The following is a 57,671-nucleotide window of genomic DNA, read 5'->3' on the forward strand; positions in this document are numbered from 1 at the left end:
AGCCATGACGAACAGAAGGCATTGAAAGCATCGCAGCGCAGCTTCGCGCGCAGCGGCATCATCAACTTCAACGATCCGAAGACCGGCCAGGCGCTGCAATTCATCAATGGTTCCTCGCGTTCGGCCCCGGCCAACGCATCGCTGACCTACAAGGACGGCTACGATGCGTCCGGCGCGCCAAGCAAGCTCAATCCGTACGCCCTGGCCAATGGCGGCAAGTGCGCCGCCAGCAATATGGATTTCTATGGCGACGGCAATTGCTACTTCGATTCGCCATCGACGATTGAAATCAATCCTGAATCGAAACGCGACTCGCTGTTCAGCTCTGGTTCGATGAAACTGGGCAAGACCGGCTGGCAGGGTTTCTACGACCTGGCCTACACGGAAGCGAAAATCGTGTCGAGCATCGCACCGTACCCGGCCGACTTCTCGATCGCCAAGGGCTCGGCGCTGTACAACAAGTACATCGCACCGAACCTGACCGCCGACCAGAACGCGAACGTCGACTCGGTGGCCGCCACCTATCGCCTGTCCGAAATGGGCAACCGCGTGTATGACTACGGCACCAAGGCCACCCACCTCGTCGGTGGCGTGGAAGGCAGCGCATTCGGCTGGGATATCAACTCCGCCGTGACCTACTCGAAGAACAAGCAGACGCAGAAATACGTCAGCGGCTTCCCGCTGGCCGACCAGTTCAACGCCCAGGTCGACGCAGGCAATATCGACCCGTTCGCCTACCCTGTGGGCAGCATGCCCGACGCCATGCGCCAGGCACTGCTGGGCACAGGCTTCAGCGGCACCTACAACACGCAGACGGTGGAAATGAAGGGCATCGACGGCCGCGCGTCGCGCGATGTGTTCAAGCTGCCAGGCGGCACCGCCATGCTGGGCGTGGGCGCGGACTACCGCAACACCTCGTACAAGGTACGCCAGGCTGATGTGGCAAAAGAAGCGCAGATCCTGTTCGACAACCCGCAGGTGGACAGCGACTATTCGCGCGACAATGCCGGCGCCTACGCCGAGCTGATGATGCCTGTCACCAAGCAGCTGGAACTGACCGGTTCCGTGCGTTACGACCAGATCAGCGCCATCGACAACAAGCTGACCGGCGTCAAGGTTGGCAAGACCGAAGATGCCGCCACCTGGAAAATCAGCGGCAAATACTCGGCCACCCGCAACCTGATGTTCCGCGCCGCCGCCGGCACCGGTTTCCGCGCCGCCAGCATGCAGGAAATCGCTGGCCCGCTGGAAGACTGGGGCGTTACCGGTGGTAACTACCAATGCCCGCTGACGGCAGCCAACGGCATGGCCGGCCACCCGCTGGCGGGCTATTGCAACAATGTCGGCCGTCAACAGTTCGAAGCCTTCCAGGGCGGCAATCCCGACCTGAAACCGGAAAAATCGAAACAGTGGAGCATCGGTACCGTGTTCGAGCCGTTCGACAGCCTGTCGATGTCGTTCGACCTGTGGAACGTTGAAATCCGCGACCAGGTAACCGCTGTCTCGGAAGGCCTGATCTTTGCCGACCCGGCCAAGTACGCTTCGCTGTTCACCACCAAGCACATCAGCTCGACCGGCCGCGACGTGCTGGCCATCAAGCTGCTGCCAATCAATATCGGCAAAGTGGAAAACCGCGGTATCGATTACGACTTCACCCACAAGATGAAGTTGCTGGACGGCCGTCTCACCAGCCGTCTGTCGGGCACCTACCTGCTGCGTTCGCGCTATACCACGCCAGGTACCGACGATCAATGGGAAACCAGCTTGAACCGCTACGGTTCGAACGACAAGGTCAGCTTCCGCAACATCATCAAGGCCACGACCTCGTATGAAACCGCGAAGTTCACGCATACCCTGAGCGCCAGCTACCGCAACGGCTACACCGACGTCAATCAGAGCGCGGATGACTGCGCCGTGATCGTCGCCGGCCAGCCAGGCGCCTGCTACGGCGTGCAACTGGAAGTGCCGAGCTACACGACGTTCGACCTGCAAAGCGCATACCGCCCGATGAGCAACGTGGAAATCACGGCCGGCATCCTGAACATGTTCGACCGTAATCCGCCGTTCACGCTGCGCAATACCGGCTCGCACCAGGTCGGCTACAACCCGTCGTACTCGAGCGCCCTGGGCCGCCAGTTCTACCTGAGCGGTTCCTACAAGTTCTAAGCTGTTATCGAAGCTGACAACTGAAAAGCCCGGAAAGCGTCACGCTTTCCGGGCTTTTTTCATGCGGCAACCAATTATTCCTTGTCGCCCTGCAGGCGGCGCTGTTTCACGGCTTGCGCCAGGTTTTCCAGCACGGCCACGCTGGCGCTCCAGTCGATGCAGCCGTCGGTGACCGACTGGCCGTAGACCAGTTCCTTGCCCGGCACCAGATCCTGGCGCCCCGCCACCAGGTGCGACTCGACCATCACGCCGACGATGCGGTCGTCGCCGCCGGCCACCTGCGCGGCGATATCGGCACAGACGGGAATCTGGTTTTCCGGCTTTTTCGAGCTGTTCGCATGCGAGGCGTCGATCATCAGGCGCGACGCCAGGCCTTGCGCGGCAATCGCCTTGCACGCTTCGTCCACGCTGGCCGCGTCGTAGTTGGGCAGCTTGCCGCCGCGCAGGATGATATGGCAGTCTTCATTGCCATTGGTTGACACGATGGCCGAATGGCCGCCCTTGGTGACGGACAGGAAATGGTGCGGCTGCGAGGCGGCCTTGATCGCTTCCACGGCGATTTTCACATTGCCGTCGGTGCCGTTCTTGAAACCGACCGGACACGACAGGCCCGACGCCAGTTCGCGGTGCACCTGCGACTCGGTGGTGCGCGCGCCGATCGCGCCCCAGCTGATCAGGTCGGCGATATATTGCGGGCTGATCACATCCAGAAATTCGGTGCCGGCCGGCAGGCCCAGTTCGTTGATGTCGCGCAGCAGCTCGCGCGCCATGCGCAGGCCGTCGTTGATGCGGAAGCTGTTGTCCATGTACGGATCGTTGATCAGGCCTTTCCAGCCCACCGTGGTGCGCGGTTTCTCGAAGTACACGCGCATGACGATTTCCAGTTCGCCGGCAAAGCGGGCGCGCTCCTTGACCAGCAGGCGCGCGTATTCCATCGCCGCCTTGGTGTCGTGGATCGAGCACGGACCGATCACCACCATCAGGCGGTCGTCCTGGCCGTGCAGGATGCGGTGCAGGGCCACGCGGGAATTGGCGGCCGTCTGGGCGGCAGCTTCCGAGCAGGCAAATTCGCGGATCAGATGGGACGGCGGCGTCAGTTCCTTCATTTCGCGAATACGCAAATCATCGGTGCGGGGCATTATTTTCTCCAAAATTTGAACAGGGGTAAAACATCTGGGTAAAAAAAAACCGCCATCAGTGGCGGTTTTTTAGAATTTGCTGGGATCTCGTTTTGCTGCTACGTGAACCGACCGCTACTCCACCGCCTTTGGGTTGGAATTGCTAAAGTAAAAATAGGCGGTAAAAAAGTGGCGAGCGAACATGCGAGTCATCCGTAAGTGATGAACGACTATAAACCCATTGTGCAAAGCTTGGCAAGCATCTTTGTCAGCAAAACCGCATCGCGCTGTTGCATACGACGGCAAAGTGGGCAAAAAACAGCAAAAAGTTGCGCACGCCTTGCTGTGCGCGCCGGTGCCGCCAATCGTCCGGGCCAGCGCACGCTGTGCTCCTTACACAACTTTACATCCGCCGCCGGGCGCCCCTGCCCGCTCTGCCGGCAGGTGAACTGTATCCAAATGTAAGCATTGCATTTCAACTAATCAAGCAGCCTTGCAAGGCGCATCGCGCCTGCACCAGCCATGCCGCCGCGCCTTTGGCAACTGCCGTGCCAGGCGCAATCGGGCACACCCTGGTCTTTACAGCTGTGAGCATTGATTACTGTTGGTAATTTTCACTCTTATCTTTTTGGTTATTGATGCGCCAGATGCCGCATGTTTTGATGGTTGCGCCCCTTGTTCCAGGAGAACGCCGGGCATACAGCATCGGTAAACGTATCTGCCAAGCCGAACAAATCAACTTCAAGAAATACCTCAGGAGTGTTAGCCATGATGATAGAAAGCGTGTTGTCCCGATCCCTGCGCCTCATGTTCGCCAGTTCGCTGGCGCTGGGCATGCATGCGGCCCAGGCGCAAAACCTGGCCGGCGATGCGGCGCCAGCCGCAGACGGCGCCGGCGGCGAGATCCAGAAAGTGGAAGTGACGGGCTCGAGCATCAAGCGCCTGTCGTCGCAGACCGCGCTGCCGATCACCTCGATCAAGGCGGAAGACTTCATCAAGCAGGGCCTGACCACCGCACAGGAAGTGATGAACACCATTCCGATGAACCAGAGCTCGACCGGCAGCAGCCAGTCGGTCGGTTCCGGCACGGGCGGCATGTCGAGCGCCGACCTGCGCGGCCTGGGCAGCGACAAGACGCTGGTGCTGCTCAATGGCCGGCGCATCGCCAGCCATCCGTTCAACGGCGCGGCGGTCGACCTGAACATCATCCCGCTGTCGGCGCTGGACCGCGTCGAAGTGCTGCGCGATGGCGCTTCGGCCATCTACGGCACCGACGCGATCGGCGGCGTGATCAACTTCATCACCAAGCGCTCGGTACAGGGCGCCACCGTCAGCGTGGAACACTACGCGCCGACCAGGAGCGGCGGCGGCGAAGAGTCGCGCATCAATCTGTCGGGCGGCTTCGGCAACCTGGCCACCGATGGCTACAATTTCTTCGGCGTCGCCGACGTGCACAAGCAGTCGGCCCTGTCCGCCACTTCGCGTGCGTTTTCCAGCACCAGCGTGATTCCGAACCGCGGCGTGGACAACAGCAGCGGCACCTCGCAGCCAGCCAACTTCTACTCGGCCAACGGCCTGACGGGCAATCCGTATGCGGCGACCAACTGCCCCGGCACCGGCCTGATCACCACCGCCAGCGGCACCTGCCGCACCGACACCGTCAAGTATATCGACGATATCCCGGAAACCAAACAGGAGTCCCTGCTGGGCAAGGCCACCTTCAAGCTGAGCCAGGATAATATCGCTACCGTCGAATACCTGCACTCGCGCAGCACCAGCACCTCGAGCATCGCGCCGTCGCCGCTGACCGGCATCACCATGACCTCGGCCAGCCCGTATTATCCGGGCAATGGCAGCGTGCCGGGCGTGGCGGGCCTGGCCGGCGAAGACCTGACGATCAACTGGCGCACGGTCGCGGCCGGCAAACGCACGGGCTTCGACACCAGCACCTCGGACCGCCTGGTGCTCGCTTCCGAAGGCCTGATCGGCGGCTGGGACTACAACGTGGGCCTGACGCATTCGATCAGCAAGGCTGCCAGCGCGTTTGTCAACGGCTACACCAACGACAGCCTGGTCAAGGCCGGGGTGCTGGACGGCACGCTGAACCCGTTCGGCGAACAGTCTGCGGCCGGCGCAGCCTATCTCGATGCGGCCCAGCTGCACGGCCAATACCTGGGCGCGAAGATGACCAGCACCGGCGTCGACGCCAAGATCAGCCGCGAAATCTATGAGCTGCCGGCCGGCGCGGTCGGCTTTGCCGTCGGCACCGAATTCCGCCATGACAAGGCGCAATACAGCGTCAACCGCGAACTGGCCTCGCAGGCGCAAAGCTCGGGCTATGCCGATGCGCAGGACCAGGCCGGCTCGCGCAATATCGCCGCCGTGTATTCGGAACTGAGCGTGCCGCTGCACAAGGAGCTGGAACTGTCGCTGGCGGCCCGCTACGACCACTACAACGACGTCGGCGGCAGCTTCAATCCGAAAGTGGGCCTGCGCTGGCAGCCAAGCAAGCAGGTATTGCTGCGCACCTCCTACAACACGGGCTTCCGCGCGCCGACCCTGTACGACCTGCACGGTCCCGCCACCTCGACGTTTACCGGCAATTCATACGACGATCCGGTGCTGTGCCCGGGCGGCACGCCGGTGGCCGGCGCCAATCCGAACGTGGCCTGCGGCCAGCAGCAATATATCCGCAGCGGCGGCAACGCCAACCTGAAGCCTGAAAAATCGAAGACCTTCAGCGCCGGCATCGTGTTCGAACCGGTCAGTTCGGTGACCATGTCGCTGGATTACTTCAATATCAAGATCCGCGACAAGATCGGCACCGTGGCCGAGCAGACGCTGTTCGACAACTACGAGAAATACCAGTCGGCCTTTGTGTATTCGGCCGACGGCAACACCTTGCAGTACGTGAATGCCGTGCTCGACAACCTGGGCGAAGTGCACACCTCGGGCATCGACACCAGCCTCACCTGGCGCCTGCCGCGTAGCAGCTACGGCAACTTCACCTTCCAGTTCGACGGCAGCTGGGTCCACAGCTACGAGTACCAGAACGAACCGGGCGGCGCGTATATCGAAAACGTCGGCGTGTATGCGGACAATAATCCCGTGTTCCGCTGGAAGCACAACGCCTCGCTGACCTGGGCGCTGGGCAAATGGAGCGCCAACCTGTCGAACAAGTTCATGAGCGGCTACCGCGACCAGAACTATGTCGATGCCGGCTATGAACAGAAGGTGAAAGCGTATTCCACCTTCTCGCTGTCGGGCGCCTACTCGGGCTGGAAAAATACCGATATCACCGTCGGCGTGAAAAACCTGTTCGACAAGAATCCGCCGTTTACCAACCAGGGCACGGTGTTCCAGACCGGCTACGATCCGCGCTACACGGATCCGCTGGGCCGCACCTTGTACGTGAAAGCGTCGTACAAGTTCTGATAAGGTCCTGCTGAATTGCCCATGCCCGCAAGGTTCTGCTTGCGGGCATTTTTTATGGGCGCCACTGCTGTGGCCGTCGTGGCAGGCACGCCACATGTTCCCTGAAGTTGGCGTGTCAAGCCATGCACCGCTGATGCAGATCGAATCCGGGTCAGGCTGCAAGACCGAGACTGCAAGGCATTCGACGGCTTTTCCCGTCGGCCCCTTCCCGGAGAACAGCATGACCTACAGAAGCCCCGCACGCCCTCTTCCCTGCGCACCATCACGACTGGCTTTGGCGCTGGCCGCCGCCCTGCCTTTGCTGGCTTTGCCCGCCCTGCCTGCACTGGCGCAAGATACGCAAACCGCGGCGCCGATCGCGCGCGTGGAAATCACGGGCTCGAATATCCGCCGCGCCGAAGCGGAAACCGCCTCGCCCGTGCAGACGCTGAATGCGGCCGATATTGAAAAATCGGGCAAGTCCAGCGTGGCCGAATTGCTGCAAACGCTGGCCGTCGACAACCAGGGCTCGGTACCGACCACCTTTGGCGGCGGCTTTGCCTCGGGCGCCTCCGGCATTTCCCTGCGCGGCCTGGGTACCTCCTCGACCCTGGTGCTGCTCAACGGCCGCCGGGTCGCGCCATACGGCCTGGCCGACGATGGCCAGAAGGTCTTTGCCGACCTGAACATCATTCCGCTTGAAGCCGTCGAACGGGTGGAGATCCTCAAGGACGGCGCCTCGGCCATCTATGGCTCGGACGCGATCGCCGGCGTGGTCAACGTGATCCTGCGGCGCGACTTCCAGGGCACTACCATGCGCGGCAACTATGGCAAAACGAAAGACTGGGACGGGCGCGATGCGCGCGCCGCCATCACGCACGGCTTCGGCGACCTCGACGCCGACCGCTACAATGTGCTGCTGAACCTCGAATACAGCGAAAAGGCGCCGATCTGGCACCGCGACCGCGCCGGGCGCGGCGCCGTCGGCCGCAGCGATCTGCGCGACCTGGGCTTCAGCGCCCAGGAATCGCTGAGTGGCGCCGGCGCCATCACCACCAACAATGCGGCCGGCAGCGCCGTCAACGGCAATGTGCGCAACCCCGACACGCTCGACTACTACAATCGCGGCAACCTGGCCGGCGCCGGCTTCACGCGCCTCTTTCCCGGCGCCGCCTGCGGCAATTTCACCAGCCACCCGCAGGGCGACCCGGGCGGCGGCTGCCTGACGGATGCGGCGCAGCAATATGGCCAGATCCAGCCCAAACAGAAAAACATCAATTTCTTCGGGCGCGGCACGTGGCAGCTGACGCCGGCCCTGCAGACCTATGCCGAGCTCAATGTATATCGCAGCGAATCGACCTCGGTCACCACGCCGTCGACCATCAGCGGCTCGGTCGGCTATCCCGGCGGCCCGGTCAGCAATGCGGCGGTGGCGCTGGGCGCCGAGCACCCGGACAATCCCTACTTTGGCAGGGTGGCGCGGCTGCGCTACTTGGCGGCCGACGTGGGACCGCGCGTGTCCGACATCGAGTCGACCTTTACCCGTTTCGTGGCCGGCATCAAGGGCACGGCTGCCGGCTGGGATCTCGACAGCGCGCTGCTGTACTCGGAAAACAAGGTTTCCAACGACCGCAGCGGCTACCTGCAGCGCGACGTGGCGTTTGCCCTGCTCAATCCCAGCGCGGCCAATGTGGCGGCCGCCAGCCTGAACCCCCGCTATGCGGCCCTGCCGCCGGGCAGCGTGTGGCGCATCGCGGAAAACGCCGGCCTGAACTCGCCCGACCTGTATGCGGCGCTGTCGCCGACGATTTCGAACGACGCCAGGACGCGCATCGCGCAGGTCGACTTCAAGGCCAGCCGCGCCATGGGCAAGCTGGCCGGCGGCGACCTGGGGGTGGCGCTGGGCGCGGAATTTCGCTACGAGTCGACCCGGCTGGAGCCGACCGCCGGCACCGAGTCCGGCAATATCATCGGCCTCGGTTATTCCGCGTATCGGGGCAGCCGCAAGGCCTCGGCCGTCTATGCGGAAGTGCTGGCACCCGTGCTGAGCAACCTGGAACTGTCGGGCGCCATGCGGGCCGACCATTTCACCGGCATCGGCAACTCCTGGACGCCGAAAGTCGGCGCGAAATGGACGCCGGTGCGCCAGCTGGCGCTGCGCGGCACCTTTGCCAGGGGCTTCCGGGCGCCGAACGCGGCCGAAAACGGCGTCGGCGGCCTGGCCGCGTTTGCCACCGCCGCCGACCCGGTGCGCTGTGCGCTGGGAGTGGAAGTGGCGTGCGACCCGGCCTCGATCGCCGTGATTACCTCGCCGAACCCGAACCTGTCGCCCGAGCGCTCGCGCAGCTATTCGCTGGGCGCCGTGTGGGACCCGCTGCCGCGCACCAGCGTGTCGGTGGACTTCTGGCAAATCCGCCGCAAGAATGAAATCAACCAGGAACAGACGGACACGGCGATCGCCGAAGGCAAGGTGGCGCGCGATCCATCGACCGCCACCGGCATCCCGGGCGACCCGGGCGCCATCACGGCCGTGCTGGCCAACTATGTGAACTCGGCGCAAACCACGGTGCGCGGCATCGACCTCGATGCACGCCAGCGTTTCCCTTTGGGCAACGACATGGGCAACCTGATTTTTGACGTCAAATGGACGCATCTGTTCAAATGGCTGCGCACCGAGCGCGACGGTACCGAACGCGATTTCGCCGGCACCCACGGCAATTGCGACATCTCGAACTGCATGGGCACGCCCGACGACCGCATCAACCTGGGCGCCACCTGGGAACGCCAGAACTGGCGCGTCTCGGCCAACGTCAACTACCGCGCGCCGCTCGACAATGTGCTGTTCAAGAACGACCCCGACGGCTGCGCCACGCACTATGCCGACGGCACGGACGCCCCGCGCGGCTGCCGCATCGCGTCGTTCACCACGGTGGACCTGACGGCGCGCTGGATGGCCACGCCCAAGGTGGAAGTGTTTGCCTCGATACAGAACCTGTTCGACAAGGTTGCCCCGCTCGATCCGCTGACCTATGGCGCGACCGGCTACAACCCGCTCGATTATGCGGGCGCGGCGGGGAGGTTTATCAGTGCGGGGTTGAAGTACAAATTTTAAAAATGGGCGCCGGTGGTGTCGGATTGCACGGCGTTGCGCCGTTAATCCGACCTACGCCAAAGCACGCAGCAAGGGCAGGTCGGATTAGCGCTTGCGCGTAATCCGACAACATTGTTGGCACCGACCACGCGGTGCCGCATTGCGCCGAATGTCAGGCAGTGCCACCGACAGTAATTCCATCGAGCCGCAGCGTCGGCTGCCCCACCCCCACCGGCACGCTCTGCCCTTCCTTGCCGCACACGCCCACGCCCGAATCGAGGCGCATGTCGTTGCCGATCATGGAGACGCGGTTGAGCACGTCGGGGCCGTTGCCGATCAGGGTCGCGCCCTTGACCGGATAGCTGAGCTTGCCGTTTTCGATCATGTAGGCTTCGCTGGCCGAAAACACGAACTTGCCATTGGTAATATCGACCTGGCCGCCGCCGAAATTGACGGCATACAGGCCGTTTTTCACGGAGGCGAGGATCTCGCCCGGGTCCCTGTCACCCCCTAACATATAGGTGTTGGTCATGCGCGGCATCGGCAGGTGCGCGAACGATTCGCGGCGCGCGTTGCCGGTCACCGGCATTTTCATCAGCCGTGCGTTCATGGTGTCCTGGATATAGCCTTTCAGGATGCCGTCCTCGATCAGCGTGGTGCACTGGGTGGGATTGCCCTCGTCGTCGATATTGAGCGAGCCGCGCCGGCTCGACAGGGTACCGTCGTCGACCACGGTGACGCCCTTGGCCGCCACGCGCTCGCCGATGCAGCCGGCAAACGCGGACGAGCCCTTGCGGTTGAAGTCGCCTTCCAGCCCGTGGCCGATCGCTTCGTGCAGCAGGATGCCGGGCCAGCCCGGCCCCAGCACGATGGTCATCGGTCCGGCCGGCGCAGGACGCGCCTCCAGGTTGACCAGCGCCGAGCTGACGGCGTCCTGCGCATATTGTTCCAGCACGTCATCGGTGAAATAATCGTAGCTGTAGCGCCCGCCGCCGCCGGCCGAGCCGGTTTCGCGGCGGCCATTCTGCTCGGCGATCACGGTCAGCGACACGCGCACCAGCGGGCGGATATCGGCCGCCAGCACGCCGTCGCTGCGCAGCACCAGCACCACATCGTATTCGCCGGCCAGGCCGGCCATCACCTGCACCACGCGCGGATCTTTTGCGCGCGCCATTTTTTCCACGCGTTCGAGCAACTGCACCTTGGCGGTGGCATCGAGCGACGCGAGCGGATCGTTGGGCAGGTACAGGGAACGGCCGCCCTGCGGCCGCATGCTGCCGGCAATCTTGACTCGTCCGGCGCCCGCGCGCGCAATCGTGCGCGTGGCCGCCGCCGCGTCGAGCAGGGCCCGTTCGGAAATCTCGTCGGAATACGAAAACGCCGTCCTGTCGCCCGACACGGCGCGCACGCCGACGCCCTGGTCGATGGAAAAACTGCCGGTCTTGACGATGCCTTCTTCCAGGCTCCAGCCTTCGCTCTTGGTAAACTGGAAGTACAGGTCCGCATAATCGACCTTGTGCGCAAACATGGTGCCGAGCGCTTTGAGCAGCTTGCTTTCATCGAGGCCAAACGGCGTCAACAGGATGTCGCGCGCCACGGCCAGGCTCGACAGATTCGGTTCAAACGGGATCATGGTTTTGCTCTCCAACAGGATTACATGGTGCGGTGCGCCAGCGCTGGCAGCGATTCGCGCACGCCGGCCAGGAACACGGGATCGATCTGGCCCGCCACCACGCCTTCGCCTTCGTCCAGCACGGCCTTCACTTCGCCCCACGGGTCGATCAGCATGCTGTGGCCCCAGGTGCGGCGGCCGTTCGGATGCACGCCGCCCTGGGCCGCGGCCAGCACATAGCACTGGTTTTCAATCGCCCGCGCGCGCAGCAGCACTTCCCAGTGGGCGCGCCCGGTGGTGTGGGTAAACGCGGCCGGCACCACGATCAGCGCGCAGTCGCCCAGCGCCCGGTACAGCTCGGGAAAGCGCAGGTCGTAGCAGATCGACAGGCCGACCTTGCCCAGCGGTGTTTCGATGCTGCGCACCTGGGCGCCGGCCACGATGGTGCGCGATTCATTGTACGACTCGTCGCCGCGCGTAAAACCGAACAGGTGGATCTTGTCGTAGCGGCCGGCCGGCTGGCCCTGCGGGTCGTACACCAGCGTGGTGTTCAGGACCTTGCCCGCTTCGGGCGACGCCAGCGGCAAGGTGCCGCCGATCAGCCAGATGCCGTGCTCGCGCGCCATCTGCGCCATGCCGTCCTGGATGGGACCGCTGCCCGGCTGCTCGGCGTGCGACAGCTTGTCGTTTTCATGCAGGCCCATGATGGCCCAGTATTCGGGCAGCACCACCAGCAGCGCGCCTTCGCCCGCCGCCTGCGCCACCAGGCGCTGTGCGGTAGCCAGGTTCTCGCTGACCGATGGCGTGGAAATCATCTGTATTGCCGCTACGGTGTGCATCATGTCTGCCATCCTCTGATTATTGTGCCGCCTTTTCCGCTGCAGGACCAGCAGGAGCGACGGCGGCCGCCGGCTCCAATTTACCACCATCGAGCTTGGTCACCACGGGCGACTTCCATGGTCCGGCGATCTGCATATGGTAAGTCAGGGCCTTCATCACGGGCGCGCGCAGGAACAGCTGCGCCAGGAAGCTGCCGATGCCGATCACGGGATTGACCGCCAGCGCATACACGAGCGGACCCGTGCCCAGGTTAAATTCGGGAATCACCACCACATGCAGATTGGTCGACTCGTTGGCGATATCGGCCGTGCCATCCATCAGCACGGTGGCGGCCACGCCGTGCATTTTCAGGTTGTCGGTGGTGACCACGCCGCGCCGGATGCTGGCGTTGGCCGTGATGCCGTCGAATGCCAGGCCTTCCGAGAACACGTCGTGGAAGTCGAGCTTCAGCAGGCGCGGCAAGGCCTGCAGGCTCAGCACGCCCAGCAGCTTGGCCGCGCCCGGGTCCTGTTTCAGGAACTGGCCCGACTCCACGTTCATCTCGATCTGGCCCGACAGGCTCGGGATGTCGAGCGAATACGGCAAGCCGTTCCAGGCGATGTCGCCGCTGAGGCGGCCCTTGCCGCGCCGCACGGTGTCGGCAAAGCCGAAGCGGTCGAGCAGCTTGCCCGCGTCGATAATGTCCAGGCCAAAATGCAGGCTGGTGGTGCTCTGGCCATCCTTGATCACCCACTTGCCGTTGCCGCTCAGCGCACCATCGGCGTTGGCCAGCAGCAGCTTGCCGACGCGCCATTCGCGCCCGCTTGCCGCCATGGTGTTATAGGCCTGCAATTCGAGACGGCCGATCGGCTTGTTGAACAGCTCGAAACGCTCGGCCACGATATCGAGCGAGGGGATCGACTGGGCGCTGCTCTTGCCTTCGAGCAGGCTTTTCACGTCGTTGGCGGCCGATTCGGGAATGATCAGCGACGACAATCTGGCCGTCATCTTGCCCAGGCCCGACGGCGTTTCCAGCCACGTGACATAACCCGACACCTGCTTGGCGTCGATATTGGCCTGCCACACGTCCTTCTGATGGGTGGCGCCGACCACCACGTTTTCCAGCTTGCGCTCGCCCAGCATCAGTTCGCCGGCGCGCGCGGCCATCAGGTCGGGTACCACATACTGGGCGATATCGGGTCCGTCGTCGGCGCCTGCCGCAGCATCGGCAGCGCTGCCGGCCGGCGTGCCGCTGCCGGCAATCGCACTGCCCACGGCAATCCAGCTGTCGACATCGAACGTCTTCAGATTCACGTTCAGCATCATGCCCGTATCCGGCTCGGGCGCAGGGGTATTGACGCCGATGCCGCCGCGCACCAGGCGCCACGGTTCCTTGTCCTGTTTCTGGCGCTGGTAGCGCGCGGCCAGGCCGGAGCCGACCGCGATGCGGATCTCGTCCGTACGCAGGCCGGCTGCATTGGCGGCGTTGGCGTTCAAGGTGAATTTCACGGGCAGGCTGTCGGCCGCCGCTTTTTTCAACGGCGCAGGAAAATCCAGCCCCAGGCCGTTCAGGGCGCTGTCGACGCTGACTGTCAGCTGATGGTCGCGCGAAGTGATCAGTCCGGTATAACGCATGCCGCCGTTCAGGTGTTTCGCCAGGCGCTGCAGCACGGGCGCCGGATAGGTCTTGCGCAGGCCGTCGACCGTCATCGCGCCACCGATCTTTACCTGAATCGAATTGTCGCTCTGCGTGCCGCCCGAGATCGCCAGCGGTCCACCGAGCAGATTGCCGGACAGGCCATTGAGGTTGACGCCTTTTTCGTTGAACTCGATACGTCCCTGCGCACCGAGCACGGGCGGCAGGTCGTTGAACAGCACCACGTCGTTGCCGGCCAGCTGCAGGCCGCCCTGCACTTTCGCTTCCAGCATGCGCTCGATCGGCAGATGCAGTTTCAACGCCAGTTTCGCGTTGCCGGTGGCCCTGGTTTCGTCCGTAAAATGATCGATCCAGCCCAGCACCGGGCTGGCCTCGACATATTTGAGGAATTCCTGCATCGGACCGGCGGCATTGCCTTCGATATCGAGCAGGGTGTCGAACACGGTCAGGTCGGGAATCACGGCTTTCACGTTGGCCAGCGCGACGCCGGCGGTGGTAGCCGTGTCGCCGCGAATTTCCATGCGCGCGCGCTCGAACACGAAGCTGCCCTTGATCTTTTCCGCCTGCGGCCACAGCGGCGCCTTGCCGGCCAGCGGGCCGCTGGCGGCAAATTCGCCAGGCGCATAATTGAGCGTGCCGTTATCGAGCTTGCCGGCCACGCGGAAGTCGCCGCGGTTGCGCTGGGCGGCGGTGTCGGCCTTGAACGGGAAATGTTCGAGCTCGCCGCGCAGGCGCAGCGTGACATCGCGCGCCACGCCGCCTTCGAGCGCACCGGTCAGCCAGTGGCGCAGGTGCTCGGGCGTTTGCAGCGGCAGGTAGCGGCCGATGGTATTGATTTCAAAATTGTCCAGCGTGCCCGTCAGGTCGACCTGGCCCAGGTTCTTGCCGTCGAGCGGCATGCGGTGCGAGCCGCGCAGATTGGCGCGCAGGCCTTGCTGGTTGAATACCAGCTGCGCCAGGTCCACCTGCAGCATGTTGTTGGCTTCAAACGCCCAGCGCGCCTTCATCTGGAATTGTTCGAACGGCATCGCCGGGTCCGGCAGATAGGTCGGCAACTGCAGCACCAGATCCTGCGCGTCGATATCGATCTGGCCGCCCTGGTCGCTGGCGTCGATGGTGCCGCTCAGATTGTCAAAACCGGGAATCGCGGGCGCCGCCGCCTGCGCGGGGCTGCTGGCGGTTTTTTCCACTGCCAGGCGCGCCGGTTGCGCATTCAGGCCCAATCCCACCAGCCGGCCGCGGATGCGATAGCTGCTGGCGCTGGCCACATCGCCGTGCCACTGCGCCGAAAAATCCTGCAGCTGGCCGCGCGGCGCCAGGGTCGCCAGCTGCGCGCGCTGCGAGACGCCCAGCGGCAGCTTGTCGGCCAGCGCCGCCAGCGTCTGCAAATCGAGCACCCGCGCCGAGATGTCCGTCTGCGCCGGTGCGCGCCGGGTGGCGGGCACGTATCGCTCGGACAAGGTGGTGGGCGGCAGAGTCAGGCCATCGCGCGTTTCCAGTGCAAAATTGGCCAGTTGCACCGAATGGCCGTAGGCGCCAAACGTCGGCTTGCCATCGGGCTTGGCGGACGACAGGGTTTCCCTGGCCGAGAGGCGGCCGCTGACTTTCACCAGATCGAGTGCGGGCAGTTCCTTGCCCAGCTTCGCCTGCACATCAGCCAGCCTGACATCGGCCGTGAAACCGGCCAGCCGCGCATGGTCGAGGTTGAGCCAGGCGCGCAAGGCGCCCTTGCCCTGGCTCAGCTCGAACGGATAATCAAGATAGCCGCGCCAGGCAGCCAGGTCGGCGTTGTTCAGGTCGGCGTACAGCTCGCCTTTCCACATCGACACATCGGAGATGCGCGTGCTGAAAGCCGGATGGGTGAAGTGGGCGCGCACATCGATGGGCGCGGCCAGGCTGGCCGGCGGCGTGGCCTGCAGTCCCAGCCGGTGGCTGCGCCAGCGGTTGCGCAGCAACAGGTTGACCTGGTCGAGCGCCAGTTCGGGCGTGCCGCGCAGCTCGTCGGTCCAGCGCACCTTGCCGTCGCGAATGATGATGTCGTGCTGCGACAGCAGCCAGTCGGCGCCCTTGCCGTCGCCTTCCTGCTTGTTGTCGACCAGCACGCCAGCCACATACAGGGCGCCGTCCTTGCTGCGCCGCACATCCAGGTCGGGACGAATGATTTCCAGCCGGTCGAAGCGTACCGAACCGAACACGCTCCACCACGACAGGGTGGCTGAAATGCTCGGTACGCTCAAAGCGGCACGGCCGGTCTTGTCGCGCAGGGTGACCTCGCCAAGGAACAGATTGGGATGCAAGCCATGCCACGATGCATAGACGCGCGCGATGCTGACGGGGTTGCCCAGCGCGCGGCTGGCGGCCCGTTCGATATCGCCCTTGTAATAGTCGATATTCGGCAAGATGGCGTAGCGCAGGAACAGAAACAGGATGGCGAAGGCAAAGTACGCCAGCACCACCGCCTTGACGGCAAAGCCGAGCACGTGATGCGTGGCCAGGTTGGCCATGCGATAGGCGGCCCGCAGCCGCTGCCAGCGTCGGGCCAGCGGCACATGTTCTGTCAGGCTTGCTTCTGGCGGTTTTTGCATCAATAAGCTAATAAACTGGCCTGGCGTCAAATAATGGCAAAAATCGCCTGGTTTCTTCGGGTATGCGGTCTTGCCGGCGGCATCCTTGCGCTTGCGTCTGCCTCCAGCCTCCCTTACCATCGTTCGGGAGACCATGCACAAAGCCGGGCTGTGCCGGACACGGATGCAGGCGGCCCAATTTTACCGCATCCCCTGCTGTTCGCAGGCAAGTCCAGCGCGATGTGCAGTCGAATAGCCACGATAACCCCGTTAAACACCAGAAACCGCCACCATGAGCCATCCGTCCCTGACTTCCGCCTCGCGTTTTTACCAGCGCTGGCTCAACGCCGCCCCGCAGCGCGCCGAACAGGCGGCGCAACTGGCGGACACGCCGCTCGACGGCCTCGATCTTGCCGCCACCCTGGCCACGCTGGCCAATGCCGCCACGCCGCCCCTTCCACTGGAGCGCGCCATGCGCCAGCTGCGCAACCTGCTGGTGTGCGGCCTGATCGCGCGCGACCTCGGCGGCAAGGCCGATCTGAACGAGGTGGTCACCGCCATGACCGGCTTTGCCGACTTTGCCATCCAGGCCCACGTGGCCGCCATCATGGCCGAGATGGTGGACCAGCACGGCATGCCGGTCGGCGAGGAATCGGGCCAGGAACAGGAGCTGATGGTGCTGGCGATGGGCAAGCAGGGCGGCGGCGAACTCAACGTCTCGTCCGACATCGACCTGATCTTTGTGTACCCGGAGGATGGCGACACGCAAGCCACCCAGCCGGGCCAGCGCAGCCTGTCGAACCACGAGTTTTTCATTCGCATGGGCAAAAAACTGATCGCCGCCCTGGCCGAAATCACGCAGGACGGCTTTACCTTCCGCGTCGACATGGCGCTGCGCCCGAACGGCAACTCGGGACCGCTGGCTGCCAGCCTGGGGATGGTGGAGCAATACCTGATCGTGCAGGGGCGCGAATGGGAACGCTATGCCTGGGTCAAGGCGCGCGCCGTCACCGGCAAGCCGGACGATATCGCCGCCCTGGAAGCGATCGTGCGTCCGTTCGTGTTCCGCCGCTACCTGGACTTTGGCGTGATCGACGCGATCCGTACCATGCATGGCCAGATCCGCGCCGAGGTCAACCGCCAGGAGCGGCTGCACCCGGACCGCAGCAACAATGTCAAGCTGGGCCGCGGCGGCATCCGCGAAATCGAATTCCTGGCGCAGGTATTCCAGTTGATACGGGGCGGGCGCGACGCCGAGCTGCGCGAGCGCTCCACGCGCGCCACCCTGCGCACGGTGGCTGACAAAGGCTACCTGGAGCCGGCCATCGTCGGCAAATTGCTCGATTCGTATACCTTCCTGCGCAACCTGGAACACCGGCTGCAATACCTTGACGATGCGCAGACCCATACCCTGCCCGCCAATGACGACGACCGCCTGACCGTGGCCCGGATGATTGGGCTGCCGGACACGGCCACCCTGCTGGCCCGGCTCGAAGCGCACCGCGTGTTCGTCGCCGGCCAGTTCGATGAAATGTTCAGCGACAAGACCAGCGGCACGCCGCCGGCCGATACCAGCATCGATCCGCAGACCTCGAACGAGTGCGCCGCCTCGGACCAGCAGGAAGACATCGAGGCACACTTTGCCGCGCTCGGTTTCCATGAGCCGGTGGCCTGCGCGCGGCGCCTGCTGGCCACCTGGCAGGCGCCGCGGCTGCAGTCGCTGCCCGAGGCGAGCCGCACGCGCCTGGTGGCGCTGGTCAACGCCGCCCTGCCCCTGATTACCGACTGCTCCATGTCGAACGGCAACGCCAGCCAGCTGGCAACTCTGGGCCGGCTGCTCGATTTCCTGGAGGCCATCGCGCGCCGCTCGGCCTATCTGTCGCTGCTGACCGAGTACCCGCACACCCTGGAGCGCGTGGTGCGCATGGTGTGCGCCAGCGGCTGGGCCGCCACCTTCCTGACGCAGCACCCGATCCTGCTCGACGAACTGCTCGACGAGCGCATCCGCCACAGCGTGCCGGACCCGGCCGCGCTGGCACTGGACCTGCAGCGCCAGCTCGACGATGCGCCCGGCGACACCGAGCGGCAGATGGATATCCTGCGCGAAACTCACCATGCCCAGCTGTTCCAGTGCCTGGCGCAGGACCTGGCCGGTGACCTGAGCGTGGAAAAGCTGGCCGATTACCTGTCGCAACTGGCCGACATCATCGTTGCCGCCACCGTGCAGGCCGTCTGGCAGACCTTGCCCACGCGCCACCGCGAGGTGCCGAAGTTTGCCGTCATCGCATACGGCAAGCTGGGCGGCAAGGAACTGGGCTATGTATCGGACCTCGACGTGATCTTCCTGTTCGACGACGACGACCAGGAAGCGCCCGGCCTGTACGCCAAGCTGGCGCAGCGTTTCATTACCTGGATGACTTCGCATACCTCGGCCGGCATCCTGTTCGACATCGATATCGCGCTGCGCCCGGACGGCGCCTCGGGCATGCTGGTGTCGAGCGTGCAGGCGTTCGAGCGCTACCAGAGCAGTGCGGCCTGGGTATGGGAGCACCAGGCGCTGACGCGCGCGCGCTTTTGCGCCGGCGACGTGAACATCGGCAAGCATTTCGAACGCATCCGCGATGCCATCCTGCGCAAGGAACGCCCGGAAAACGGTCCGCTCAAGGGCGAAGTGATCGCCATGCGCAAGCGCATGATCGATGCCCATCCGCCGCGCCCGGGCAGTTTCGACCTGAAGCAGGACCCGGGTGGCATGATCGATATCGAGTTCATGGTGCAATACCTAGTGCTGCAGCACGCGGCGCAGTATCCGCAGCTGACGGCCAACTCGGGCAATATCGCGCTGCTGCGCCTGTGCGGCGAACTGGGACTGATCGACGCCACCCTGGCCACCGGCGTGGCCGACGCCTACCGCGCGCTGCGCAAGCTGCAGCACCAGCTGCGCCTGCAGGGCCAGGACCTGGCCCGCGTGGCGCCCGAACGTGTGCAAATCCATGCGGACAATGTGATTCGCCTGTGGCAAACGATCTTTGCCACGGTGATTGCATAAATGATACAGCGGCGTATGATACAAACAGGCAACTCCGATTCCGAGTAGTGCCGTACAGGCCGCGCCGGGTTGCCGATCATCCCAGGAGACAGCAATGAACACATGTGTCAAAGCGGGCGTGCACGCCCTTCTCGCCGGTTTTATCGTCTGCGCCGCGCAGGCGGCATGGGCCGCGCCCAAGGGCACGGCCGACGAAGCCGTCGCCATGATCGAAAAGATCGACAACATGATCGTCGGCTCCGGCATCTACAAGTAGACAGCCAGGCCGGCACAGGCAACGATGCCCCTCCATTACCTGTCACGGCTGAGCGGCGCAGCGCGCGACGCGCAGGCCAACTTGCAGCTCGGCTGCGTGCTGGCGCTGGTGGCCGGCGCCGTCAATGCGGGCGGCTTCCTGGCCATCGGCGGCTATACCTCGCACATGACCGGCATCGTCTCGGGCATGGCGGACGATCTGGCGCTGGGCAATGTAACGGTGGCGCTGGCGGCGCTGGGCGCCTGGCTGGCCTTTGTCAGCGGCGCGGCCGTCACCGCCATCATGGTGAACTGGGGCCGGCGGCGCCGGCTGCACAGCCAGTTTGCCATGAGTTTGCTGTTGGAAGCAGTGCTGCTGCTGGTGTTCGGTTTGACCGGCAACTACCTGGCGGCGATGCCGAATGTGCTGGGCCCCGTCACCATCTTGCTGCTGTGTTTTGTGATGGGGCTGCAGAACGCCATCATTACCAAGCTGTCGGGCGCCGCCATCCGTACCACCCACGTGACGGGCATCTCGACCGATATCGGCATCGAAATCGGCAAAATGCTGTATTACAACCGCCGCCAGCTGCCCGGCGACATGGTGCGCGTCAACCGCGCCAAGCTGAAAACGCATGCCGCATTGATCCTCTGCTTTTTTGCCGGCGGCGTCAGCGGCGCGCTGGCCTTCAAGCATATTGGCTTTCCCGCTGCCACCATTATCCTGGCCGGCGTGTTGAGTTTGCTGGCCGGCATGCCGGTGCTGCAGGATGCGCGCCTGCTATGGCGCTTTTACCGGCGCCGGCAGTAAGGCGCCGGCAATCAAACGGGCGCAGTACGGTTGCCCGCGCTGCGCCCCTGGTTCAGGCGGCGTCCGGGGACGCCGCTGCTGCCGCTATCAGAACGTGTATTCCGCACCGACTTTCAAGGTGCGCGGACGCAGGCTGTAGCCGTCACGCACATTGATCGGACGGTCACGGTCAAACACATTGTTGATATTGGCCAGCAAGCGCAGGTTCTTGAAGCCCGTATAGGCAAAGTTCAGGTCGGTGCGCACGTCACTGGCGACATGGCAGGACAGTTTGGCGTCGCCCAGCGCATCGCGGCAACCCTCTTCGCCCCAGCGTTCGACATCGGTTTCATCCTGGTTCAGTGCCTGTCTGGAGGTGTAGTTGATGCGTAAGCCGGCCGTTACCGGACCGTTGCGCCATGCCGTGCTGAAGACCGAGACGATACGCGGGTTGCCCAGCAAGCCGATGGTGTTCGGACGGTAGGCGTTGGCGTCGATATCCCAGCTGCGCAGTTTCAGTGCGTACGTGGTGGCCAGGCCCAGCGTCACGGTACCATAGTCGCCGGCCGAAATACGGCCGTTCAGGTCGATGTCCACGCCCTGCGAATCGGTCTTGCCGAAGTTCTCGTAATTGAGCAGCAGCGACTGGATGGTCCCGGCGTCCCAGCCGATGTTCGCGCCGGGCGACAGCTGATTGGCGCGCGCGGCAAAGCGGCGATCGGTGTCGCTGACGGGATTGCGCACCAGCTTGTCCGAATACCCCGCCTTGTCTTCGCGCGCCAGCACATACGGTACATCGCGGTAATTGATTTCATCCTTGCGCTCGATCTTGAAGTAATCGAGGGCCACGCTGAAGTTCTTGACCGGCTCGGCCACGAAGCCCAGCGTGAAGCTGCGCGAGGTTTCCGGCTTCAGCGTCGCGCTCGACGAAATCATCGCAGGCACGGAAGCCAGGCAACCCGAGTTATACGCCGTGGTGGCGTCGGATTTGTCGGTGGCTGTGCCATTTTTCAGGATATCGCGAATTTTCGTCGCGGTAGCGCAGCGTTTGGGATCGAGCTGCGAGTTGAAAAAGCCGGTCAGGCCCACCTTGCCCAGGGTCTCCGGGATATTCGGTGCGCGAAAGCCGCCAGCAGCCGTACCGCGCAGCAGCAGTTTCGGTGTCACTTTCCAGCTCACGCCCAGCTTGGGCGACAGGTGCGACGAAAAACCGGGCGCCTTGTCCACGCGCAACGCGCCATTCAGTTCCAGGCCTTTCCACACCGGCGCATTCAGCTCCGCATAGGCGGCTTTCAGCAGGCGCTGGCCATCGATCCACAGCGAACCCTGGCTGATGATTTCCGCATTCATCACATTGTCCAGCGATTTGATGTACATGTTTTCCTGGCGTACTTCCGCCCCGAACACGGCCTGCAGCGGGCCGCCGGGCAGCGTGGCCAGATCACGGCTGAGCTTGCCGTCGATAAAATTGGTCCACAGTTCCGCATCGGTGCCGATCACCGGGAACATGCTGTTCAACAAGGCATCGCTGTTGCCGCCGCCCAGCTTGTATTCGCCACTGACGATGGCGGCAGGCATGCGGTCGCGGTGCGGGCCACGGTTGCGCGAGGTGCCGTCGCCGCCGGTGCGGCCGATGGTGCCGGCCCACTCCCATTCGCCGAGGCTGCCTTCGAGCCCCGCCATCACGCGGTACTGGGTGGCCTTCGACGGGGCGGACCAGTCCATGTTGTCGTCCATGAAGCGATAGTCCAGACCGACCGGGAAGTTATACGGGTTGTAGGCGGAATTGGCCGGCAGCAGCGGCTTTTGCACCGACTGCGACTGCTTTTTATTGCCATCGAACCAGTTCCATGGCGAACCTGCCGCCATGGCGTATGGCAATGGATGGTAATTGGTGCGCGTTTCCGAATACGACACCTCGGCAAAACCGCGCGTGGTGTCGCCGAGCTTGAAATGCAGCGCGCTGTACAGATTGACACGGTCGGCGCCGTCCGACGACGGGTTGATGCCGTTGAGGTCGCTGGTGCACAGGCCGTTGGCATTGACCGTGGTGCAGCCCGCGACTGCCTGGCGTACGGCACGGTTGCCACCGCTTGCCGCCTGGTTCAGGTTACCCGGGAACGAATACAGGCTGGGATCGCCGAATGCCGGGCTGTAGACTTCCTTGTGCCATGCCGGATACTTGTTCATCACGTCGGCCAGCTTGTAGCCCTGGCGCTTGTAGCCTTCCACGTTGATGAAAACGTTGTAGCGGTCTTTTTCCAGGTCGCCGAAACCGGCCAGCAAGCCCACCGTCGATTGCTTGCCAATGCTGGGGTCGAGCGCCTGCTGGTAGTTGGCGCTGGCGCTGACGCCCTGGAAGCTCTTGCGGGTAATGATATTGATCACGCCGGCCAGCGCATCGGAACCGTAGACGGCAGAGGCGCCGTCCTTGACCACTTCGATACGCTCGACCACATCGGCAGGAATCGCATCGAGGTTGACAAACGTTTCCTTGCCACCATCGGCAAAAGCATAGTTCGAGACGCGCTTGCCATTGACCAGCACCAGCGTCGCACCCTTGCCCAGGCCGCGCATGGAAGCGCCCGAGGCGCCGCGTGCAAAGCTGCTCGACTGGCCGTCGTCGCGCAAGGTGCCACTATCGAACGAGGTCAGCGTATCGAGGATCTGGCGCACGGTATTGGCGCCGGTGGCCTTGATTTCGTCACGGCGCACGACCGTGACCGGCGACGCCGTCTCGGTGTCCATGCGCTTGATATTGGAACCGGTGATTTCCACGCGCTGCATGGCCGGCTCTGCGACGTCTTGCGCGTGGCTGCTCGCGGCGATGGTGCTCAATGCAAAAAATACTGCCTTGCTCAGGGGGTTCAACTTGGGCTTCTTCAAGTTCATTTCTTTACCAACCTTGTCTCATTATTTTTCTGAACTCAAGCAACTGGATCACAGCAGCTTGTACGCTTGTCGTCAGGATATTGACGAGAGCAAGTATCAGTAATGGGAAAAATGTTGTCAATAAGGAAAACCAAGAGTTAAAAAAAAGCCCGGAATATGCTGCCAGATCAAATTTTTATGTTGTTTTAAATGGCAATAAGAAACTTTTTGTAACGACGTTTTTATTGAATCGATGCGTTTTTCAAATCCGGCAGGCCAAAAAAAAAGCGCCTCGGGAAACCCCGGGCGCTTTTCATGCAGCAGCCAGTGATTACTTGGCCGACATCAGTGCAACGGTGGTGTCGAGCATGCGGTTCGAGAAACCCCACTCATTGTCGTACCACGACGATACTTTCACCAGGCGGCCCGAGACCTTGGTCAGGGTCGAGTCGAAATTCGACGAAGCTGGATTGTGGTTGAAGTCGATCGATACCAGCGGCTCGGTCTGGTAGGTCAGGATGCCTTCCAGTGCGCCTTCGGAAGCCGATTTCATCAGCGCGTTGATTTCTTCGACGGTGGTGTCGCGCTTGGCGATGAACGTCAGGTCAACCAGCGACACGTTGATGGTCGGCACGCGGATCGCGAAGCCGTCCAGCTTGCCATTCAGCTCAGGCAGCACCAGGCCGACCGCAGCGGCAGCGCCGGTCTTGGTCGGGATCATGCTCATGGTGGCCGAACGGGCGCGGCGCAGGTCTTCGTGCATCACATCGGACAGAACCTGGTCGTTGGTGTAGGCGTGCACGGTGGTCATCAGGCCGGTTTCGATGCCGATCGCGTCGTTCAATGGCTTGACCAGCGGTGCCAGGCAGTTGGTGGTGCACGAAGCGTTCGAGATGACGGTGTCGGTCGATTTCAGCACGTCCTGGTTGACGCCGAACACGATGGTCGCGTCCACGTCCTTGCCGCCTGGTGCCGAGATGATGACTTTCTTGGCGCCGCCCTTCAGGTGGGCCGAAGCTTTCTCTTTGGTGGTAAAGAAGCCGGTGCACTCGAGCACCACGTCCACGCCCAGCTCGCCCCATGGAATTTCAGCAGGGTTGCGCTGCGCGAACACGCGGATCGGATCGCCGTTGACGATCATGTTGTCGCCTTCGACGGTGACGGTGCCCGGGAACTTGCCGTGCGCGGTGTCGTAGCGGGTCAGGTGGGCGTTCGATTTGGCATCGCCCAGGTCGTTGATGGCAACGATCTGGATGTCCTGTTTCTTGCCGCCTTCGTAGAAAGCGCGCAACACATTACGGCCGATGCGGCCGTAGCCATTGATTGCAACTTTGATCGTCATACTCTGCTCCTGATTGAAATAGAAAGACTTGGCACATTAAAAAATCTGCTGCCGCCGCGCCCATCTGCGGGGCGCTGGCGGCGTAAAACGATTTACCCGGCGATGACAGCTTTTACTTTAGCCACGACATTGTCGACGGTGAAACCGAAATGCTTGAACAGCACGCCGGCCGGAGCCGACTCGCCAAACGTATCGATACCGACCACGGCGCCTTCCAGGCCCACGTATTTGTACCAGAAGCTGGTCACGCCCGCTTCGATGGCCACGCGTGGCACGCCTTTGGTCAGCACGCTGGCCTTGTAGGCGGCGTCCTGGCGGTCATACACGTCGGTCGACGGCATCGACACCACGCGCACGTTGATGCCTTCCGAGGCCAGCGCGCTGGCGGCGGCCACGGCCAGTTCCACTTCGGAACCGGTGGCAATCAGGATCGCTTTCGCGTCGGCCACGTCGTTCAGCACATAGCCGCCGCGGAAGATGTTGGCGATGGTGTCGTTCGAACGCTCCTGGTACGGCAGGTTCTGGCGCGAGAAGATCAGGGTCGACGGGCCATCCTTGCGGCGCACGGCGGCGCCCCATGCCACGGCCGATTCTACCGTGTCGCACGGACGCCAGTTGTCCAGGTTCGGGATCAGACGCATCGACGAGACGTGCTCGACCGACTGGTGGGTCGGGCCGTCTTCACCCAGGCCGATCGAATCGTGGGTAAACACGAAGATCGAACGCAGTTTCATCAGCGCGGCCATGCGCAGCGCATTGCGGCTGTAATCCGAGAAGGTCAGGAACGTTGCGCCGAACGGGATGTAGCCGCCGTGCAAGGTGATGCCGTTCATGATCGCGCTCATGCCGAATTCGCGCACGCCGTAGTTGACATGGTTGCCCGGCTTGCCCGAACGTACCGGGATCGATTCTTTCCAGTTGGTCAGGTTCGAGCTGGTCAGGTCGGCCGAGCCGCCCAGAAATTCCGGCAGCGACGAGGCCAGCGCCTGGATCGCGTTCTGGCTGGCCTTGCGGGTGGCGATGTTTTCTTTTTTCTCGACGCAGGAGGCGATCGCGGCGGCCAGCGCCGTTTCGAACGCTTCCGGCAGGTCGCCCTTCATGCGGCGCGACAGTTCGGCGGCCTGCTGCGGGAATTCTTTGCTGTAAGCGGCAAAGCGGTCGTTCCAGTCGGTTTCCAGCAAGGCGCCCTGTGCTTTGGCGTCCCAGGCCGTGTACTGTTCGGCAGGAATGTCGAACGGTGCCGAATCCCACTGGATGTATTCGCGCACGGCGGCGATTTCCTTGTCGCCCAGTGCGGCGCCATGGACCTTGTCGCCGCCCTGCAGGTTCGGCGAACCCTTGCCGATGATGGTCTTGCAGCAGATCAGGGTCGGCTTGGTGGCCGACTTGGCGGCGGTAATCGCAGCGTCCACGGCGGCCACGTCATGGCCGTCGACGGCGCGGATCACGTTCCAGCCGTAGGCTTCGAAACGGGCCGGGGTATCGTCGGTAAACCAGCCTTCGACCTTGCCGTCGATCGAGATGCCGTTGTCGTCGTACAGGGCGATCAGCTTGTTCAGGCCCAGGGTGCCGGCCAGCGCGCACACTTCGTGCGAAATGCCTTCCATCAGGCAACCGTCGCCGACAAACGCGTAGGTGTAGTGGTTGACGATGTCGTGGCCAGGCTTGTTGAATTCAGCGGCCAGCAGTTGCTCGGACAGCGCCATGCCGACCGCATTGGCCAGGCCCTGGCCCAGCGGACCGGTGGTCGTTTCCACGCCTGGCGTGATATCGACTTCCGGGTGGCCCGGGGTTTTGGAATGCATCTGGCGAAACGCCTTGATGTCGTCCATCGACAGCTCGTAGCCGGTCAGGTGCAGCAGCGAATAGTGCAGCATCGAGCCGTGGCCGTTGGACAGCAGGAAGCGGTCGCGGTTCGGCCATTTCGGGTTGGCCGGGTTGTGGCGGTAATGCCCACTCCACAGGGCAACGGCGATCTCGGCCATGCCCATCGGCATGCCTGGATGGCCGGAGTTAGCCTTTTGTACAGCGTCCATTGCCAGTGCGCGGATCGCATTGGCCATTTTGGTAGTCGGGAGCGTAGTTGTCATGGTGGTGTGGGTCAGTCGCGAGTTTGGGATTCGTTTGCAGCAGCGCGGACAGGCGGCCGGCCGCTTTTGTAGTCAACTATTTTACCAGACTGGGGGAGCGCAAATTAGAATTGCAGCGTACTGCCACGCCAACTCGCTATACTTTGGTGCCTGTTTATCCATCTTTTTGCCCGTTCAGGAATTGCATGCCACGTTTTTACTGCCCCCAGCCGCTAGTCCCCGGCACCACCATCGCCCTGCCCGAGGCCGTCGCCCACCATATCGCGGTGGTGCGCCTGGCGCCCGGTGAACTGATCACCCTGTTCAATGGCGAGGGTGGAGAGGTCCAGGCCGGCATCGTCTCGGTCGCCAAGCGCAGCGTTACCGCCGAGGTGCAAGCCCATCATGCACGCGAAGTCGAACTGCCGTACGCGGTGACGCTGGCGCAGGCGCTGCCGGAAGCGTCGAAAATGGACTGGATCATCGAAAAGGCAATCGAACTGGGGGCGGCCGGCATCGTGCCGCTGGCGGCGCAGCGCTGCGTGGTACGCTTGTCCAGCGAACGGGCCGAAAAGAAACTGGCGCATTGGCAAGGGATCATCGTTTCGGCCTCCGAACAATGCGGACGCAACCGCCTGGCGCAGCTGGCGCCGCTGCAGGAGTTCAATCAGTGGCACAAGCAGCAGGATCTGCAGCAGCGCATCATATTGACGCCGCGCGCGCAGCAGTCGCTGGCCGACTGGGCGCGCCACCAGCCGCCGCAGGCAGTCACGCTGATGGTGGGGCCGGAAGGCGGCTTTACGGAGGCGGAAGAACAGGCGGCGATTGCGGCCGGCGCCATCGGCCTGGCGATGGGGCCGCGCATCCTGCGCACGGAAACGGCGGGGTTGACGGCGCTGGCGACCCTGGGCGCCTTGTGGGGCGGCATGTAAGACAGCGCATATTTCCAGTCATTCCAACAAAAAAAAGCCGTTACCTGTTTGTCAGGTACCGGCTTTTTACTTGATCGTTGCAGGCCGCCGGCGAACCGGCGGCTGTTACACGATCAGAACTTTTTGTTGAACTCTGCAGTGAACTTCATCGAACGCGGTGCGGTGTAGCTCAGTACCGATTCGTACAAGTTGTAACGAGCCTGGTTGGTGTTGTAACGCTCAACCACTTTTTGCGTGGTTTGGGTGTTGAACACGTTGAAGATATCCAGTTTTACCGACAGGCCTGGTACATAAGCTGGCTTGTAAGCAACGTTCAGATCCAGGTTTTTATCCCATGGCAGATTGCCGACCGTACCGCGTGGCGACACGACGTTCTGGTTGCCCGTAGCGCCGAAGCAGTAGTGCGAAGCGGACTGGTAGTTGTAGTTCGCGTCGCTTGGCGATTGGGTGAACGGGTTGGTACCAACGCACGAACGTGGACGGCCCGATGCCAGCAGCGCCGACGCGCCTACAGTAAATTCCTGGGTCAGGTCGTAGAAGCCGTAAGCCTTGATCTGGTGTTTGCGATCATTAGGCAGGCGGCCATCTGCGTACATCATCAGTTCTTTATAGTCCCAGGTTTGGGTAGCAGCAACGTCAGCCTGGCCGGTGGTGGTGTCCGACAGCGTCTGGCCTTCGGTATTGCCTTTGCTACGCGACAAGGTGTAGTTGATCTTGCCGTACCAGCCGTTACGGTATGGATGCTCGGCAAACACATCGAGTGCAGCGTACGTACGTTTCGGCTTGTCGAAGCCCAGATCAGCCTTGGTCAGGTGAACGCGGGTCAGGTTCGAGTTCGTGCCTGCATAGTCGACCATGAAGTCATTGTCTTCGCCCGGATTGAACGATGCGCAGTTGAAGCCGCCGTAGTTCGAGGTATCGATACCGTTTTGTGCTGCGTACTTTTCAAACACGCGGCCATCGCAGAAGTCATCGATGGTCGATTTCAGGGTACGGTAGGTAACTTTGGCGCCGAAGTTCAGGCTAGGGCTGAAAGCTTTTTCGAAGCCCAAAGTCAACTCGTCCTGGAACGATGGTTTCATGTCCAGCGCGGCAACGGTCAACGGATTTTTCGCTTGACCGTATTCGTTGTTGGCCGACAATACGCCGGTCAATTCCGTCAGGCCGGTTGGCGCGCCATTGGCATCGGTACCGGTGTAAGCATAGTACTGATTGGTATTGGCCGAACCATTGGCGCCGCGCAGGGCGATTACGGTAGGCATTTGCAGGGTATAGCGGCCTGCGCTACCGAATACCTTGAACGATGCATCGCCATTCACGTCCCACACCGCCGCGGCGCGTGGAGCATACTGGTTCTTCATTTCAATGTATTTGACGCCGTCCTGGTTGGCGTTATAGAAGCCTTCGCGACGCAGACCAACGGTCAGCAGCACGTCTTTCGTGGCTTGCCAGCGATCTTCGACGTATTGCGCATCCTGACCTGCGAAAGCGTTCGACACGGTCGAGGAGATTACGCGTGATACATAATAACCACGCTCAGCGAGTGGGCCGCGGCCTGCCAGTGCCGGTACCGTGCCGCCTGGAACTGTAAATGCAGCGGCAGGATTTGGCGTAATGCCGTACAACCACAATTGGCCGCCAGCATAAGCGTCGCCAGCGTCCAAGGAGGACATCTTGTTGTTATCCAGACCTGCGCGCAAGGTATGGTTGCCAAGCTTGTATTCCAGATCCAGACGTTTGGACGTCACGCGGTCAGTAGCACCGTTGACTGGCAAATCGTCGCTGAACGGCTGGCCACCGCTGTAGTTCAACGCGACAGGGGTCTTGACCTGGGCTTCTACAGGGGCACTGATTTGTGCCAGTGCCGGGTTGTAGCCTGCAGGCTCGTAGATGTGCTTGGCGCGCGACTTGCCGTACAGGGCATTGATAGTCAGGTCGTCGGTGATGTTGCCGACGTAGCGGATGATGTTGGCTTCGCCACCGTTCGGGTTGAATGGGCCGTATTCTTCATGGGTCGAGGAATTGACATTGCTGCCGACAGCGCGCGTGGCGTAGTTATACGAACGGTACTGGGTGTCGGTTTCCGGCAAGTCGCCGATCGAGGTAAATTCGATACGGTGATTGTCGCTGATGTTCCAGTCCAGTTTGCCGTAGTAGCGCTTGGTGGTGGTCTTGTAATCGCGCCAGCCGTTCTGTGCGTTAGTCAGCGCGGTGCGGCTGCCGTAGACGCCATTGCTTTCGGCGGCAGTTTGTTCCAGGGCAACGAAACCGAACAGGGTATCCTTGATCAGCGGACCGCCTACGTAAGCCGAGTATTGCTTCTGCTCGAACTCATTGTCTTCCCGACGTGTACGCAGCGTGCCGTCGGTTGCCGGGAAGACGCCGGTATTGGCGTAGTAGAAATCACGTGGCTTGGAACGCAGCGACTTCGGCGCGATCGATACCAGGGCGCCTGCTTCCCAGGTGTTGGTACCGGATTTGGTGGTGATGTTGACAACGCCGCCGACCGAACGGCCGAATTCGACGCCGTAGCCACCGGTCAGCACTTGGGCCTGAGCAATCGCGCCGAATGGCAATTCCATTGCACCGAGCTGCGACAGTGGATTGGTAACAGGGAAACCGTTGATGTAGTACGCGTTTTCGGACGCGCCGCCACCGCCGAAGCTGGCGCCGGCCGGGTACGTCGGGTCACCGCGCGTGGTATTTGGCGACAGTTGAATGATGGCGTCGACGTTGCGCGCGATCGGCAATTTGTCCAGTTCACGGGCGGTGAAAGTCGCGCCGTTGGTCGAGTTCGAAATGTCAATACGATTGCGGCGGCCCGTCACTTGCACGGCCTGCACGCCTGCGGTAGCACCGGCAACTGCGAACTGGGCTTCCACGCCCTGACCTGCCAGCACTTCAAGATTGGTGGTGCCAACAGCTGTCTGGCCCTTCATCAGGGTGACGGTGTAGTTACCGATAGGCAAGCTGGTCACGCGGAAGGCGCCATTGGCATCGACCGCACTGGTACGCGACGCATTGGTATCGTTGTTCTTGAGAACAACGCTATCGCCTGTGCCAGCACTGATCTTGCCGAAAATCGTACCTGCGGCATTCGACTGCGCCATGACTGGAGCAACAACCATGGTGGACATGGCTCCGGCACTGAACGCAAGCGCCAGAGCGCGAACTAAAACTGTTTTTCTCAACATGTGGTTTCCTAATTATTAGAATTTAAGCGCCTCTGATAGAGCTGCTTGTTAAATTTTAAGCACTAAATCATGTTTAATACGTTTTTTGTTTCCGGTTTTAGTTTTTGAATCGTTGATAATTCCCCCTGCCACTGATAGGACAGGTTTCGGAAGAGATTTAAAAGCCCATCCAAGCGATATATAAAACCATGGCGTACTAAGCAGTGTCAATACAGGATGTAAAATGATGTAAGGAAACAACAAAAGAGCACCAAAGTGAATTACCAAAATGGTGCATGCGTGCACGAATATGATGCATTGCAATAAAAACGAATATGGATAGTTAAAAAACGCACTTGGAAAATACAAATAAATCTTCCGCTGAGTCTGGTGACAGACGCCGTTTTACCTTTGTTGCAGTGCAGGCTGGCCGCCTCGACACCTGGCAAAACGTATATTTTTTCGTTGTACAAAAACAACAATGGTGAAAATTACACTTTGAAACACTCTCTTTTTCCGTTACATTTTGATTGTGGGCAACTTGCAAATATGCCGCCACGCATGGCTATCTGATGATTATTAAAATTCGCAGATACATGCACGAGTATGCTTGTTTGCATATTCCTTTTTCAGATAAACATATTCTGTAGTTTATCGATATAAACGCGCCAATTCAATTTTTGCCTGTTTATCTTCATGCCTGTCTTTATTCGCCCCATGAATCTCGCAGATTAAAAGGGCAATATCATCCCGGGATTATTTTCCGCCTTGCTTTCAATATGCATGGCTGCCGCCGCTCGAGCGCTTTTTCCAGGCGTACAGACCAGACTGCGAGGCCGAAAAACCGTAGCTTCGCAGCAACAGCATTGCCTTGAATTGACCTCAATCGCCCTGTCGCAGCCGCATGCGCTGCGACAGAGCGGCAAGCAGCATGGGCTGAAGGTAAAATAGCGCCTTGCGCTTTCCGGAATCAGGAAAGACAGACTCTCCGCTAGATACGGAGCCCGGCAATTTTAGAAAATACTGACCATGTTGCGACTCAACGAAGTAAAACTCCCCCTCGAACACGGCGAGGCGGCCCTGCCCGCCGCCATCCTGGCGCGCCTGGACATTCCGGCAGCCGACCTGCTTGGCTACACCGTTTTCAAGCGCAGCTATGACGCGCGCAAGCGCAGCGCCGTGGTGCTGATCTATTCGCTGCACGTGGAAGTGCGCAATGAAGCGGCCGTGCTGGCCAGCGTCAAACACGATATCCACGTCATGCCCGCACCCGACACCGACTACAAATTCGTCGCCGGCGGCGAGCAGCTGGCCGGCCACAGCGATGAGCCGCGCCCGATCGTGATCGGCACCGGTCCGTGCGGCCTGTTCGTGGCGCTGATCCTGGCGCAGATGGGCCTGCGCCCGATCATCCTCGAGCGTGGCAAGCCCGTGCGCGAGCGCACCGTGGACACCTTCGGCTTCTGGCGCAAGCGCGAACTCAATCCCGAATCGAACGTGCAGTTCGGCGAAGGCGGTGCCGGCACCTTTTCGGACGGCAAGCTGTACAGCCAGATCAAGGATCCGAAACATTACGGCCGCAAGGTATTGACGGAATTCGTCAAGGCCGGTGCGCCCGAAGAAATCATGTATGTCAGCAAGCCGCATATCGGTACTTTCCGCCTGGTCAAGATGGTGGAAGAGATGCGCGCCAATATCGAGCAGCTGGGCGGCGAATACCGCTTTGAAAGCAAAGTGGTCGATATCGACATCGCGCCCGGTGCCGACGGCGGCCAGGTGCGCGGCGTGGTGCTGGCCAGCGGCGAGACCATCGCCAGCAACCATGTGGTGCTGGCGATCGGCCACAGCGCGCGCGACACCTTTGAAATGCTGCACCGGCGCGGCGTGTATATCGAGGCGAAACCGTTTTCGATCGGTTTCCGCGTCGAGCACCCGCAATCCCTGATCGACAGCTGCCGCTTCGGCCCCAGCGCCGGCCACCCGATTCTCGGCGCGGCCGACTACAAGCTGGTGCACCACGCCAGCAATGGCCGTTCCGTGTACAGCTTCTGCATGTGCCCGGGCGGCACGGTGGTGGCGGCCGCCTCGGAACCGGGCCGCCTGGTGACGAACGGCATGAGCCAGTACTCGCGCAACGAGCGCAACGCCAACAGCGCCATCGTGGTCGGCATTACGCCCGCCGACTATCCGGGCGATCCGCTGGCCGGCATCGCGCTGCAGCGCGAGCTGGAAGAGCGCGCATTTGCGCTGGGCGGCGGCAACTACGACGCGCCGGGCCAGCTGGTGGGCGACTTCGTGGCAGGCCGCGCCTCGACCGAGTTCGGCAGCGTGGTGCCGTCGTACAAGCCGGCCGTGCACCTGACCGACCTGGCGTCCGCCCTGCCCGAGTATGCGATCACGGCCCTGCGCGAAGCGTTTCCGGCCTTTAACAAGCAGATCAAGGGTTACTACAAGGCCGACGCCGTGCTGACGGGCGTGGAAACGCGCACTTCGTCGCCGATCCGCATCAAGCGGCGCGACGACGACCTGCAAAGCCTCAATACGCGCGGCCTGTTCCCGGCCGGCGAAGGCGCCGGCTATGCGGGCGGCATCCTGTCGGCGGCCGTCGATGGCATCAAGGTGGCCGAGGCGGTGGCGCTGTCGATGGCGTCGCCAGCGCGCTGATACCGCCCTGCGTTCGCGGCAGACGAAAAAAAACCGGCATCGATGCCGGTTTTTTTGATGGACGGCAGCTTCCTGCAGCCGCAGTGCCGGTTCAGAACTTGTAGGACGCGTTGATGTAGGCCGTGCGTCCGCGCGGATCATAGTAGCGGTCGTCGTAGCCGAACTGCTGGCCCCGCCCCGAACCGGAGGTCGAGGGCACGAATGGCGGGCTCTTGTCGGTCAGGTTGAGCACGCCCAGGGTGAGCCCCCAGCTCTTGCCTGCCCACACCGTCTGCCAGTCCAGCGTCGAGTAGAAACCCACGCGCATGCGGATATCCTCCTGGCCGGTGACGGCACCGCTCGCATCGAGCACGTCCACCGATGTTTCCTGATCGTGATAACCGGACAGGAAGTTGACCGTCAGCGAATTGGACCAGTCGCCTGTCTTGAGCGTATTGGTCCACTGGCCGCGGGTACGGAAGGTCACCGTGCCGAGTTCGGCAAAATTGCCCAGCGCGGAATAGTAGCGGCCGCCGCGTTCCTGCTGGATGTCCTCGCGCAGCATTTGCGTCGCGGTCAGCTGCGAGGTGAACAGGCCGATACCGGAACGGTAGCGGCCGCTGATATCGATATCGACGCCGGTGGCAAAGGACTTGCCCAGGTTCTGGTTGTTGGCCAGGAATGCCAGGTAGGTGGTCCCCGTTCCCACATCCGTGTTGACGCCCCAGGAGTTGGGGAAGTTGCCCGGATTGGCGAACACCAGTTGTTCACCGAGCTGGCCAAAGGTATCGCGTATCTGCACGTGCCACAGGTCGGCGCCCAGCGTGATGGCGCTGAGTGGTTCATACCGAAAACCCAGTGTTGCCTGCCGCGATTTCTCCGGCTGCAACTCGCGATTGCCGCCGGCAAGCTGGTCATACTGGCGATTGCCGGGTTGGCATTGTGCATTGAAGCGCGTGGCGATCGCCTGCAAGGCAGGGGTACAGGTGTACTTTTCGCTGGTGACGCCGTAACCGCTCTGCAGTGCGTTGACTTGCGGTACGGTGGGCGCATGGAAGCCGTTGCCCACCGAACCACGCAACAGCAAGTTCGGCGCCGGCGTCCATTTGAAACTGGCCTTGGCGGTCGTGGCGCCGCCGAAGTCCGAAAACTGGTCGAAGCGCAAGGCGGCGCCCAGCTCCAGTTCTTTCAGCACGGGCGCGATGAGTTCGGCAAACACGCCTTTCGATACGCGGCTGGCGCTGTACGGACGGCTGCTGGCCGCGTCGCCAAAGCGCTGGTCGCATTCCAGCCCGGCGGCGCCGCAGGGCGTACCGGCCACCGGATCGGCCAGAATGCCTTGCGCGAAGGGGCTTGGTTTCGAGGAAAATTCTTCAAAATTGATGTTGGCGCCCATGCCCAGCATCATGGCGCCGCCGGCCAGGCGCTGCAATTCGGTCGAGCCGTTCAGGTTAATGGTCTGCAGCCGCGAGGTGCCGCCATCCCAATAGCCCGAGTAGGTGGCCGCCCTGATCGCTTCCTGCGCCGCAGCCGACTGCTGGCCCGGACCGACAAAGGGATCGAGCAAGCCGCTCGATGTCAGGTTGTTGACGGCGATCGCGCCGGGGTAGCCGGAAATATTGCCTTTGACGCGGCTCTCGGAAAAATTATAGGACAGGTTATAGTCCCAGCCATTGGTGATGCCGCGCGTGCCGAGCACGGCGCTGGCAAAGTCGGCCGTATCTTTCGAGGCGCGCGGCCCCATGTCGAACAGGCGGTAAAACGCCGTGCTGTCGCCTGTGATGCCGATGGGCAGCAGATACTTGTCATGCAGCGGCGTGCCGGCGTCGACACTGATGGCGCCCGGCACGGGGGCGATGCGCGAAGTCTGCTGGGTGCGCGACAGCAGCACGTCGGCATACACTTCGTGGCCGGCGACCTTGAAGGTGCCCGATGCCATGAAATTGTCGCGCTTGCGCTCGGGGTAAATCTCCAGGTCCTTGGTGAAATCGTAGCCGCAGTAGTCATCCGCCAGGCCGCTGCCATCGTTGTACGGTTCGATGACGCGGAAGGTTTTATCGGGGCAGGAACCGTTGGCCCGCTGGTACGGGCTGATCAGCTGGCCATTGTCATCCGTGGCGTTGGCGGGGATCGGGCTGGCCGAAAACTGCTGCTTCTGGTAGCGCTTGCCATTGGCCGAGAACTGCACCTTCCCGGTGTTGGCAAAGGCGCGATCGACAGAGGCGAGCTTGGTGCGTTCATCATGGCCAAACGTCAGCACGACGTTATAGCCGTCATCATCGAGATTGCCGAAACCCTTGGTGGCGCTGAGGCGCTTTTCGCGCGCGCCGTCCTTGGGCGCCGAGTAGCCGAGCGTCACGTCGCCGGCGGTCGTGTCATGCTTGGTAATGAAATTGACGACGCCGGCGATGGCGTCCGCGCCGTACAGGGCCGAGGCGCCATCGGTCAGCAACTCGACCCGTTCGATGGCCGAAATGGGAATCGAATTCAAGTCGAAACCGGCCGCAAAGCCGGTCAGCGTCTGGCCGCCGAACTGCGCCAGGCGCTTGCCGTTGAGCAGTACCAGCGTCCGTGTCTCGCCCACGTTATGCACCGAAATACCGGAAAAACCAAAAGTGCTGCCCCCCACCGAGCCACTTTCGTTGGTGGCGCCCTGGGCGGCCGAGAGTTTCTTGACCAGATCGGTGACCGAGGTCGCGCCCGAGGTACGGATCGCCTGCGCGGTGAGCACCGTCACCGGCAATGCTCCCTCGGCGGCGATGCGCTTGATCGACGATCCGGTCACTTCCACGCGCTGGATCTGCGCCTCGTCCGCCTGTGTGCTTTGCGCGCTGGCGCACTGCGAGGCCAGCGACAGCGTCGCTGCAATGCCGCTGGCGCACATGATGCGAACAGCGCGGGAGATAACGGTTTCTTTAAGCATGATGAACCCTTTTCACTTTTACACGATGTGGGTAACAGGATCCGGTAACCGGACCGCAATCATTGATGAAACCGCGCCGCAATCGCGCGCCATTTCATCGCCCAACTTCATGGCGCCAGTTCGCGCAGCGCGGCAGGCGAGCGCTTGCACGAGCGCCCTGCGCCGGGAAACTGAGCGACCAGAAGTTGCTGCACAAGCCCATGGAATCATGCACACTTCCAAGTGTCAACAGAACGCGCCAGGCACAGGCATGTGAATGGCATGCCTATGGTACGCATACAACATTGTGTAAAAAATACCGGGGTCGGCACGCAAAAGTAACCAACAATGATGCAGCAGGCACCCAGTCCGCTTGGTGCCTGTGCCGGTAGCTAGCGTCTTCTGCTTGCGGCTGATCAGGAGTGCGGGCCAGGCGTGATGAGGCCGCACGGCGAGCAATGCAACGGCAGTCCCTGCTCCCGGGGGCGCCGGCAGGAGATGTATCTATCTGCCGGGACAGCTCTTAATGCGCCAGCGGCAGCCTGATGTGAATGTGGCAGCCGGGCTGGTCTTCGATGGCCCTCACCTGGCCGCCCAGCTGCTGCACGATCGTATGCACGATGTGCATGCCGAGACCGGAACCGCCCTGGCCCCGCTTGGTGGTAAAAAACGGTTCGAACATGTGTTCGCGCACGGCGGGCGCAAGGCCGATGCCGTCGTCGCAGAATTCGAGCGACAGCCACTGCCTGGCATCCTCTGTGTCGATGCCGGCGCGAATGGTGATGCTTCCCGGCCCGCCATGCGGATAGCCATGGCGCGCGCTGTTCATCAGCAGGTTCGACAGGATCTGCGACAGCTTGCCGGACGCCAGGCGCACGCGGCAGGCCGGATCGATCTCGAGTTGCACCCGCAGCGCGGACTTGCGCAGCTCCGGGCTGTGCGCCGACACCAGTCCATGCACATAGTCGTACAACACCAGGTCGGCCACGTATTCGCTGGCCTGGTCCACCGCCAGCTGCTTGAAGTTGCCGATCAGTTCCGCCGCCCGCGTCAGGTTGCGCTCGACCAGCGCGGCGGCGCCCGTCAATGCCTGCGCAATGTCGATCAGCTCGGTACGGCTGACCTTGGGCGCTGCCAGCATCCGCACCAGCTGGTCGGCATAGCTGCCCATGCTGGACGCCGCCGTCAGCGCCACGCCGATCGGCGTATTGACCTCATGCGAGACGCCCGCCACCAGCGAGCCGAGCGCGGCCATCTGCTCCTGCTCCAGCAAGGTGGCCTGCGCCGCCAGCAGCGACTCGCTACGCTGGCGCACGATTTCTTCCAGCTGCAGCGCCCGGTCCTGGTGCTGCAGCTCGGCTGCGCCGCGCGCCGAGAAAATCGACAGCAGCAGCAAGGCCAGCAGGCGCTTGTCTTCATCGATGGGGCGCGTGTCGATGGCCGACAGGATGCCCAGCGTGCGTCCCTCCGTATCGGTCAACGGCATGCCGACATAGCTTTCGGCGCGCATCTCGACCAGCAGGCTATCGAGCGGAAAGCGGCGCTGGATATCGCTGCCGTGAAAGCACATGTCCTGGCATGTCACGTCCTGGCACGGCGTGTGCTGCAGGCTGTATTCGATATTGTCCTGGTAGCCGTCGCCCCCCCACAGGGCCAGTGTGCGGATGGCTTCGCCGCCGTCCAGCTGGCGGATCAGCCGGCCGGCGATCACATAGCGCACATCGAGCGCTTCGGCCAGTTCGCGCACCAGGATGCGCAGGAAATCATCGCCACGGGCCTTGGCCGTCGACGCCGTGATCGAACGCAGGGCCGCCTCGGCCAGGGTGCGCCGCTGCGCCTGGTCGAACAGGGGTTCCTGCGAATTGACATCAAACAGCGGAATACTCATGCGTGCTCCTGCGCCGCCTGGCCAGCGAAGACGGATCTGTTTTGATTGTACCCCTGGCTATTGTCCAATAATACAGATTTCAGGAAATTTTTACAGCCAGCCGGAACGCTTGAACAGGTAGTACATATAGCCGCAAGCGCCGCACATGACGGCCACCGCCGCCGGATAACCATAGTGCCAGTCCAGTTCCGGCATGAACTTGAAGTTCATGCCCCAGATGCCGGCAAAGGCGGTAAACACGGCGAAAATCGCCGCCCAGGCCGCCAGTTGCTTGTTCACTTCGCTCTCGTCGATGGCCACCATCGACAGGTTGACCTGGATCGCCGTGCTGATGGTGTCGCGGATCGAGTCGAGCGTGCCGTTGATGCGCGCCAGGTGGTCATGGACGTCGCGGAAATACTCCTGCGTGTCATGCGCCAGCGGCGGCACGCGCCCGCCGTGCAGCTTGCCCACCGCTTCCATCAGCGGCGCTACCACATGGCGCAGCACCATCACCTTGCGTTTCAGCTGGTACAGCCGCTCGATGTTGTCGCGCTCGGTACCGGAATCGAACATGCGGTCTTCGATCAGTTCCAGTTCCGATTCCAGTGCGTCGAGGATGGGAAAATAGCGGTCAACCACGGCATCCATCAGCGCATACAGCACGAAGGCCGAGCCCTGGCGCAGCAGATGCGGTTCGCGCTCGGCGCGCGCACGCACGCCCAGGAAGCCCTGCGAGCTGTTGCTGCGCGAAGACAGCACATAGTTGGCGCCGACAAAAATATCGACTTCGCCCAGCACCAGATCGTCGCCCACCATTTCCACGGTTTTCACCACCGCGAACAGCGAATCGCCATATTCCTCGATCTTCGGGCGCTGATGGCCGCGCTGCGCGTCTTCCACCGCCAGTTCGTGAAGGCAGAATTCGTGCTGCATCTGTTTCAATTCATCGGGGGTCGCGTCGAGCAGGGCGACCCAGACGAAGCAGTCGGGCCGCTCCACGTAATCGCTGATATCGTCGATCGGCAAGTCGGCCAGTTTCTTGCCATCCTGGTAGGCCACACAGTTAATCAGCATACACATTCCACAGTTCAAGTTGACGCCGGACGACACAGTCCGGCAGGCGCCAGCTTACCCTATCGTTCGCTTAGTTTGTATGTTGTGGCGTGCAAGTGACGCGCGGAAGAAAGCGGGCGCAGCAGAACGCTGCGCCCGGCGGCGGGATGGCGGCTTGTCAGTCTTCCTTGGCGCCGTCGATGCCCAGTTCGGAGATCTTGCGGGTGATGGTGTTGCGGCCGATGCCCAGGCGCACGGCGGCGTCGTTCTTGCGTCCGTGCGTATGCTTGAGCGCCGTCTTGATCAGGGCCGACTCGAACTGGCGGCCCAGCACGGCCATCACTTCCTGCTGGCCAGCGCCCAGCATGCCGGCCGCCTGCAGTTCCAGCAAGCCGATCCAGCCGGGCGGCGCGCCGTTGGCCGGCGCGGCGGCGTCGAACACCTGTCCGCCATGCGGCGCATTGGCAGGCTGTGCTTCACCCTGCACTGGCGTTGCCTGGCCGGTCATGCCGGCAGCCGCTTCGCCCTGCCCCTGCGTCAGTTCCAGCGGCAAGTCCTTGATTTCCACCGTCTGGCCAGGCGCCATCACGGTAATCCAGTTGCACAGGTTTTCCAGCTGGCGCACGTTGCCGGGCAAATCCAGGCTGCTCAGGAACTGCATGGTCGGCTCGCTCATGCGCTTCGCTTCCACGCCCAGCTGGCGCGCGCTCTGCACCAGGAAGTGACGCACCAAAATGGGGATATCCTCGCGCCGCTCCCTCAAACTGGGCAGGCGCAGGCGGATCACGTTCAGGCGGTGATACAAGTCTTCGCGGAACAGGCCGTCGCGCACGCGCTGCTCGAGGTTCTGGTGCGTGGCGGTAATCACGCGTACATTGGCCTTGATCGGCTGGTGGCCGCCAACGCGGTAGAAATGGCCGTCCGACAGCACGCGCAGCAAGCGCGTCTGCAGGTCGAACGGCATGTCGCCAATCTCGTCCAGAAACAGGGTGCCGTTCTCGGCCTGCTCGAAGCGTCCGCGCCGGGTCGTCTGCGCACCGGTAAATGCGCCACGCTCGTGGCCGAACAGTTCCGATTCCAGCAGATCCTTCGGAATCGCCGCCGTATTGAGGGCAATGAAGGGCTGCGCCGCGCGCGGGCTGTGCTTGTGCAGCGCGCGCGCCACCAGCTCCTTGCCCGAGCCCGATTCGCCGGTGATCAGCACCGTCACGTTCGATTGCGACAGGCGGCCGATAGCGCGGAACACTTCCTGCATCGCCGGCGCCTGGCCCAGGATCTCGGGCGTTTCGGACGGGCCGGACTCGACGCTGGTCTCGCGCAGGCTCTCTTCGAGCGCGCGGCGTATCAGTTCGACCGCCTTGTCGATATCGAAGGGCTTGGCCAGGTATTCGAAGGCGCCGCCCTGGAAGGCCGCGACGGCCGAGTCGAGGTCGGAGAAGGCGGTAATGATAATGACGGGCAAGCCGGGAAAGCGCGTCTTGACCATCTGCAGCAAGTCGAGGCCCGAGGCGCCCGGCATGCGGATATCGGACACCAGCACTTGCGGCGTGTCGAATTCGAGCGCGGCGATGGCATCGCGCGCATTGGCAAAACTCTTGGTCGCCAGGTTTTCACGGGCCAGGGCTTTTTCCAGCACCCAGCGGATTGATTCGTCGTCGTCAACTATCCAGATTGGCTTCATTAGTGTGTGCGTCCCGCAATGGATTTCATGAGTGGGATACGACGGCAGGTGCTTCCCACGCTTATGGCAAAGGTAAAACGATCCTGAAATCGGTATATCCAGGCCGGCTTTCGCATTCGATCACGCCCAGGTGCTGTTGCACGAAGGTCTGTGCCAAGGTCAGTCCCAGTCCGCTGCCGCCTTCCCGTCCCGATACCAGCGGGTAGAAAATCCGGTCACGGATCTGGGGTGCGATGCCCGGTCCATTGTCAATGATATGCAAGTCTAATGCCAGGCCGTAGCGGACCTTCGCCAGGGTCACCTGGCGCGCCACGCGCGTCTTGAAAATCAGCTCGGCGTCGCCCGCTTCGATGCGCTCGGACAGTGCCTGCGCTGCGTTATGGGCAATGTTCAGCACGGTCTGGATCAGCTGCTCCTTGTCGCCGCGGAACTCGGGAATCGAGGCGTCATAGTCGCGCGAAATGGTCAGGCCGCTGGGAAACTCCGCCAGGATCAGGCTGCGCACGCGTTCGCACACTTCGTGGATATTCACATCGCCGACGATATGCGGACGGCGGTGCGGCGCCAGCAGGCGGTCGACCAGCGTTTGCAGCCGGTCCGCTTCCTTGATGATGACCTGCGTGTATTCGCGCAATTCGAGCAGGTGCAGCGCCGGCAGTTCCAGTTCCAGCAGCTGCGCCGCGCCGCGGATACCGCCCAGCGGATTCTTGATTTCATGCGCCAGGTTGCGGATCAGCTCCTTGTTGACCTGGCTCTGGTCGAGGATGCGCTCTTCGCGGTCAAGTTTGAGCTGCTGCACGTTTTCGCGCAGCTCGATCAGCACGCTGTCTTCGGGACCGTCGAGCGCGCTGATGATGCTGTGCACGCGCAACGGTTCGCGCCCCAGGCGCTCCAGGCTCAGGTCCTGGCGCAGGTCGGAAAAATTGTGCTCGCGCGCCTGGGCGCAGATGCCGGCCAGCTCTTCGGGATTGATGAACAGGGCCGTCAGCTTTTGCCGCGACAGCGCTTTCAGCGAGCTTTCCAGCAGGTTTTCCGCGGCAGCATTGGCATAGCTGATGCGGCCGTCCTGGTCGAGCACGACCACGGCCGAGGCCAGCAGGTCGAGGCCAGCCAGGTGCGCCGGGCGGCGGGTATGGGTAGAGGATTCGGTCATCGGATATTCGCAATCTCGCGTTTCAGGGCCTCGACGTTTTGCTGCGTCCGCCCGATGTTGTCTTTCAGTTGCGCCACCCGTGCCTGGTAGGTCGCGTAGTTGCGCTCGTTACCCTGGCGTTCGGGCTGGCCCTCGTTGAATTCCTGGCGCTGCGCGGCCAGCTTCTGCTCTTCGCTGCGCAGTTCGTCCTGCAGGATCTGGCGCCGGTCCAGGTCGCGCGCGCGCTGCTCGGCATTGTCGACGCGGGGGAACGCCGCAGAGGTGGCTGGCGTACCGCCGGCCTGGGCCGCGGGCCTGGCGTTTGGCACCGCCAGCGGCGCAGTCCTGCGCGGCGGCTCCGTCATGGCGCCCGGCAGATCGAGCAGCTTGCACGCGGCATTTTCGCGTTTGTCAGTATAGGTCTTGTGGCCTTGCGCGTCGCTGCAGACATACAGCTGGCCATGCGCCTGGGCTGCTGCGCCCAGCAATGCGGCCGCCAGCGCCATCCTGTATTGCTTGATCAATCTCCACTCCTGTCAGCTGTCACGATACCGGGCCGACTATACAACATCATGCTGGCGCCTTCATAAAAAAACGCGGGGAAGACCGAAAGCCTCACCCCGCGTTTTGATTCGATGCCGGCAGTGATGCCGGCATGGCGCTGACATTACAGCGAGTAGTACATGTCGAACTCGGCCGGGTGCGTGGTCATGCGCATGCGCTGCACATCCTGCATTTTCAGTTCCAGATAAGCATCGATCATCGAATCGCTGAACACGCCGCCGCGGGTCAGGAACTCGCGGTCCTTGTCCAGCGCGTCCAGGGCTTCTTCCAGCGAAGCGCAGACGGTCGGGATCAGTGCATCTTCTTCAGGCGGCAGATGGTACAGATCTTTCGAGGCGGCTTCGCCCGGATGGATCTTGTTGGCAACACCGTCCAGGCCGGCCATCAGCAGTGCGGCGAAGCACAGGTATGGGTTGGCCAGTGGATCCGGGAAACGTGCTTCGACGCGGCGGCCTTTTGGATTGGCAACGTGCGGAATGCGGATCGAAGCGGAACGGTTTTTCGCCGAGTACGCCAGTTTCACCGGTGCTTCGTAGCCAGGTACCAGGCGTTTGTACGAGTTGGTGCCCGGGTTGGTGATCGCGTTCAGTGCCTTGGCGTGCTTGATGATGCCGCCGATGTAATACAGGGCGAAATCGGACAGGCCGGCATAGCCGTCGCCGGCGAACAGGTTCTTGCCATCTTTCCATACGGACTGGTGCACGTGCATGCCCGAACCGTTGTCGCCAACGATAGGTTTCGGCATGAAGGTGGCGGTCTTGCCATAGCTGTGCGCCACGTTCCAGACCACGTATTTCAGGTTCTGCGTCCAGTCGGCGCGCTCGACCAGGGTCGAGAACTTGGTGCCGATTTCGTTCTGGCCGGCGCCAGCGACTTCATGGTGGTGCACTTCGACCGGGATGCCCAGGGACTCCAGGATCAGGCACATTTCCGAACGCATGTCCTGGAAGCTGTCCACTGGCGGCACCGGGAAGTAGCCGCCCTTGACGGTAGGACGGTGGCCGCTGTTGCCGCCTTCGATGTCCTTGCCGGTCGACCACGAACCTTCGTCCGAACCGATCTTGACGAAGCAACCCGACATGTCGATCTTCCAGCGCACGCTGTCGAAGATGAAGAATTCCGGCTCAGGGCCGAAGTAGGCGGTGTCGCCCATGCCCGACGATTTCAGGTAGGCTTCGGCGCGTTTCGCGATCGAGCGCGGGTCGCGGTCGTAGCCCTTGCCGTCCGACGGCTCGATCACGTCGCACTGCATGAACAGGGTGGTTTCTTCCATGAACGGGTCGATATTGGCGGTGCTTGGATCCGGCAGCAAAATCATGTCGGACGCTTCAATGCCCTTCCAGCCAGCGATCGAGGAGCCGTCGAAGGCGTGACCCGATTCAAATTTGTCCATGTCGAAGTGCGACACCGGAACTGTCACGTGCTGCTCTTTACCACGGGTGTCGGCAAAGCGGAAATCAACGAATTTGACTTCGTTCTCTTCTACCATCTTCAAGACTTCTGCGGCTGTCATTGCCATGCGTATCTCCTAAATGAATGTGGGGTGAGCCGACCTTAGTGCGTCTGGGCTGATGATGCTAAGCAAAGATTGCGTGCCACCAAAACTCACAGGAATCATAGCAGATTCCATGCCAGCTTTTAAGGAGCAAGGGCAGGCAGCGGCAAACACCAGCCGTCCCTGTGCAACTGTCATCAGGCTTATTTTTTAACGTGAATTGCGCTAAATCAAAAATGCACTAAGCAAGTGCGAAAAACAAATAATGCACCAATTTATGGCGTTTACACCGAAAAATCTGAAAATGCCCGATTCTGGTGCGATATGCAGTGTCGTTTGCGGTGCGCGTCCGGCGCACTATAATCATTTCCACCTTTCCCTTACCTGGAGCCTGTCATGAGTACCCCCGCCGACATTCTGACTATTGCCCGCAGCCGTGCCAACGAGGGCACGCCGTATGCCGGCGCCGTGACGCCGCAGGAAGCCTATGAGCTGCTGCAGCTCGATCCTGCCGTCAAGCTGATCGATGTTCGCACCAATGCCGAGCGCGACTGGGTTGGCCGCGCCGATATCGCCGATACCCAGCATGGTGCGGTGCAGTGGGCCACCTATCCGGGCGGCGTACCCAATCCGGAGTTCATGCAGCAGCTGGCCAGCCAGGCCGGCCAGGATGATGTGCTGCTGTTCCTGTGCCGCTCGGGCGTGCGCTCGCGCCATGCGGCCAAGCTGGCCACCGAACACGGCTATGCGAACTGCTACGACATCCTGGAAGGGTTTGAAGGCGACAAGGATGCCGATGGCCACCGCAAGGAACTGGGCGGCTGGTGCAAGGCGGGGCTGCCGTGGCTGGGCGCCTAAGCACAGAGTTTGACATGACAGGGCACGCGCCGGCCTGAGACCGGTTACAGCCATCCATGGCCGCTTGCACCGGCGGCACAGATTCTTCTTGCGAGATAGTACCTTTTATAGTGCAACGTAGAGATGCGTCATCGATGCTTGCGGCTTGCAGCAGATTCATCTGCTGTTCCATGCGAACGGCAATGGCGTCGAACCGGTACGCGAGTGACTCAAGAGCCTGCCCGCACAAGGAAGTGATCGCCTGGCAATTGACGCAGGCGATGCAGGAGCAGTCGCTGTCGAAAACCCGCATGGCGGCCATGCTGCAGACGAGCCGCTCGCAGCTTGACCGCCTGCTCGACCCGACCAGCGACGTGACCCTGTCCACGCTGGAACGGGCCGCCGCGCTGGTCGGGCGCAAGCTGTCGATTACTCTGGCATAGCCTCGGCCGTCTGCTCGCCCAGCAGCGTCAATATCCGCTTGCGCACGAAATTGATATGGCTGCGCAAGCCATATAGCCCATCGGCAAACGACAGCGGGATCGAGATCTGGTTGACCAGCTCCTCGATCTCGTCCAGGCGCTGCAATTGCTCTGCATATACCTGCGCGCGGCGTGCTTCCGGCACCTCCTCCAGCGCCTGCTCCACCGTGCGCAGCTGCCCGTACCAGCGGTACACGCGCGAGCGGATGCGCCACACGTACAGCGGCGGCACGATGCGCGACAGCGGCAAAATCAGGGCGCCCAACGCCACCACCAGCACCCACATGCGGTCGAAGAAATTGGCCAGCCAGAAGCTCATGTAGCGCTGCAGCACCGGCGCGCCATCCTTGTAGAATTTCAGCGCCTCGGGCGCCACCGGAATTTCCGTATAGCGCGCCGACGGAAACTGTCCCTGCTGCTGGAACCAGCCGGTGCCGCCATGAATCGCGGCGGCCGCCTGCACGAACAGGTCGACCAGCGCCGGATGCAGGTCCTCGCGCGCGACCAGCGTGGCGGTCGGCGCGATCAGGTGATAATCCTGTGCCGGAATATTGCGGCCCAGGTCGACAATCCCGCGCGGCAGCACCACATGCGTCAGGAACGGCAGGCGGCGCGTATACGCTTCGGCCTGCGAAAAATCGAACAGCCTGATGCCCGGAGTTTGCAGCAGCATCTGGATCAGCGGCGCTTCCGGCGCCGAACTGAACACGAGGCCATCGATGCGCCCTTCCAGCAGCTCCACCGTGGCCGGCGTATTTTGCAAAGCGCCCACCGTCAGCTCGTTCGGCTCCACGCCATTGACCGACAGCAGCTGGCGAAACAGGCCCGGCACGCCCGTGCCTTCCGGCCCCAGGTTGATCTTCATGCCCTTGAGCTGCGTCAGCTCGGTGACCGCCTTGTCTTCGCGCAGGAACAGCCAGACCGGCTCCGTAAACAGGCTGCCCAGGGAAATGAGGCCATGGCGTTCGGCGTCGGCATGCTCGGTCGAGCCGCTTTGCACAAAGGCGATATCGGTGCTGCCGGCGTTCAGGCGCTGCAGGTTTTCCTGCGAGCCCAGCGACGGTTTCAATGTGACCTTGATGCCGTGTTTCGCCAGCGTGGCGGCGTATTGCTTGCCGAATTCCTCATAGGCGCTGTTGTCCTGCCCGGTCGACAGGCTGACCTGGCGCGGCGGCGCCGGATCGACCAGCCAGTAGGCCAGCGCGCAGACGGCGGCCACCAGCAGCAAGGTGGGACCGGCCGTGGCGAGAAAGTCGCGCACGGAAAAACGGCTGAACGCGAGGATTTTGGACATGTGATGGCGCATGGGTTTCATGGGGGGCTACCATGCCAACAAATGCGCAACTATGCAAGCGCCACCTGCGCTACAGTAGCCCTACCCTCACTCATACGGAGCCACGCATGCTGAAAATTCTCGGAAAAGCCGCCTCGATCAATGTCCGCAAGGTCCTGTGGACCTGCGACGAACTGAACCTGCCGTATGAGCGCGAGGACTGGGGCAGCGGTTTCAGGAGTCCCGACGAGCCGGCCTTCCGCGCGCTCAATCCGAACGCGATGGTGCCGGTACTGCTCGATGGCGAGCTGGTGCTGTGGGAATCGAACACCATCTGCCGCTATCTGTGCGCGAAAGAGGGCCGCGCGGATCTGCTGCCGGCGGCACCACGCGCACGCGCCGAAGTGGAAAAATGGATGGACTGGCAGATGGGAGAACTGAACAATTCGTGGCGCTACGCCTTCATGTCGCTGGTGCGCCAAAGTCCGGCGCACCAGGACGCGGCGCAGCTGGCGGCTGGCGTCGCCAACTGGAACGCGATGATGGGCATCCTGGAACAGCAGCTGCAGCGCACCGGCGCATATGTCTGCGGCGAGCGCTTCACGCTGGCCGATATCGTGCTGGGCCTGTCCGTCAAGCGCTGGCTGATGGCGCCGCTGCAGCACCCCGACTACCCGGCAATCGCCGCCTATCATGCGCGCCTGGCGCACAGGACGGCGGCGTTTGCGGGCTAATTGAGCGACTCTTTGACCGGCAGTTTGTCTGCCGGTTTGTCGGCTTGTTTGACTGGCTGCTTGTCGGCCTGTTTCTCGGCCTGTTTGACAGGCTGCTTCTCTGCCTGCTTGGCCGCCTGCTTGACAGGCGGTTTTTCTGCCTGCTTGGCGGGCTGCTTGACCGGTGGTTTCTCGGCGTGCCTGGCTGGCTGCTTGGCCAGTGGTTTCTCCGCCTGTTTGACTGGCGGCTTGGCCGCCGGTGTAACAGCGGGTACGACCGGCGGTTTGACCACAGCACGCACTGGTGCATCCGGGTCGATCAGCGGCATCAGACTCGGCGCCAGCGAGACCAGCAGCTGCACCGGCAAGGCGCTGGTGAAGTCGTAGTTCTTCGACTCCGGCCCGCGCACATAGGCCGTCATGCTGCCGTAGAAACGCTCGCCGATATTGAACACGAACGTGGCCGAACGGTTCACATAGCGCGACTCGATCAGGCGGCCGCCAGCGCCATACACGTCAAAGCGCTGGTCGCCGGTCCCGGTCTTGCCGCCGACCGGAATCGGCTCGCCGTCGGCGCCGATAAACGCGGTTTTTGCGCGCTTGGCGGTACCGTCCGACACCACCGCGCGGATCGCCCTGGCCACTGCGCGCGCCACGTCCGGCGACAGCACCTGCTCGGCCTTCACATTGGCGGCGCGCTTGACCATGGTGTCATACGGCGTATTGGCGGCGAAATGCATCGAGTCGATGCGCACGCTCGGTTTGCGCACGCCATCGTTGATGATAATGCCCATCAGCTCGGCCAGCGAAGCCGGACGGTCGGCCGACGCGCCCAGCGTGGTGGCGAACGATGGCACCAGCGAGTCGAACGGGTAGCCCATCTTCTTCCACTGGCGGTGGATTTCCAGGAAGCCTTCGACTTCCAGCAGGTCGGCGATGCGGCGGTCCTGCGCATGCTTGCGGTGCGTATTGAACAGCCATTTGTAGACTTCCTGGCGCTGCTTCTCGCTCGCGGTCACCATCTGCGCCAGGGTAGCGCCTTCGTTCTGGCGCAGGAACGCCACCATCCACAGTTCCAGCGGATGCACATTGGCCAGGTAGCCGCGGTCGGCCAGCGACCAGTTTTCCATCGCATACTGGTCGTACATTTTCGCCACGCGCTCGGGCGGTACTTCATTTTGCGACGGCAGGTTGGCGTTCAGGAAGTCGGCAAACTCGGCCTGTGTGCCTTTCGGATTGACGGTGCGGTAGATATTGGCCAGGCGCACCGGCGTCGGCCGGATGCTGGCCAGCAGGACTTTCTCCTGTTCGTCGATGCTCTTGCCACGGTATTTCTGGTAGAAACGGTGCAGGAATTCGCGCCCTTCCTTGTCGGCAAAGCGGCTCAGGTACTGGGCGCGGCGCGGATCGTCCGCATCGGCCAGCAGCGAGGCCGACGAATCGGGGCGCGAGAACATGTAGTAGCGCGCCACGTCGCGCATCAGGCGCACGAACACCAGGTTGGTCGACTGCTGCAAGGCGTGCTGCACCGTCATGATGCGGCTGTCGTCGAGGCGCGAGAAGTTGCCGAAGTGATGCAGGCCGCCACCGGTAAAGAAGCCTTCGCCGGGATTGCCCGAATATTTTCGTTCCATCGCCGCCGCCAGCATGTCCGGCAGGTTGCGCGCTTCGCCCACGGGTTTCGCGGACAGATAGGCGATGCCCCACTGCGTCAGCATGTCCTTCGGATCGACGGCCACCTTCGACAGCTCGGTGGACGACATGGCGCCATAGCGTTTTTGCAACTGGTCGACGATGTCGAGGTAGCTGACCAGCGTGCGCAGCTTGGCGGTGGAACCCAGGTCGAGCTTGGCGCCCTCGTTGATGTCGAGCGGCTGGTCGAAGTTATCGGTCTGCACGCGCAGCAGGTTGGCTTTGTCGCCCTTTTGCAGCAAGGTAAAGCTGTACACCACGTTGGCCGGGTCGCCATTGCCCAGCATGCCCTTGCCCGTCAGGCCGGCCGCTTTCGCCACTTCCGGATCGCGCAATTCGCGCAGCACTTTCGTGACGGCATTTTGCGCCTGCGCGTCGAGCGTGCTGACCACCTTCAAATCAAGACGGTCGAGGTTGTAGAGGCGCGGATCGCCCAGCATGCCTGCCAGGTGATTGCGCACGGCGTTCGAGGCCTTGCGCGTGACAAACGAGGTGGCCGCTTCCGACTGCACGCCGGAGGCCGCCGATGGACGCAATGGCTGGGCCATGGCGGCGTCGCGCAACTGCGGCGTGATCACGCCCGCCTGCGCCAGCAGGCGCAAATGGCTGTTGGTCAGCGCTTCGAGGTCGGCGCCGCCGGCCACCAGGTAGTGCGAGGGACGGCGCTGGGCGATCAGCAGACTCAGTGCCTGCTTGTAGGCCAGCGCACTGCCCGGCTGGTCGAGTTTGGCATTGAGCTGCGCCTTGACCTCGTCAAAATTGCGGCCATACCAGACCCACATGCCGTCGCCGATGCCATTGACTTCGCCAAAACCGCTTTTCGCCGACAGCGGCACGGTGTTCAGGTAATTGAGAACGATCTGGCGCCGCACGGCCATGGTGTTTTCGCCCCCCTGGTACGAGCGCAGGCTGGCCGACAGCATCTGGAACAGCTTGTCCTTCATGGAGCTGGTGCGGCCATCTTCCGAGTGGCGGTATTTTTCGATCTGCGTGGCCAGCGTGCTGCCGCCGCCGCCGCGATGGCCGCCGACCATGTTCAGTCCCTTGTCCAGCACAGCCTTGCTCAGGCGGTCCCACTCGACGGCCGGATTGCGCTCGGGCGTGCCCGGGTCGAGCAATTCGCGGTTTTCGATGAACAGCAGGCTTTGCACCAGCGCCGGCGGCGCTTCGGCAAAGCCGTTGAAGGCGCGCTCTGGGTAGACGGCCGAGAACAGCGGCGCGGCGCGCCAGTCGAGGATGGTCAGGCCGGCGCGGTTTTTCTCGTGATAGGTGGCGAACACGCCCATGTCGGCCAGCTCCACCATCTTGGGCGACATGCGCGCCTGTGCCGTTACCGTATAGTCGCGCGCATTGAGCTTGCCGATGAAATCAGGCAGGCTGGCGTAGCCGAGCCGCTCGTCATACGGACCGTGCTGCGGATAGCGGATTGCGCCGGCCGGACTCGGGCCAGGCTCGACCTTGTACGTCAGCTGGCGGCTCAGGCGGGTAAAAAACTCTGCCTGCAGCGCCGAGGTGCGCACTTCGCGCATCACGAACCAGGCGATGCCGGCGATCAGCGCCAGCACGATCAGCAGGAAGATCGGCCAGACGCGCGAGCGGCGTTTCTTGCGCGGCGCGGCCGGCGGCGCCTCGGCACCTGCCGCGGTTCCCGCATCGGTTCCCGCAGTGGTTTCCGGTTCGGATGGTGGCCGCAGTTGGGCATGGGCCAGGTTGTCGCCTGTGTCTTTCATGGGATGCTGGGGAAAAGTTGAATAATGACGGGGTTGGCGCGGACCAGGCGGCGACGGCAAAGACAGCCGGCGTGCTCTGCGCAAGATAAGACGTTGGCCAGGCGGGGCCGGTAATGATGCTGCTTGCTTGACATGATATCCAGACCGGTAAATCCTACATACGCCGACCGTCAGAACACGCTGACAGCGACGCAAAAGTCCTGCTCACCATTGCACCACATCGGCATGAACAGCACCGGCGAGCGCGCACAAAAATCTTGCTTCAGCGAAGATTTTCGCAAAAAAACAACGACCGGACTGTACGCTTGCATACATAGGTGCAAGGCGAGAGGCAAGACGGCTGCACGCCGGGTCGAAAAACGCCGGGCGCAGCAGGAGGCAAGGTCAGATGGCGTGGTATTCGGCCTGCATGGTGTCCAGCGCGGCGCGCATGTCGGCAAACGCAGCCACGGCTTGTGCCGGCTCGCCTTTCACGCCCAGTTCGATATGGCGGCGCGTCTGCGCGTCGCCCACGCTGGGCAAGCTGAACACCTTGATCTGCGGATACTTTGCTTCAAGTTCCACCATCAGCGGCGTCAGCAGCGACTCGGCCGTTTCATACACGAGCAAGGCGTGTTCCGCATGCGGCACCTGGTTGAACAGGTGCGCATAATGGGTATCGAGCACCCACTCGATCATCGGCCACGACATGACGGGAAAGCCGGGCACGAAATAGTGTTCGCGGATGGCAAAGCCGGCAATCTTGTTGTACGGATTCGGGATCAGCTCGGCGCCCTCGGCAAACTCGGCCATTTTGAGACGGTGCAGGTTTTCCGGCGAATCGAGATCGACCGCCACGCCCGCCTCTGCGCCCATTTCCGTGATGCGCTGCTGGATATTCTGCTTGCCTTGCGGATGCAGCAGCAGCGGCAGGCCCAGCGCGGTGGCGGCTGCCTGGCGCGTATGGTCGTCCGGCGTGGCGCCGATGCCGCCAAAGCACAGCACGATGTCGCCGCTGGCAAAGGTGCGCTTGAGCAAGGCGACGATGCGCTCGGGCTCGTCACCCACATATTCTGCCCAGCTCAGCTGCAAGCCGCGCGCCTTGAGCAGTTGCACCACTTTCGGGAAATGCTGGTCCGTCCGCTTGCCTGACAAAATTTCGTCGCCAATGATGATCAGTCCGATAGCCATGTCTATCCTTGTTCAATTCAGTAAAGTAATAAGTTTTCAGGCGTCGGCCGCCGGCACATCTTTCATGCCGCGCACGCCGCGCAGGGACGACAGCGCCTCCAGGCAGTAATACTGGAACCACAGGCCCGTGAAAATAAAGATCAGCACGTACAGCCAGATGGCGAACGCGGCCAGGAACGGGAAAAACACCACCGACATCACGCCGCCCATCCACAGCATGCCCGGCACGGCGCCGGCCACGCCCGACACCATGCCGATCGCCAGGAGCGGCATGCGCTGCGTCTGCATGATGGTGTGGCGCTCTTCCGCGCTGGCATAGTCGGCCATGGCGTCATAGGCCATCACGCGGTAGGTCATCCAGCCCCACAGCACGGCTTGGCCGACCAGCGCAGCAGGCGGAAACACATGCAGCGGCAGCACCAGCATCACCCAGATGACGATAAACAGCAGGAAGGTGGCCAGCGACGTGCCGACGCTGCCCAGCACGCTGCCGCCATGTTTTTTGTGCAGCTGCGGGAAATGCCGCCCGCCCACGTGCCGGCCGATGGCAGGCATGGCAAGCACGCCCATGAAAATCAGCGCCGTCAGTATCATCAGCGGCAACAGCACGAACATGGCGATCAGCGGCACGATCACGGTTTTCAGCATGCCCAGGCCCAGCGTGGTCAGCACGGCGCTGCTGGTACGGAACCAGTCGTGTTCGGTAAACAGCGCTTGCAGGCTGTCGATCAGCGGTTGCAGGCCGAACCACAGCAAGGTGCCCCACAGTACCAGCGACAGCAGGAAAGGCAGCACGCTCAGCAGCAGCATCTTGCCGTGCAGCTGGGACAGCAGCGCGCGGCCATAGGAATTGATTACATTGCGCATCAGCGCCCTTTCTCGATATCTGAAACAAACGGTGCGAGGCGCGATGATAGCAATAATCGGCGACGCCCTGATGACATATTACCCGGCAGCATGGTCAACTGCGCACAGCCGCGCTGCCGTGGCGCATTCGTGGCCCATGCTCTACAATCTGTAGCTTTTATCGTCCCTACAAGGAATATCATGTCCATCACCACTACCGCCTCCGGCCTGCAATACACCGACACCGTGATCGGCGAAGGCGCCGAAGCCCAAGCCGGCAACAATGTTGTCGTGCATTACACGGGCTGGCTGCAAAACGACGACGGCAGCGCCGGTTCGAAATTCGATTCCAGCAAGGACCGCAACGACCCATTCGAGTTCCCGCTCGGCGCCGGCCGCGTGATTCAGGGCTGGGACGAAGGCGTGCAAGGCATGAAAGTCGGCGGCAAGCGCCAGCTGATCATCCCGGCAGCACTGGGCTATGGCGCACGCGGCGCCGGCGGCGTGATTCCACCGAACGCCACCCTGATTTTCGACGTCGAACTGCTGGGCGTGTAATCACTCCCCTCTGCCCTGCCCCGCGCCGCCCTGATGGGCGGCGTTTTTTTGAGTGTCTCCTCTAATGCGCCGCGCGCTTTTTTCACTATGATGTCAGGCACCGCGGCAGGCACGGTGGCCACTCCGCCGCACCTGCCGCCTTCCCGTCACAGTGATCCATCCAGCATTGAGGAGCCAATATGAGTTTACAAGAGCAATTCGACCAAGCACAGCTCGATTCCAAGACCCTGTCCGAACGCCCGGACAACATGACCTTGCTGAAAATCTACGCACTGTTCAAGCAGGCCTCCAGTGGCGACGCCACCGGCGAGCGTCCTGGCATGACCGATTTCGTCGGCCGCGCCAAGTTCGACGCCTGGGCCGCGCTGGCCGGCACCTCGAAAGAAGAGGCGCAGCAGCAATATATCGATCTGATCGACGATCTGAAGGACTGATCAGTCCGTTTTGGCACAAAGAAGGCCAAAACTGCTGAAAAACTCTCGAATAACCACCGGAACAGGCGGTTAACGCAAAAGTGGCTACCAAATCGGTAGCCACTTTTTTATTGTTCAAATACTTACTTTTTCGCTGCCGCCAGCGCCTGCGCAATCCAGCCGTCGAATTCCCGCTGGTGGAACTTGATCCAGCCGGCCGTATGGCGGGCGATATCGGCTTGCGTATTTTCGCCGCCACGCATGCGCTCGTTCTGCGCATTGATGTCGGCGATCGGCAGCCGCATCACTTCAAACAGTTTCAAGGCCGCCGGGTTCTTGCCGGCCCATTCGCGGTTGACCACGATGCGCGTGGTATTGACGGCAAAACCATAGTCGTTGCCATCGTCGAGGCGGGTATTGACCTTGTCGGGAGTGGACGAGAACGGCACCTTCAGCCACACCACATCCTTGCCCGGCACCAGCACGCCGCTGACCCAGTACGGTGTCCACGTGTAGTACAGGATCGGTTCGCCACGCTTGTAGCGGCCGATGGTGTCGGCGATCAGCGCCGAATAGCTGCCCTGCACATGCTGCACGGTGTCGCGCAGCTTGTAGGCGTCCATATGGTTTTCGATCATCGCCTCGCAGCCCCAGCCGGGGTTGCAACCGGTCAGGTCGGCCTTGCCGTCGCCGTCATGGTCGAACAGCCTGGCCAGGGTCGGATCGCGCAGCTGGTCGATATTGGTGATGTTGTACTTCTCGGCCGTCGCCTTGTCGATCAGATAGCCCTGCGCCGCCGGCCCTGCATACTGGCCCACGCGCATCAGCTTGGCGTCGCCGCCCGCATTGTCGTAATAGTCCTTGTGCAGCGGGTCCCAGTGCACGGCCAGGAAGGTGGCGTCGCCATTGGCAATCGCGATGTGCGCGGTCGGATACTCCACTTCCTTGATCGGCTGCATCTCGTAGCCGAGCTTTTCCAGCGCGCGCTCGACCAGCATGGTCTGGAAGGTTTCTTCCGCGATCGAGCTTTGCAGCGCCTGCACCTTGATGCCCTTGCCGGGCAGCGATGCGTCAGGCGTTTGCGCCATCGCCAGGCTGGTGCTCAGCGCCAGCGCGGCAATGCCGAGAAACGACAGCCACTGGAACTTGCGTTGCGATTTACGTGTGACTTTAAAATGTTCAACTTGATGCATAGAAATCCTTTCTTGTTATTGTGCGGTGGCCAGCGTGGCCGGCGCGGCGTCTTTCGCCTGCGCTGCATTGCCGCGTACCAGCCGCATCACGAAACCGGCCGGACCGGTCTGGTACCAGTGGCGCACGCCGCGGCGCGGCTGGCCCATGGCCTGCGTCAGGCGGTCCAGCGTGATGGCCAGCAGCACGATGCCCAGGCCGCCGACGGTCGCCAGGCCCATGTCCAGGCGGCCGATGCCGCGCAATACCATCTGGCCCAGGCCACCGACGGCGATCATCGAGGCGATGACCACCATCGACAGCGACAGCATCAGCGACTGGTTGATGCCGGCCATGATGTTCGGCATGGCCAGCGGGAACTGCACGCGGGTCAGCAGCTGCCACGGCGAGGCGCCATAGGCGCGCGCCGCTTCGATCAGGTCCGGACGCACCTGGCGGATGCCGAGGTTGGTCAGGCGCACCAGCGGCGGCAAGGCGAAGATGATGGTGACGATCACGCCCGGCGCATTGCCGATACCAAACAGCATCACTACCGGCACCAGGTACACAAAAGCGGGCGTGGTCTGCATGGCGTCCAGCAGCGGGCGCAGGATGTTTTGCGCACGGTCGCTGCTGGCCAGGAAGATCCCCAGCGGCAAACCGATAATCATGCAGAACACCAGCGAGGTCAGCACCAGCGACAGGGTGATCATCGCTTCCGGCCAGATGCCCAGCATAGACACGATCAGCAGCGACACCACGGTGCCGATCGCCAGCGCGCGGCTGGTAAATTGCCATGCCAGCAGGCCGATAATGGCGATCACCGTCAGCGACGGCGCGGCCAGCAGCACATCGCTCACGCCGGTCAGGGTGGCGTCGATCGGCGCGCGCACGGCCTGGAAAAACGGACGGAAATTGGCGACCACCCAGCCCAGGCCCTGGTTGATCCAGGCTTCCAGCGGCAGCGAGCCGTCAAACAGCTGCGTCAGGTGAAAGCCGCTCGCGTGTTCGGGCGTGGCGGTGGCGCCGGCGGCGTCCAGCCACGAGGTGTCGGTCGGCGCGGAGGGCAGCCAGGGATTGATCTGGGCGGCGTGTTCAACGACCGGCTCGGCGGCAGTAACGGTATCTGGATTCATGCTTGTCCTTTCTGTAATTGTGGCTCGGCAATGGCTGGCGTATCGCGGTCGAGGAACTTCAGCAAGGTAGTCTTGCTGATGGCGCCGCGGAAGCTGCCGTCATTGGCCACCACCGGCACGGCGTACGGCAGCTGCGCCACCTGGCCGAACAGGCCGGCGACGGGCTCGTCCGCATCGATGGTCTGCACTTCGGGCAAATAAGCGTGCGCCAGGCCCAGCGGTCCGACATGGCCGTCGAGCGCGTTGCGCAGCGAATCGGCCGAGACCACGCCGAGGAACTTGCGCTGCGGACTGACTACATAGGCATACGCGCGATCCTGCTCTTCCAGCATCGACAGCGCCGCGCGCGAACCACGGGTGGGCGACTCCGACACCACGATCTGGCTCTTGCGGGCGATATCGCTGGCCTTGAAGACGGCCGCCGCATCGACGCCGCGCACGAAGTTGCGCACGTAGTCGTTGGCCGGTTTGCGCAGGATTTCTTCCGGCGTGCCCACTTGCACCACATGGCCGTCTTTCATGATGGCGATGCGGTCGCCGATGCGCATCGCTTCATCGAGATCGTGCGAAATGAAGACGATGGTGCGGCGCTTGATCTGTTGCAATCGCAGCAGTTCCGACTGCATTTCCGTGCGCATGATTGGATCGAGCGCGGAAAACGCCTCGTCCATCAGCAGGATAGCCGGATCGCAGGCCAGCGCGCGGGCCAGGCCCACGCGCTGCTGCATGCCGCCCGACAGTTCGTCGGGGTAGCTGGCGCCGTAGCCGGCCAGTCCCACCTGCTCCAGTGCTTCCAGCGCCAGCGCATGGCGTTCGGCTTTTGGCATGCCGGCCAGTTCCATGCCGAAGGCGGTATTGTCGAGCACGGTAATCTGCGGCAGCAGCGCGAACGACTGGAACACCATGCTGATGTCCTTGCGGCGCAAGGCGCGCAGCTGCTTGTCGGGCAAGGTATTGATGTCATTGCCGTCGATTATGATACGGCCGTCGGTCGGCTCGATCAGGCGGTTGAGCATGCGCACCAAGGTCGACTTGCCCGAACCGGACAGGCCCATGATGACGAAAATCTCGCCCGCTTCGATGGTAAAGGTGGCGTCGAACACGCCGATGGTGCAGTCGGTCTGCGCCAGGATGTCCTGCTTGCTGGCGCCCTGGCGGACGAGTTCAAGTGCTTCTTGCGGCTGGTCGCCGAACACTTTGAATACATGGTCGATAATGATTTGTTTTGCCACGTTGTGGTTCTCCCTCGATTTGACGAATGGATTGAAACCCGGCAGGCCACTAGCCTGCGGCGGGAATCAGCAAAGCTTTTGCCGTCGGCTGACCACCGGCGCGGCAAGCGCACGGGAGCGACTGGAAAAGGGGTGGCACGCGTGTGACCGGTGAAGGCGCTAGCCAGGCCGGGGTGCC

General features: G+C 62.4%; 35 protein-coding genes. 13 read left to right on the top strand and 22 right to left on the bottom strand.

Annotated features, from left to right (window positions below; genetic code table 11):
* Positions 1–2,166 (top strand): TonB-dependent receptor domain-containing protein (locus RTQ46_RS14550; protein ID WP_312437603.1); only part of this gene is annotated, 2,166 nt, incomplete at its 5' end.
* A 74-nt stretch (positions 2,167–2,240) separates the two neighbouring features.
* Here RTQ46_RS14550 and aroG read toward each other — a convergent pair.
* Entirely contained in the window at positions 2,241–3,305 is a 1,065-nt protein-coding gene (gene aroG / locus RTQ46_RS14555) for a 3-deoxy-7-phosphoheptulonate synthase AroG (RefSeq protein ID WP_312437604.1), read from the bottom strand.
* 747 nt (positions 3,306–4,052) lie between these two features.
* Here aroG and RTQ46_RS14560 point away from each other — a divergent pair.
* A complete protein-coding gene (locus RTQ46_RS14560; RefSeq protein ID WP_312437606.1) occupies positions 4,053–6,719 on the top strand; it encodes a TonB-dependent receptor in 2,667 nt (888 codons plus the stop codon).
* A 220-nt stretch (positions 6,720–6,939) separates the two neighbouring features.
* Entirely contained in the window at positions 6,940–9,810 is a 2,871-nt protein-coding gene (locus tag RTQ46_RS14565) for a TonB-dependent receptor (RefSeq protein WP_312437608.1), read from the top strand.
* Between the two features lie 151 nt (positions 9,811–9,961).
* Here RTQ46_RS14565 and tldD read toward each other — a convergent pair whose 3' ends face one another.
* The 3 genes from tldD to RTQ46_RS14580 are packed head-to-tail and all read right to left on the bottom strand — an operon-like array spanning position 9,962 to position 16,462.
* Complete coding sequence (tldD, locus tag RTQ46_RS14570; protein WP_312437610.1) at positions 9,962–11,422, bottom strand: metalloprotease TldD; 1,461 nt, start codon at positions 11,420–11,422, stop codon at positions 9,962–9,964.
* Positions 11,423–11,442: 20 nt separating this feature from the next.
* Positions 11,443–12,243 (bottom strand): carbon-nitrogen hydrolase family protein, encoded by an 801-nt coding sequence (locus RTQ46_RS14575; RefSeq protein ID WP_312437611.1) that lies wholly within the window; start codon positions 12,241–12,243, stop codon positions 11,443–11,445.
* Between the two features lie 16 nt (positions 12,244–12,259).
* Positions 12,260–16,462 carry a YhdP family protein gene (locus tag RTQ46_RS14580; RefSeq protein WP_312437612.1) on the bottom strand — a complete coding sequence of 1,401 codons (4,203 nt, stop codon included), beginning with the start codon at positions 16,460–16,462 and terminating at the stop codon, positions 12,260–12,262.
* 271 nt (positions 16,463–16,733) lie between these two features.
* Here RTQ46_RS14580 and glnE point away from each other — a divergent pair, with 271 nt between their 5' ends.
* The 3 genes from glnE (at position 16,734) to RTQ46_RS14595 (ending at position 20,535) form a co-directional block, all read left to right on the top strand.
* Complete coding sequence (gene glnE, locus RTQ46_RS14585; RefSeq protein WP_312437614.1) at positions 16,734–19,490, top strand: bifunctional [glutamate--ammonia ligase]-adenylyl-L-tyrosine phosphorylase/[glutamate--ammonia-ligase] adenylyltransferase; 2,757 nt, start codon at positions 16,734–16,736, stop codon at positions 19,488–19,490.
* 94 nt (positions 19,491–19,584) lie between these two features.
* Positions 19,585–19,746, top strand: a complete 162-nt coding sequence (locus tag RTQ46_RS14590) for a hypothetical protein (protein WP_312437615.1) — start codon at positions 19,585–19,587, stop codon at positions 19,744–19,746.
* A gap of 24 nt (positions 19,747–19,770) precedes the next feature.
* Positions 19,771–20,535 (top strand): YoaK family protein, encoded by a 765-nt coding sequence (locus RTQ46_RS14595; RefSeq protein ID WP_312437617.1) that lies wholly within the window; start codon positions 19,771–19,773, stop codon positions 20,533–20,535.
* Positions 20,536–20,622: 87 nt separating this feature from the next.
* On the opposite strand, the gene RTQ46_RS14600 is transcribed toward RTQ46_RS14595, so the two are convergent.
* The 3 genes from RTQ46_RS14600 to tkt all read right to left on the bottom strand — a co-directional run bounded on the left by RTQ46_RS14600 (position 20,623) and on the right by tkt (position 26,817).
* Positions 20,623–23,406, bottom strand: coding sequence for a TonB-dependent receptor domain-containing protein (locus RTQ46_RS14600; RefSeq protein ID WP_312437619.1), 2,784 nt, complete (start codon positions 23,404–23,406; stop codon positions 20,623–20,625).
* 310 nt (positions 23,407–23,716) lie between these two features.
* The gene (gene gap, locus RTQ46_RS14605) at positions 23,717–24,727 is read right to left on the bottom strand and encodes a type I glyceraldehyde-3-phosphate dehydrogenase (RefSeq protein ID WP_312437621.1); all 1,011 of its coding nucleotides are present in this window, start codon (positions 24,725–24,727) and stop codon (positions 23,717–23,719) included.
* 92 nt (positions 24,728–24,819) lie between these two features.
* Entirely contained in the window at positions 24,820–26,817 is a 1,998-nt protein-coding gene (tkt, locus tag RTQ46_RS14610) for a transketolase (RefSeq protein WP_312437622.1), read from the bottom strand.
* 185 nt (positions 26,818–27,002) lie between these two features.
* Between tkt and RTQ46_RS14615 the strand changes: the two genes are divergently transcribed.
* Positions 27,003–27,728 (top strand): 16S rRNA (uracil(1498)-N(3))-methyltransferase, encoded by a 726-nt coding sequence (locus RTQ46_RS14615; RefSeq protein WP_312437625.1) that lies wholly within the window; start codon positions 27,003–27,005, stop codon positions 27,726–27,728.
* A gap of 113 nt (positions 27,729–27,841) precedes the next feature.
* Here RTQ46_RS14615 and RTQ46_RS14620 read toward each other — a convergent pair whose 3' ends face one another.
* Positions 27,842–30,922: a TonB-dependent receptor plug domain-containing protein gene (locus RTQ46_RS14620; protein ID WP_312437627.1), complete on the bottom strand. Its 3,081-nt coding sequence runs from the start codon at positions 30,920–30,922 to the stop codon at positions 27,842–27,844.
* A 1,008-nt stretch (positions 30,923–31,930) separates the two neighbouring features.
* Between RTQ46_RS14620 and RTQ46_RS14625 the strand changes: the two genes are divergently transcribed.
* Complete coding sequence (locus RTQ46_RS14625) at positions 31,931–33,565, top strand: NAD(P)/FAD-dependent oxidoreductase (RefSeq protein WP_312437629.1); 1,635 nt, start codon at positions 31,931–31,933, stop codon at positions 33,563–33,565.
* Positions 33,566–33,656: 91 nt separating this feature from the next.
* On the opposite strand, the gene RTQ46_RS14630 is transcribed toward RTQ46_RS14625, so the two are convergent.
* The 7 genes from RTQ46_RS14630 to glnA form a co-directional block, all read right to left on the bottom strand.
* Complete coding sequence (locus RTQ46_RS14630; RefSeq protein WP_312437631.1) at positions 33,657–36,467, bottom strand: TonB-dependent receptor domain-containing protein; 2,811 nt, start codon at positions 36,465–36,467, stop codon at positions 33,657–33,659.
* 502 nt (positions 36,468–36,969) lie between these two features.
* Entirely contained in the window at positions 36,970–38,334 is a 1,365-nt protein-coding gene (locus tag RTQ46_RS14635) for a GAF domain-containing sensor histidine kinase (RefSeq protein WP_312437632.1), read from the bottom strand.
* Between the two features lie 90 nt (positions 38,335–38,424).
* Complete coding sequence (corA, locus tag RTQ46_RS14640; protein ID WP_312437633.1) at positions 38,425–39,390, bottom strand: magnesium/cobalt transporter CorA; 966 nt, start codon at positions 39,388–39,390, stop codon at positions 38,425–38,427.
* Between the two features lie 157 nt (positions 39,391–39,547).
* Positions 39,548–41,050 carry a nitrogen regulation protein NR(I) gene (ntrC, locus tag RTQ46_RS14645; RefSeq protein WP_312437634.1) on the bottom strand — a complete coding sequence of 501 codons (1,503 nt, stop codon included), beginning with the start codon at positions 41,048–41,050 and terminating at the stop codon, positions 39,548–39,550.
* 61 nt (positions 41,051–41,111) lie between these two features.
* A complete protein-coding gene (gene glnL / locus RTQ46_RS14650) occupies positions 41,112–42,203 on the bottom strand; it encodes a nitrogen regulation protein NR(II) (RefSeq protein ID WP_312437636.1) in 1,092 nt (363 codons plus the stop codon).
* Positions 42,200–42,688, bottom strand: coding sequence for a DUF4124 domain-containing protein (locus RTQ46_RS14655; RefSeq protein ID WP_409518339.1), 489 nt, complete (start codon positions 42,686–42,688; stop codon positions 42,200–42,202). Before RTQ46_RS14655 ends, glnL begins: the two co-directional genes overlap by 4 nt.
* Before the next feature lie 161 nt (positions 42,689–42,849).
* Positions 42,850–44,265: a type I glutamate--ammonia ligase gene (glnA, locus tag RTQ46_RS14660; protein ID WP_065307351.1), complete on the bottom strand. Its 1,416-nt coding sequence runs from the start codon at positions 44,263–44,265 to the stop codon at positions 42,850–42,852.
* Between the two features lie 372 nt (positions 44,266–44,637).
* Here glnA and RTQ46_RS14665 point away from each other — a divergent pair, with 372 nt between their 5' ends.
* Together RTQ46_RS14665 and RTQ46_RS14670 are read left to right on the top strand one after the other, a co-directional pair.
* On the top strand, positions 44,638–45,099 hold the full coding sequence (locus RTQ46_RS14665; protein ID WP_312437640.1) for a rhodanese-like domain-containing protein: 462 nt from the start codon (positions 44,638–44,640) through the stop codon (positions 45,097–45,099).
* Positions 45,100–45,281: 182 nt separating this feature from the next.
* Positions 45,282–45,521 carry a Fis family transcriptional regulator gene (locus RTQ46_RS14670; protein WP_312437642.1) on the top strand — a complete coding sequence of 80 codons (240 nt, stop codon included), beginning with the start codon at positions 45,282–45,284 and terminating at the stop codon, positions 45,519–45,521.
* Here the strand turns inward: RTQ46_RS14670 and RTQ46_RS14675 are convergent.
* Positions 45,508–46,854 carry a TAXI family TRAP transporter solute-binding subunit gene (locus RTQ46_RS14675; protein ID WP_312437644.1) on the bottom strand — a complete coding sequence of 449 codons (1,347 nt, stop codon included), beginning with the start codon at positions 46,852–46,854 and terminating at the stop codon, positions 45,508–45,510. The genes RTQ46_RS14670 and RTQ46_RS14675 overlap by 14 nt on opposite strands.
* Positions 46,855–46,961: 107 nt before the next feature.
* Here RTQ46_RS14675 and RTQ46_RS14680 point away from each other — a divergent pair, with 107 nt between their 5' ends.
* Positions 46,962–47,567, top strand: a complete 606-nt coding sequence (locus tag RTQ46_RS14680) for a glutathione S-transferase (protein ID WP_312437646.1) — start codon at positions 46,962–46,964, stop codon at positions 47,565–47,567.
* On the opposite strand, the gene RTQ46_RS14685 is transcribed toward RTQ46_RS14680, so the two are convergent.
* The 3 genes from RTQ46_RS14685 to RTQ46_RS14695 all read right to left on the bottom strand — a co-directional run bounded on the left by RTQ46_RS14685 (position 47,564) and on the right by RTQ46_RS14695 (position 53,005).
* Positions 47,564–50,968: a transglycosylase domain-containing protein gene (locus RTQ46_RS14685; protein WP_312437648.1), complete on the bottom strand. Its 3,405-nt coding sequence runs from the start codon at positions 50,966–50,968 to the stop codon at positions 47,564–47,566. The genes RTQ46_RS14680 and RTQ46_RS14685 overlap by 4 nt on opposite strands.
* A 384-nt stretch (positions 50,969–51,352) precedes the next feature.
* The gene (locus tag RTQ46_RS14690; RefSeq protein ID WP_312437650.1) at positions 51,353–52,138 is read right to left on the bottom strand and encodes a molybdopterin-binding protein; all 786 of its coding nucleotides are present in this window, start codon (positions 52,136–52,138) and stop codon (positions 51,353–51,355) included.
* A 36-nt stretch (positions 52,139–52,174) separates the two neighbouring features.
* Entirely contained in the window at positions 52,175–53,005 is an 831-nt protein-coding gene (locus RTQ46_RS14695) for an EI24 domain-containing protein (RefSeq protein ID WP_312437652.1), read from the bottom strand.
* A gap of 180 nt (positions 53,006–53,185) precedes the next feature.
* Here RTQ46_RS14695 and RTQ46_RS14700 point away from each other — a divergent pair, with 180 nt between their 5' ends.
* Together RTQ46_RS14700 and RTQ46_RS14705 are read left to right on the top strand one after the other, a co-directional pair.
* A complete protein-coding gene (locus RTQ46_RS14700; RefSeq protein WP_312437654.1) occupies positions 53,186–53,542 on the top strand; it encodes an FKBP-type peptidyl-prolyl cis-trans isomerase in 357 nt (118 codons plus the stop codon).
* A gap of 179 nt (positions 53,543–53,721) precedes the next feature.
* Entirely contained in the window at positions 53,722–53,976 is a 255-nt protein-coding gene (locus RTQ46_RS14705; RefSeq protein WP_312437657.1) for an acyl-CoA-binding protein, read from the top strand.
* 122 nt (positions 53,977–54,098) lie between these two features.
* On the opposite strand, the gene proX is transcribed toward RTQ46_RS14705, so the two are convergent.
* The 3 genes from proX to proV are packed head-to-tail and all read right to left on the bottom strand — an operon-like array spanning position 54,099 to position 57,493.
* Positions 54,099–55,148: a glycine betaine/L-proline ABC transporter substrate-binding protein ProX gene (gene proX, locus RTQ46_RS14710; protein ID WP_312437658.1), complete on the bottom strand. Its 1,050-nt coding sequence runs from the start codon at positions 55,146–55,148 to the stop codon at positions 54,099–54,101.
* A gap of 15 nt (positions 55,149–55,163) precedes the next feature.
* Positions 55,164–56,261 carry a glycine betaine/L-proline ABC transporter permease ProW gene (gene proW / locus RTQ46_RS14715; protein ID WP_312437660.1) on the bottom strand — a complete coding sequence of 366 codons (1,098 nt, stop codon included), beginning with the start codon at positions 56,259–56,261 and terminating at the stop codon, positions 55,164–55,166.
* Positions 56,258–57,493, bottom strand: a complete 1,236-nt coding sequence (proV, locus tag RTQ46_RS14720) for a glycine betaine/L-proline ABC transporter ATP-binding protein ProV (RefSeq protein WP_312437662.1) — start codon at positions 57,491–57,493, stop codon at positions 56,258–56,260. Before proV ends, proW begins: the two co-directional genes overlap by 4 nt.
* Positions 57,494–57,671: the final 178 nt, after the last annotated feature.

The sequence above is a fragment of the Janthinobacterium sp. genome (genome assembly GCF_031995485.1).
Lineage (GTDB): Bacteria > Pseudomonadota > Gammaproteobacteria > Burkholderiales > Burkholderiaceae_D > Janthinobacterium.

What these genes read in the sequence shown, in the direction of transcription:
- aroG (WP_312437604.1), bottom strand. Translation starts at nt 3,305, where the DNA reads ATGCCCCGCACCGATGATTTGCGTATTCGCGAAATGAAGGAACTGACG.
- RTQ46_RS14560 (WP_312437606.1), top strand. Translation starts at nt 4,053, where the DNA reads ATGATGATAGAAAGCGTGTTGTCCCGATCCCTGCGCCTCATGTTCGCC.
- RTQ46_RS14565 (WP_312437608.1), top strand. Translation starts at nt 6,940, where the DNA reads ATGACCTACAGAAGCCCCGCACGCCCTCTTCCCTGCGCACCATCACGA.
- tldD (WP_312437610.1), bottom strand. Translation starts at nt 11,422, where the DNA reads ATGATCCCGTTTGAACCGAATCTGTCGAGCCTGGCCGTGGCGCGCGAC.
- RTQ46_RS14575 (WP_312437611.1), bottom strand. Translation starts at nt 12,243, where the DNA reads ATGATGCACACCGTAGCGGCAATACAGATGATTTCCACGCCATCGGTC.
- RTQ46_RS14580 (WP_312437612.1), bottom strand. Translation starts at nt 16,462, where the DNA reads ATGCAAAAACCGCCAGAAGCAAGCCTGACAGAACATGTGCCGCTGGCC.
- glnE (WP_312437614.1), top strand. Translation starts at nt 16,734, where the DNA reads ATGAGCCATCCGTCCCTGACTTCCGCCTCGCGTTTTTACCAGCGCTGG.
- RTQ46_RS14590 (WP_312437615.1), top strand. Translation starts at nt 19,585, where the DNA reads ATGAACACATGTGTCAAAGCGGGCGTGCACGCCCTTCTCGCCGGTTTT.
- RTQ46_RS14595 (WP_312437617.1), top strand. Translation starts at nt 19,771, where the DNA reads ATGCCCCTCCATTACCTGTCACGGCTGAGCGGCGCAGCGCGCGACGCG.
- RTQ46_RS14600 (WP_312437619.1), bottom strand. Translation starts at nt 23,406, where the DNA reads ATGAACTTGAAGAAGCCCAAGTTGAACCCCCTGAGCAAGGCAGTATTT.
- gap (WP_312437621.1), bottom strand. Translation starts at nt 24,727, where the DNA reads ATGACGATCAAAGTTGCAATCAATGGCTACGGCCGCATCGGCCGTAAT.
- tkt (WP_312437622.1), bottom strand. Translation starts at nt 26,817, where the DNA reads ATGACAACTACGCTCCCGACTACCAAAATGGCCAATGCGATCCGCGCA.
- RTQ46_RS14615 (WP_312437625.1), top strand. Translation starts at nt 27,003, where the DNA reads ATGCCACGTTTTTACTGCCCCCAGCCGCTAGTCCCCGGCACCACCATC.
- RTQ46_RS14620 (WP_312437627.1), bottom strand. Translation starts at nt 30,922, where the DNA reads ATGTTGAGAAAAACAGTTTTAGTTCGCGCTCTGGCGCTTGCGTTCAGT.
- RTQ46_RS14625 (WP_312437629.1), top strand. Translation starts at nt 31,931, where the DNA reads ATGTTGCGACTCAACGAAGTAAAACTCCCCCTCGAACACGGCGAGGCG.
- RTQ46_RS14630 (WP_312437631.1), bottom strand. Translation starts at nt 36,467, where the DNA reads ATGCTTAAAGAAACCGTTATCTCCCGCGCTGTTCGCATCATGTGCGCC.
- RTQ46_RS14635 (WP_312437632.1), bottom strand. Translation starts at nt 38,334, where the DNA reads ATGAGTATTCCGCTGTTTGATGTCAATTCGCAGGAACCCCTGTTCGAC.
- corA (WP_312437633.1), bottom strand. Translation starts at nt 39,390, where the DNA reads ATGCTGATTAACTGTGTGGCCTACCAGGATGGCAAGAAACTGGCCGAC.
- ntrC (WP_312437634.1), bottom strand. Translation starts at nt 41,050, where the DNA reads ATGAAGCCAATCTGGATAGTTGACGACGACGAATCAATCCGCTGGGTG.
- glnL (WP_312437636.1), bottom strand. Translation starts at nt 42,203, where the DNA reads ATGACCGAATCCTCTACCCATACCCGCCGCCCGGCGCACCTGGCTGGC.
- RTQ46_RS14655 (WP_409518339.1), bottom strand. Translation starts at nt 42,688, where the DNA reads ATGGCGCTGGCGGCCGCATTGCTGGGCGCAGCAGCCCAGGCGCATGGC.
- glnA (WP_065307351.1), bottom strand. Translation starts at nt 44,265, where the DNA reads ATGGCAATGACAGCCGCAGAAGTCTTGAAGATGGTAGAAGAGAACGAA.
- RTQ46_RS14665 (WP_312437640.1), top strand. Translation starts at nt 44,638, where the DNA reads ATGAGTACCCCCGCCGACATTCTGACTATTGCCCGCAGCCGTGCCAAC.
- RTQ46_RS14670 (WP_312437642.1), top strand. Translation starts at nt 45,282, where the DNA reads ATGGCGTCGAACCGGTACGCGAGTGACTCAAGAGCCTGCCCGCACAAG.
- RTQ46_RS14675 (WP_312437644.1), bottom strand. Translation starts at nt 46,854, where the DNA reads ATGTCCAAAATCCTCGCGTTCAGCCGTTTTTCCGTGCGCGACTTTCTC.
- RTQ46_RS14680 (WP_312437646.1), top strand. Translation starts at nt 46,962, where the DNA reads ATGCTGAAAATTCTCGGAAAAGCCGCCTCGATCAATGTCCGCAAGGTC.
- RTQ46_RS14685 (WP_312437648.1), bottom strand. Translation starts at nt 50,968, where the DNA reads ATGAAAGACACAGGCGACAACCTGGCCCATGCCCAACTGCGGCCACCA.
- RTQ46_RS14690 (WP_312437650.1), bottom strand. Translation starts at nt 52,138, where the DNA reads ATGGCTATCGGACTGATCATCATTGGCGACGAAATTTTGTCAGGCAAG.
- RTQ46_RS14695 (WP_312437652.1), bottom strand. Translation starts at nt 53,005, where the DNA reads ATGCGCAATGTAATCAATTCCTATGGCCGCGCGCTGCTGTCCCAGCTG.
- RTQ46_RS14700 (WP_312437654.1), top strand. Translation starts at nt 53,186, where the DNA reads ATGTCCATCACCACTACCGCCTCCGGCCTGCAATACACCGACACCGTG.
- RTQ46_RS14705 (WP_312437657.1), top strand. Translation starts at nt 53,722, where the DNA reads ATGAGTTTACAAGAGCAATTCGACCAAGCACAGCTCGATTCCAAGACC.
- proX (WP_312437658.1), bottom strand. Translation starts at nt 55,148, where the DNA reads ATGCATCAAGTTGAACATTTTAAAGTCACACGTAAATCGCAACGCAAG.
- proW (WP_312437660.1), bottom strand. Translation starts at nt 56,261, where the DNA reads ATGAATCCAGATACCGTTACTGCCGCCGAGCCGGTCGTTGAACACGCC.